Source organism: Clostridiales bacterium (genome assembly GCA_030016385.1).
In the GTDB taxonomy this organism is placed as follows: domain Bacteria; phylum Bacillota; class Clostridia; order Clostridiales; family Oxobacteraceae; genus JASEJN01.
In genome coordinates, this window is sequence record JASEJN010000022.1 from 1 (window position 1) to 45,923 (window position 45,923).

Consider the following 45,923-nt stretch of genomic DNA (forward strand, 5'->3'; position numbering starts at 1 on the left):
GCCTTTACCTCACCAACTAACTAATGGGCCGCGGAGCCATCCTATACCCGATTACTCGTTTAACATCCTCTAGATGCCTATCGTATGCTTTATGCGGTATTATTCACCCTTTCGAGTGGCTATCCCCCTGTATAGGCCAGGTTCTCCACGTGTTACTCACCCGTCCGCCGCTAAAATGCATTGCTGCATCTTCGCTCGACTTGCATGTGTTAAGCACGCCGCCAGCGTTCGTCCTGAGCCAGGATCAAACTCTCATGTTCTTATCTTATCAGATACTTCTCGTATCCTCTTATCCTGTTTCATTACTTCTTACTGGTTTATCTGGTTCTCTTTAAAGAAATTGTCGGTTCTATATATCTCTATATTACCTCGCACTTCCTCACACTGTTCAATTTTCAAAGATCACCAAAAATATAGAATTTTTAAACTACCGCCTTTCAGCAGCAATAATAATGATAGCATCTTTAAATAAACATGTCAATAACTTTTTTACTTCTTCCTTCGATTCGTAATATGAACTTATGTTATTTTGAACACTCATTCGCCAGATTCAAGTTTTCATTTTCCGGCATTTTTACGGTAAAAAAATGGCTCCTCGGATTGGATTCGAACCAACAACCCTCCGGTTAACAGCCGGATGCTCCACCATTGAGCTACCGAGGAACGATTTTGACTTTACTATTATAACAATTTATATAATAAAAATCAATATCCCATTTTATATTTTTTCTTATACCTAAGCTTCAAGGTGCTATGGAGAATAAAAGTGCAGAAAGCTGCACTTTTATTCTCTTTCCGGTTTCATTGTAGGAAATAGAATTACATCTCTTATTGAAGGTGAATCTGTAAGAAACATCACAAGCCTATCGATACCTATACCCATTCCCCCTGTAGGAGGCATCCCTATCTCCAGCGCATTCATAAAATCCTCATCCATCACATAAGCTTCATCGTCACCGAGTTCCCTTTCATGAAGCTGCTGAATAAATCTTTCCCTTTGTATATCGGGATCGTTCAGCTCCGAGTATGCATTTGCCAGTTCGCGGCCGTATACAAAAGCCTCAAACCTTTCAGTAAGCTTAGGATTGCCCCTTTTCGCCTTGGTCAATGGTGAAATCTCAACAGGATAATCTATAAGGAGAGTTGGCTGTATCAGATTCTTTTCTCCATATTCTTCAAAAAGAGCATTTAATATATCGCCCTTCGTACAGTCCTTAAGCTGCTTTTTTATATTGATGTTTAACTTTTTCGCAATATCCCTTGCCTCGTCATCGCTTTCTATTTTATCAAAATCTATGTTTGCATATTGCTTTACAGCTTCCGTCATGGTGAGCCTCCTCCATGGCGGCTTAAAATCTATTTCCGTTCCCTGATAAACGATCTTCGTAGTGCCATAAAGTTCTTGGCATATCTTGGAAATCATATTTTCAAGTATCTCCATCATCCCGTTATAATCAGTATATGCCTGATATAACTCTATCATGGTAAACTCAGGATTATGCCTGATATCCATACCTTCATTTCTAAAATCCTTGCCTATCTCATATACTCTCTCAAATCCGCCGACGATAAGCCTTTTAAGATAAAGTTCCGTTGCAATCCTTAAATACATATCTATATCCAGTGTGTTATGATGCGTTATAAACGGCCTTGCAGCCGCCCCCCCTGCTATCGTGGAAAGCACCGGAGTTTCAACTTCCATATATCCTCTATCATCCAAGAACTTTCTGATTGCCTTTATTATTTTAGTTCTTTTTATAAAAACATCCCTTACATCTTGATTGATTATAAGGTCGACATAACGCTCCCTGTATTTTAAATCAGGATCTTTAAGCCCATGCCATTTTTCAGGAAGAGGCCTTAAAGATTTGCAAAGAAGGGTAAAATCGGTAACATGAATGGAAATTTCACCCGAATGAGTTTTAAACACCCTTCCTTTTACTCCCAGTATATCACCTAAATCCAGAGACTTGAAAAATTTAAGCTTCTCCTCGCCTATGTCATCTATCCTTAAATAAAGCTGTATTTTCCCGAATTTATCATAAAGATCTGAAAAGCCGGCCTTACCATGGACCCTTTTGGACAAAAGCCTGCCCGCTACCGATACATAAGTCCCTTCCATCTTTTCAAAGTTATCCTTTATTTCCTTGGATGAGTCAGTCACATCATAAGTATAAGTATTAAATGGATCTTGCCCTTTATCTTTTAACTCTTTAAATTTTTCTCTGCGCTCTATAATAAGCTTGTTGTATTCTTCTTCAAGTGCATCAGTGTTTAGCTTTTCATTAGCCATAAGATAAAACCCCCAAAACTACTTTGTTATTTCAAGTATTTTATATTTTATAACGCCGTCAGGAACTTCTACTTCTGCAATATCTCCAACTTTTTTGCCGATTAAACCACGTCCTACAGGAGATTCATTGGATATTTTAAGTTTACTTGGATCCGCCTCGGCAGATCCTACTATTGTATAATTGATCTCATCATTGAATTCAAGGTCCTTCACCTTTACATTACAGCCTATGCTTACTGTTTCCGTGGTAATATCATCTTCATCAATAACCTTGGCCGATTTTAACATGTTTTCCAGCAGTGCAATCCTGCCTTCAACAAATGCCTGCTCATTTTTAGCCTCATCGTATTCGGAGTTTTCGCTTAAATCTCCAAAAGACAGAGCAGTTTTTATTTTTTGGGTTACCTCTTTTCTTTTTATCGTTTTTAAGTAGTCGAGTTCCTCCTCCAATTTTCTTACGCCTTCATACGTTAGAACAGTCTGTTTATTTGATTCGCCCATCTTACTCTCCCCTTCTGGCAATTTTTAGTATTGAGGAAAAAATATATAAATATTTCAACTCCAAAATTTTCATTTTAAAGTTGAAATATTTATAACCTCATTTATATTATCTTGTTCCTCATACTTAAATTATTTTATATGCCGTTAATATATGCATATATTTTCAAATTATTCGAATCCAATTGCTATTCTCATTCAATAAGCATAAGCAAGATAAGTTTGCAATAACATAAAGACAGCAACATTTTCATAAATACTGCAAGCACTATAGATGATTAACTCTATAGTGCTTGCAGTATTCAGCGCTATCTTATTGTTGAATATTATAAAACACAGCTAATTAATTGTCAACAGTTTTTACCATAGCGGATACATTTATTTTATTATATTTTTAAGACTATTCTAAATAAACTTAAGGCAGGAGAACCGCAAATATCTCCTGCCCGATTTTAAAACCTCAAATAACAGTTTAGCTCTTTTTTTCTGCCTTTGCTTTTCTGATTTTTTCCCTTGCCTCTCTATCCGAAAGGCCGTTTATATCTATACCAAGTTTATTTGCCTCTTCTTTAATATTATCGTGAATTTTGGCTTTTATTTTCTGTCTGGCTTCCTCTTTTGAAAGGCCTTTTATATCAACACCAAGTTTTTTAGCCTTTTCTTCGATCCTTTCCATCCTTTTAGCTTCCATTGCTTCCTTGACTTTTGCTCTGGCCTCCTCCTCTGAGAGGCCTTTTATATCCACGCCGAGCTTTTCGGCTATTTTCTGGATTTTTTCAAAACTTAAATCATGGTCTTTGATCTCTAATCTTTCATTATCCTTTGCATTTGGACTTGGAGTATTAGATGCAAAGACAGGAACTGCGGTGCAAACCATTACAATTCCTGTAATTAAACCTGCGAAAATTTTATTTTTACCTTGCATAAATTCATCTCCCTTCCAATTTTAGTATACAGATTTTTTGTATCTATACCTTATTATTGCCCCCAAACGTTTAATAATGATAATTTATATATTAATTTTTTCTTAAAGGCCATGTTAGACTTCCAGTTTATTGATGTTGATTTGTTTAAGAGCTTTTCTGGACCAGCATAAGGCTTTTTTTATAATCAATCAACAAATTTATAAGTTCATCCTTTTTGATAATCGCATTTATTTTGTTTTTTATATCGGTTGAATTTTTCAAACCCTTTATATACCAGGCGGCATGCTTTCGCATTTCCCTGATTCCGGTATTCTCCCCTTTTAAATCTACCAGCATTTTGGCATGTCTTACAGCCATGTCGATCCTTTCCCCGGCATCAGGCTCCGACAGAATCTCGCCCGTTTTAAGATAATGATTTATCCTCTTAAAAATCCATGGATTGCCCATGGCGCCCCTGGCAACAAGTATTCCGTCACATCCTGTTTCTTGAAAGAGCCCTTTTGCAGCTTCGGGTGTAAACACATCTCCGTTTCCTATAACAGGTATTTTGACGCTTTCTTTTACCCTTTTGATTATAGACCAGTCCGCATTTCCTTCATACATCTGCTCTCTTGTCCTGCCATGAACGGATACTGCACTGGCACCGCTTTCTTCAGCCATGTTTGCGAATTCAACAGCGTTAATACTGGACTCATCCCAACCTTTGCGGAATTTAACAGTTACGGGAAGCAGCGAATTTTTTGCGACGCTTTTAATAATTTTCGATGCAAGATCAGGGTTTCTCATAAGAGCACACCCTTCACCATTTTTTACGATTTTTCGAGCCGGGCATCCCATATTGATGTCTATCAATGCGACCATTTTATTCCTGCTTATCTCTCCTGCCATTTCTCCCATAATATCCGGGTCAGAGCCAAAAATCTGCACTCCGACAGGAGCTTCTCTTTTATCGATATCAAGCATGTCTATGGTTTTGCTGCTGTTATAATAAAGCCCTTTTGAGCTTATCATTTCGGTATATACAAAACCACAGCCCATTTCCCTGCATAAAATTCTGAAAGGCTTATCTGTCACTCCTGCCATCGGAGCCAAAAATACATTGCTTTTAAATTCCAAACCGCCTATTTTCATCCTATCACCTAAATATTTTTATTCATATTATAAATAATTCTTAGGCCCTCAAGAGTCAGATAACCGTTTATTTCATTTATTGTGGTGGACTCCGATGATATCAGCCTTGCAAGGCCTCCTGTCGCTACTACAAAAGGCTCTTTTTCTTCATATTTTTTCATCTCAGCCTTCATCTTATTCACAATATAATCAACAAGCCCGACATATCCATAGACAATACCTGCCTGCATGCTTTGTACGGTATTCTTGCATATGACCGAAGGCGGCTTTACAAGTTCGACTCTCGGAAGCTTTGCCGCCTTTGAAAACAAAGCTTCACTGGAGATTTTAATGCCGGGGACTATTGCGCCTCCAAGGTAATCTGCACCTGAAGTTACGGCGCAAAACGTGGTGGCGGTACCAAAGTCGATGATAATAAGAGGACCTCCATACAGCTCATGGGCGGCAACAGCATTGACTATCCTGTCTGCTCCCACCTCTTTGGGATTGTCATATTTAATATTTATCCCCGATTTTACACCAGGCCCTACTATGAGAGGCTGAGTATTGAAGTATTTTTTTATTGCATGCTCAAGGGAATACATTATGTTCGGTACGACTGACGATATTATGACTCCTTCAACCTTATCCATCTTAAATCCGGCATAATCAAACAGCAGTTTAATATGCAAACCATATTCGTCAGCTGTCTTGGGGGTATCTGTAGAAAGCCTCCAGTCCGACAGTATCTTGTTTCCTTCAATTATTCCAAGCACAATATTTGTATTCCCGACATCTATGACAAGTATCATATTTTTTCCTCCAGTTTAAATTTCAAGAGATGCGCAAAATTGCGCATCCCTGTGGCTGCATATATATTCTTAGAATATATATGCAGCTCATCACTGTAATTATTTTCTTATCGTATTTATTCCCTTTATAATCGCGGTCACAAGAACTACCGCAACAACAAGTTCGGCAACTCCATTTGTCAGGGCAACGCCTGCCAATATGCGGCCAAGATTTGCCATGGTTACTCCTTTCACTTGCGTAAACTCACGTGCTGCAACCACGTAAATCATACCCAGAACTCCCGCCGTATTCATTATTGTTCCAACTGCAGCTGCTGCCGGAACGGATATAATGGCACATATCTTTCCGCTCTTTGAGTTATTTTTACTGTCACAATTTGAAACATGTTTTAAAGCTTTATAGGTATATGCCGCAGATAAACCTATCATAATTCTCGGGGCAACGGAAACCAACGGATTGATAAAAACCGGTGCGAGAGGTCCCGACATATTGATAACCAGGCTTGATATCCCGAATATAAGTCCTACTATTGCGCCTGCAACAGGTCCCTCCGTGATAGCTGCGATTATGACGGGTATATGCATAAATGTTGCCTTTATAACCCCGACATAAATAAAACCAATGCCCGGTACGATGCTCATAACGATAGATATGGCACTTAACAGGGCAATTGTTGCCATCCTTCTTGTAGTAAAGTATGGTCGGCAGGATGCGTGTACTTCCGTTTTCATTTTTACATAACCTCCTGTTCCAGCTCTTTTCCGGTCACCTGCAGGCATGAGCCTATCAGGTGCACTATAAGATGCCGGACAATATTCAAATTATTTTTTATGAGTCCGGTACCTAAAAATTATGGTTACCGGCTTCTTACAAGATTTATTTTAACACAAATCTTTTTTTTAACAACTGTGAATTAGTATATCTTCCATTCGTAATATGAGATTATGTTATTTTGAACACTCATTCGCTATTCAAAATAACATAATCCTATTCATACCTGATTTCAGATTACGAGTTAAATTAGTATATTCGTATACATCAAAATTATTTAAAGAATACCATTCCAATCAACGTCAGGTTGAAATGTTTTTATACAACCATCGGTTGTTAAAAGTGGCAAAACTATTTTTGATATAAACCAACAATATATTGTTTCATGATGATTTAACCAATATACTTATCTTATAAAATATGCACGAATTTATGTGCCGGGGAGGTTTTTATATGTATGACGTATACGGTGTCGGAAACAGGATCGCATCGTACAGAAAATTGCAGGGATTGACTCAGGAAGAACTTGCCGCAAGGTTGAACATTACAGCGCAGGCTGTGTCCAAATGGGAAAACGGGCTGAGTTTTCCTGAAATAACAATACTGCCCTATCTTGCAAAAGAATTGAATGTTTCGATTGAAAAGCTGCTTGGAAACGAAGATAAAAATGCCGGCAGCAACCCGTCGGAACGCTATCATATTCCAGCGTTTCCGGAAACTAAAGGCTATAATCTCAAACTTGTTCATACTTTCGGTAATGTTGCCTGTTATTCTCAAAAAGAAGTAAAGGATGTAAACAAAGATACCGTCATTTTCAAGGATGGAAGCAGTGCAAATCTTAATCAGCTAAAAATCATAAATAAGGGAACCGGCGAAATCTGTTTCGATTTTATTGATGAAATACCTGTATATGAAGATATCGACTCGAGTAAAACAGAATTCAGCGAAGTATATGACGGAATACAATCGATAGATATGGCTGTAGCCGGCGCTGATTTTAAGGTTGTCAGATCGAAGGACAGCAAGACATATGTGAAAGCCACAGGTTCGCCGATATTCATCGAGGGGCTCAAAGTCATTCAGGAGGAAGAACGCCTTTCTTTAAGATGTGAACATAAGAACAACAGATATGGAAACTCAAGCAGCAGGAATGTTGTAATCATATCTTTTGGCAGTGACTGCGGGGAAAACATTCGGATAGATCTGCATGGCTCAGGTGATGTCTCAGTTGAAGTTCCCTTCAAAAGTGGATATGCTTCCATTAACGGCTCGGGCGACATAACAACTTTTGATATCGATGATCTTGAAGCAAGAATAAGCGGCAGCGGTGACATTAAATGCAGTAAGGCAGGCAACCCGAGAATCAGCATAAACGGATCCGGGGATTTCGAGGCCCATGAAGTATCTGGTTTTCTTAAATCATCGATCAGCGGCTCAGGAGATATTAGTTTAGGAACAGGAGATTTGGATATATTCGAAGCGGTTATAAGAGGTTCCGGAGATATAGATGCGGAACATATCAGCACGAGGACTGCCAATCTTTCAATAGAAGGCTCCGGGGATATAACAATCGGAAGAGTTATGGAAGAATCCGTGGAGAAGCACAGCAAAAGCTCTTCTATTAAAGTGCTGAAAAGAGGATAAAATCCTAAAACAGCTGCATTGATATTATTTAAATAGTGCCGGAGGTAAAAATATCCTCCGGCACATATTCCAAACCTTTTCATAAGAATACCTCCTTATATCTTTATCTGAAAATCAACAGCCCTGCTAAAAATGACGAAACATTTATTGCAAGAGATAGTTTAAGCATTGATTTTGAATTCCTGTCCAATGCATAAACAAAAAGTCTCCACTCGATTATCACAGCGGCTATTTCAAGGAAAATTCCAGCAGGCTTATACAAACGGTACATCCCCAGATAATAAATCAAGGCAAGTATGTAATTAAGGGCCGGGTTTGTGATAATATTGGCCAGGATTAGTGTAATATAAAGTCTTTTATCCCTGTAACCTAAAAAAACGCAACTATGGATTCAATCATTATAGTGAGCAATAGCGCAAGTAAAAAATTATTTATTAGCATTTTTCTTTATGTTATTCTTAATAGTAATGAATGCCACAACACAGATTATTATCAGTCCTGCGCCTACAATGACAAAAAATAATATCGAAATAAATTTAACGGCAGGAGGTGGGGCCATGTCTGCAAAAACAACCTTTTGAAAAGCAAGACTGGCCATAAGAACAAAGGCTAAAGTCTTGAGCATATCTTTTTTATTTTCATAAACTTCACCTCCATTCTGTCGTCGGTAAACCTTCCTTAAAATGAATAATAAATTACATCATGCATCTTTAAATTCCATGTTAAATATACAATCTACATTAGTTTAATAATAGCATATTTATGCACATTATACAAAATATGTTATCTGATCGCTTCGATTCGTAATATGCGCTTATATTATTTATGCCTGATTTCATATTGCGAATTGAAAAACAGACCGATTTTAATTAGGGCTTTTTATGCTTGCCGATCAGTTCTAATGTCTATTTACTTTAATCCTCTGCTTCCGGGTTTTACATACGGTATGCCCTGCTTGCACAGAGGGCAGTTTTCAGCGTCCCAGCTCTCAATCAAAAGCTTTACGGCACTGTATACGGGATATTCCATGGTACATGTACCCCTGTCGGCTATGCATGCAATACCTGCGACTTCCCCACCGAGTTTTCTTATGACTTTTGCTGTTTCAAGGGAAGATTTGCCGGTTGTGATTACATCCTCGCTTATAAGCACCCTCTGGCCTTTTTCTATTTCAAATCCCCTTCTAAGGGTCATGACTCCGTTTTCACGCTCTGTGAATACAGCCTTTCTGCCAAGCTGTCTCCCAAGCTCATATGATACGATTACGCCTCCCATTGCAGGTCCTACGACGACATCAAAATCCAAATCCTCAATTTTCTTTGCAACAACGCTTAACACTTTTTCCGCCTTATCAGGATACTGCAGGAGTTTTGCGCACTGTATATACTTATCACTGTGCCTTCCGGACGATAACAGAAAATGACCCTCTAAAAGAGCTCCGCATTCTTTTAATATATCTATCACCATGATTTTACCTCCTGATTATTCCTCTAATTTCTTCTAAATCTTTTATGCCTTCTGTCTCCATAAAATTCCTTATACCATCTATTAAACTTATGCAGATATCCGGTTTTATAAAATTTGCCGTCCCTACCTGTACCGCACTGGCACCTGCCATTATAAATTCTATAGCATCTTTATAATTTGCGATTCCTCCCATACCTATAACAGGCACATCGACGGCAGATGCCACTTCATAAACCATCCTTAAGGCAATCGGTTTTATGGCCGGACCCGAAAGGCCTGCCGTTACATTTTCAAATACCGGTTTTCTTTTTTTTATATCTATTGCCATAGCTTTAAACGTATTTACCAAAGATATCGCGTCAGCCCCGGCCTCGCAGCATTTTTCAGCCATATCCGCTATATTCTCCGCATTAGGCGAAAGCTTGACTATAAGAGGTTTTTTCACGACGCCTCTCACCTTCGATACCACCTCGTATGCAACTTTGGACTTTATCCCAAATGCCATCCCCCCATGCTTCACATTCGGACATGATATATTTAGCTCAATAAACTGCACCCTTGTATTATCTAACATTTGAGCACCTTTTATATACTCATCGATGCTTTCTCCGCCCAAATTTGCTATTGCAACGGTATCAAGCTTGAGCATGAAAGGCAGCTCATATTTTATAAACTCGTCAATGCCAGGGTTTTGAAGCCCCACGCTGTTCATCACACCTGATCTGGTCTCAAAAATGCGTATGCCTCTGTTGCCTTCCCTCTTATTTAGTGTTAAGCCCTTAGATACAATCCCTCCAAGCTTCGATACGTCGAATATTTCATTGTATTCCCTGCCAAAGCCAAAGGTGCCTGATGCTGCTATAACAGGATTTTTAAATTTCACATTGCATATTTCAACTTCCATCATCCTATAATCACATCCCTGCCGTTAAATACCGGCCCATCTTTGCATACGCGCTTATTGCCATTTTTAGTTTTACATGTGCATCCTAAGCATGCTCCCACGCCGCAGGCCATCCTTCTCTCCATGGATATAAAAATCAGAACATCGCATTTTATACACTTTTTTATGACCTTTTCCATCATTGTCCATGGACCGCAGCAAAGGACCACAGAATATTTTTTGGGATCGAATATATCTGTTATAAATCCCTTATGCCCTGCTTTTCCGCTGTCCGTTGCAAGGTATATATTGTCCACATATTCTTTGAATTTATCCACTATATAAACATCTTCCCTGAATCCTGCATAAAGATCCACCTCACATCCGACCATCTTTTTCGCAGTGTAAAGCATAGGCGTAAGTCCTATCCCGCCGGCTACCATGGCTGCTCTACCTTTTATATTACTTAAATCAAAGCCGTTTCCGAGAGGCCCCAGCATGCTTATACTATCTCCAGCCTTCATGCCGCTCAATATTTTTGTGCCCCTGCCCCTTATCTCATATAAAAACGATACGTAACCGCATCCGGCGTCGAATACGCTTAAAGGCCTTGAAAGGAGCAGTTCTATTCCCCATGAGCGTACCATAAAAAACTGTCCCGGTATAATATCGTAATTTCCCGATACCGTCATAATAAATATATTTTTATACACTTTTGTGTTTTTCAGTATCTTATTCGTTGCGTATACCGGCAGCATTCCAGATCGCCTCCCTCATTTCAATGACTTCGTCCCTTGCATACATATCAAACTTTTTTTCACCGTCTTCGTGTTTTTTATATGAAAGGAGTATACCTCTTGATGAATTCACAATCCCGCCATTGCCGCCTCTGAGGTATACGGCTACATCCCCTGCGGTGCCTCCTTGCGCTCCATAACCCGGTATGAGCATAAACATATCCCCAAAATCTCTCCTCAAGGCGGCACCCTCGTCTACATGCGTACAGCCTATTACACCGCCTATGGAGCTGTAACCGCATTTCCCTTTATAATATGAAGCGATTTTACATACTTTATCCGCGACATGCCTGTATACCTTTATTCCTCTTTTATCCTCCATATACTGTATATCAAAAGCGCCCTTATTGGATGTCCTGACAAGTATGAAAATTCCCTTTTCAAAATCCCTGACATAATCCAGATATGGTTCCAGGCTGTCAAACCCCATATAAGGGCTGAGGGTTACAAAATCGCTTTCAAAATCTCCCGTAAAATGTGCCTTTGCATACATCCTTGCCGTATTTGCTATGTCTCCCCTTTTAATATCCGCAATAGATATACATCCACAATTTTTTATATACTTCAAAGTTCTCTTATAGGCTAAAAGTCCCGCAAGCCCTAAAGCTTCATAATAAGCTATCTGCACCTTGAAGCATGCACATACATCAGATACGGCATCTATTATCCTTTTATTAAAATCAAACAGCCCGTCTTCTAAATTATCATGTTCCTTTAAAAAACAATTTGGTATATACTCCGGGGATGTATCAAGCCCAACGCAGACGTTTCCTTTGTTTTTTACGCTCTCATAGAGCCTGTCTATTATCATATATGACCCTCCCGCCTTTTACAGTCATCAATACTTTCCCGTAAAACTCCATACCATCAAATGGAGTATTTTTACCCTTGGATTCAAAATTTTTTGCATCGACTTTTATCTTTTTATTTAAATCGACTAAAACCAGATCCCCATCATATCCTATTTTAATCTCGCCCTTATTCAGCTTTAAAATCCTCGCCGGATTTTTAGACATAATTTCAGAAAGCCTACTAAGAGATATGTTCCCCTCATGAACAAGCTTCGTAAAGCATACGCAAAATGCTGTCTCTAAACCTGATATGCCTCTTGCACCATTTCTTTTGTCCTCCATAGTGTGGGGGGCATGATCTGTGGAAATCACATCCACAAATCCATCTTTTATAGACTCGATCAAAAATTTTACATCCGTTGCATCCCTTAATGGAGGATTTACTTTATAATCGACGCTGTTATCCAGACTTATATGATGAGGCGTAACTTCACAGGTTACCGGAACGCCTCTTTTTTTCGCATCCATTATACTCTTCATGGCTTCCTTTGTGCTTACATGAGCAATATGCAGAGGACAAAGGGTATATTCCGAAAGGACTATATCCCTTATGGTCATTATGTTTTCCGATAGCCTCGCGTCATACTTTGCAATACTTTCATCTTCTTCATGGGTCATAACGATGATACCCATATCTTTTGCCTTGACCATGGCTTTATACATTATATCGATGCTCAAAACGCCTTTCCCGTCATCTGAAATTATCTTTACACCTTTATCTATTTTTTCAAGGTGGCTTATATCATTTCCCTCCATGTTTTTCGTTATGGATATACTCTGATAAACATCGATAAGACCCGCCTCATCCGCTTTATTTTTAACATATTCGACAATTTCCATGCTGCTGCATGGGGGATCCGTATTTGCCATAAGATTGACGGCCGTATAGCCGCCTGCCGCAGCAGCACGGCTTCCGGACAGTATATCTTCTTTATAAGTTTGGCCCGGATCCCTGAAGTGGCTGTGCAAATCCACGAACGCAGGCAAAATGGTAAGACCTTTTCCATCGATAACGGAACAATCCTTCGAAAGGCTTTTCCCTATTTCATCTATCTTTCCATTTCTTATATATACGTCACCTTCAAAATCCTGGCTACTGTCGACAACCCTTGCGCCTTTAACCAATAATTCCATCGGCTATACCTCCGATAAAGCATACACTTCATCGCAATACTTGCACCTGTATTCCGCTTTGTCCTCATCCACAAGATAAAAAATATGCGGCAAATACTTTTCAATAGATGTAACACATCTTGGATTTTTACATTTTATAATATTTTCGACTCTTTCCGGAAGCTTGAGCTTGATTTTTTTCTTTATAATACCGCCATCTATTATATTTATCGTGATATCAGGCGAGATAAGCCCGAGCATCGTGTAATCCATATCTATAGCATTTTCGATTTTAATCATGTCCTTTTTGCCAAGCTTGTTGCTGTTTGCATTCATTATAAGGGCCACTGTAAAATCAGCTTTGTCAAGGCCCATATAGTTAAATATCTTGACTCCAAGTCCTGCTTTTATGTGATCTATTACTATACCCCTTGTTATCCCATCGATCTTTAACATTATCTATCGACCCCCAGCAATTTTGATATTAAAGCCATCCTCACATACATTCCAAACTTTGCCTGTCTGAAATAGCATGCCCGTTTATCACCATCAACTTCATATGCGATCTCATTCACTCTCGGCAGCGGATGCAGCACTATCATATCATCCCTTGCCTGCCTCATCTTTTCGCTGTCCAGTATATAGCTGTCCTTCAGCCTTAAATAGTCTTCTTCATTGAAAAATCTTTCCCTCTGAACTCTCGTCATATATAGTATGTCTAACTTGCCTATTACATCTTCGAGATTTTGGACTTCTTCGAATTCTATATTGTTTTTCTCGAGTATTCCTTTTTTAATATAATCCGGAACCTTAAGCTCCTCAGGTGATATGAGTATGAATTTATTGTTTTCGTATCTTGACATGGCTTTTATGAGTGAATGGACTGTACGCCCGAATTTTAGATCTCCGCAGAGGCCTATCGTATGGTTTGATAGTGTTCCTTTTATATTTCTTATAGTCAGAAGATCAGTTAACGTTTGAGTCGGATGCTGATGACCGCCGTCGCCTGCATTTATGACCGGTATGTTTGAATACATGGCGGCAACCCTCGGCGCCCCTTCTTTGGGATTCCTCATAGCCGCGATATCCGCATAGCACCCGACAACCCTTATGGTGTCCGCAATGCTTTCGCCTTTTGAAACCGAGCTCGAATTCGCTTCCGAAAAACCTATCACCCTGCCTCCAAGCCTGAGCATGGCAGCTTCAAAGCTGAATCTCGTCCTTGTACTGGGTTCATAGAAAAGCGTGGCAAGTATCTTTCCGTCGCAGATATGCAAATATCTTTCAGGATCTTTTATTATTCTGTCCGCGAACCTGAATACTTCCTCCATTTCATCAACCGTAAAATCCATCGGATCGATTAAATGTCTTCCTTTTAACATACTTTTCCTCCTTTTAGACTCTCAGGTCTACATTAAAGGTTCTAAAAATTTTTTGTATATAACCTGTAAGCAGCTCCGGGCATAAAAAATGCCTTCCTCTCGGGAAGGCATACTAATACACTTAGATACTTCAACCTTCCCGGTCTCACAGAACCAGCTTAAAGGTATTTTTATTATGATAGCATAAACTTTATGCTAAGTCAATGGTCAAAAAATATGTCTCTTAAGATTTTACACCTCTAAAAATTTCAAAATAATAAGCATCATATCATCAAAATATCAATTGATTATCCAAAATTCATTTATTTTATCATCGTTTTCAACTTTTTTACTATTTCCTGTACCTCTTCTTCTTTTGAATTTTTCTCAACTTCCTTTGGCGAAAGTACAAGCGCAATCACATTTGAATGTGTAATAAAGCAAACCTGAACATATGCATAATCACCTATCCGATCATAAAGCCTTCCGGAACTTATCGTCCCTTTGAAAACAGTATCGGAACTGTTAGCCACATAACCAACCGTGCCAATATAGGGAAGTTCCACACGTATCGCTTCATCATCATATTCGTTTTGGGGCTCTTTTACAATTTTTAGTATACGTCCAATCTCAAACGGTACTTTGTCATAATAATGATTCAACCCTGTAATCGTAATAAAATAATTCTCTCTCATTCATGACTCCCCCTTTGCGGCATTATTATTTCTCTTATATCACTATATAATCATAATATTATATTTTTAGCAATAGTTTTATGTAATCCGTAATCTTTTTTGATAATTCATCTTTGGAATAATAATCAAGCAGCCATGTTCCACCTAATATATTCAGGTACATAATTACTTCATGGATTATCAAAGAAATCATCATATGTATATTTATCTATCAAATTATGGAAATAGGATTGGTTATTAGTGAGCGTTTACGCACATGTGCAAAAAAATAATGGACATATATATTCCTTCTTGAATTCTATAAATGGAGAAGTATTTCCAAAACATTCATATACCCATCGATTGTCTTACAATGAATAATTATGTATATTTTCCTCAAATATTTCACTTAATGTTTTTAATGAATCTCTTGATAGAAAATACAACTTCACTAAATATCATCTTCTTCATCACAGTTTAAATTCAAAATATCCTGAAACGCATGTCTTACAGGGGAATCCAATACTTCCTGCGCCAATTCAAAATATGTCTTTCTTTCTAAAAGTTCTTTGTCCAAAATAAACTGTTTAATATCTTGCTTCATTATAAAAAAGAATCCCCCACCTCAGCGTTAGCAGGTGGGGGAGGGTTCAACCAAGAATCTTCTTTAAATCCTCATCAGGAGTTGAAGTTGGAGAAATATTAAAGTTTTTAACAAGATAACCCAGTATGTTTGGAGAAACAAACGCTGGAAGTGTTGGCCCCAGATAAATGTTCTTTATTCCAAGAGACAAAAGTGTAAGCAAGATGCATACTGCCTTTTGCTCATACCATGAAAGCACCATGGTCAGCGGCAGTTCGTTCACGCTGCAGTTGAATGCTTTTGAAAGCGCCATTGCTACACGGATCGCACCGTAAGCATCATTGCATTGGCCCATATCCATGATGCGGGGCAGTCCCTCTATTTTGCCAAGATCCAAATCGTTGAAACGGTATTTGCCGCAGCCAAGCGTAAGGATAATAGTGTCTTTAGGAGCTTTTTTCACGAATTCAGTATAGTAATTTCTACCTATCCTTGCACCATCGCAACCTCCTACAAGGAAGAAATGACTGATCTTTCCCTTTTTTACGGCATCAACAACTTTGTATGAAACAGAAAGCACCGTCCCATGCCCAAATCCCGTGGTAACTTTTGTACCTCCATTGATTCCATCCATAACATGATCTTCCTTGTAACCTCCAAGTTCTATTGCCTTTTCGATTACAGGCGTAAAGTCTTTTTCATCACCGATGTGTACAGTCCCTGGATAAGCTACAGGGCCGGTTGTGAAAATTCGGTCTCTATAGTTCTCTTTTACAGGCATGAGACAATTGGTGGTAAATAATACGGTACCTGGTATACTCTGAAATTCTTTTTGCTGATTGTACCAGGCAGTCCCAAAATTTCCTTTAAAATGTTGATAAGCCTTGAATTTTGGATATGCATTAGCAGGAAGCATCTCTCCATGAGTATATATATCGATACCTTTTTCTTTGGTTTGCTCGAGGAGAAGATAAAGATCATGCAAATCATGGCCGCTTACTACAATGAACGGGCCTTTCTGTATGGTAAGGGACACAGTTGTAGGTACAGGTGTGCCATAAGTTTCAGTATTTGCCCTGTCAAGAAGCTCCATACACTTTAAGTTGACTTCCCCTGTTTCCATCACAATAGGAATAAGTTCGTCAATTTTCAAATCTTCTCCTATAGCACACATACCCTTGTAAAAAAAATTATTGACTTCTTCATCAGTATATCCAAGCATGAGCGCATGGTAAGCATAGGCTGCCATACCGCGCAAGCCAAATAAAATAAGAGATTTTAAAGAACGAATATCTTCATTACATGTCCAGAGCTTTTTCATGTCATAATCAATACTACATTTGCAGGTAGGTGAATGGTGCTCATGCTGTGATATCAAAGCATCTTTCTCCCTGTGGACTTTTTCAATTTCTCCTTTCACTGATTCACCATCGAAATTTACATTGGTAATAGTTTTAAAAAGCCCTTCTATCATAGTGTAACTCGTTGATGATGTAGGTTTGCTTTTATTTGCGCATCTTGCAAGAGCGATAAGGGCACCCGTAAGCTCGTCCTGCAAATTTGCAACATATGAAGATTTCCCGCAGACTCCGGCTCTTCCCTTGCATCCTGTACATCCGGCGGTTTGCTCGCATTGAAAACAAAACATATCTGACATAATATTACCTCCATAATTTTGATAATATTTACTTTGTGACATCATTGTACTATAATCTTCATATAAAATATGTTGCAGATGCAACAAAATAAGAAAGGAGAAAATCTTTTTGATCCCTATAATTGGCATATTAAAAAATACTGAATTATTTTTTAATATTAACGAGAAAAATATCAAAACTATGCTGAAATGCCTTGGAAACAACAAAAGAAATTATACAAAAGGCGATTTCATTTTCCTTGCAGGAAAATCCGCACCATTTTTATGTATTTTGCTCTCAGGTAAGGCACAGGTAATAAAAGAAAACATTCTTGGTGATTCCATGATTATTGAAACTTTGAAAGCAGGTGATCTTTTCGGAGAAACTTTTGCCTGCATCGGACGAAAAGTAATGCCTGTTTCAGTGACCGCTTTAGAAAAATGTGAAGTTCTTTTGCTCGATGTGAGCAGGATTGTCCACACATGCCAAAATGCCTGCCCCTTTCACCAGCAGTTGATTTCAAACCTGCTCAGGATCATTGCAGAAAAGAACGCCCTGCTAAACCGAAAGATGTCTTATATCACTCATAAGACAATACGTAAAAGGCTTGAGGCATATTTTTATGATGTTGCAAAAAGTAGCGGGTCTTACGAATTTACAATCCCATTTAATCAAAGTGAGCTGTCTGGCTATCTTTGCATAGACCGAAGCGCCATGTGCAGGGAACTTTCGCACATGAAAAAAGATAAGATCCTGGATTATAACGGGAAACATTTTTATCTGCTACATCCAGTTGGAATTTAGCCTAAAGGGGCAGAGCAAAAGGCAGGTAATGTCTCATATGCTGAAAAGTTCCTTTATATCCTCCTCAGTCATCTTGGAAATAAACTTCTCACCTGATTCTATGACGGAATTTATAAGATGCCTCTTTTTCTGCTGAAGATTCTGTATTTTCTCTTCAATAGTACCCTTTGTAATAAGTTTCATAACCTGAACGGAATTTTCCTGTCCGATCCTGTAAGCTCTGTCCGTTGCCTGATCTTCTACAGCAGGGTTCCACCACGGATCAAAATGTATGACCGTATCGGCGCCGGTTAAGTTGAGCCCCGTGCCTCCCGCTTTTAAAGATATCAAAAATACATCCCTGAATCCCTGATTAAATGCATTCACCATCTTATTTCTGTCTTCTGCTTTTGTATTCCCGTCAAGGTAAAAATATGAGATGTTTTCATCTTCTATATTCTTTTCTATAAGCTTCAATGCCTGTGTAAACTGTGAAAATAAAAGCAGCCTGTGTCCTCCTTCTTTAAGTTCATGGATAAGCTCTAAAAGCAGGCACATCTTTCCGCTTCCTCCATTATAATTTTCTATGAAAAGTGACGGGTGGCAGCATATCTGCCTCAACCTTGTAAGTCCTGCGAGTATCATTATCTGACTTTTTTCAAAGCCCCTTGTCTGTATCTCCTTTTGAATTTCACCCTTTATATTCTGAAGGTATGCAAGATATATGATTTTTTGCGCATCTGTAAGCTCGGCTGTAACGACGCTTTCAATCTTGGGGGGTAATTCCTTTAGAACATCCCTCTTAAGCCTTCTTAATATAAAAGGTTTTATATGACTGTTGAGATCCGTCAGGGCGTCTTTATTCCCGTTCATAATAGGTCTTTCAAATTTCTCTAAAAACTTCTTATGAGACAGCAGATATCCGGGCATCAGGAAATCGAATATAGACCAAAGCTCCGTCAGGTTGTTTTCTATGGGCGTACCTGTAAGTGCAAAGTAACCCTGAGCGTTTATCGCTTTTACGGATTTTGCATTTATTGAATTGGGATTTTTAATATATTGTGCTTCATCTAAAAAACAATATCCGAATCTTATATTTTTATAGCTTATTATATCCCTTCTTATAAGCGGATAAGAAGTTATGGCAACATCGGCATCGTTGATACGCCTCATCATATTTTCCCTTTCGGATTTATTTCCCGAAATAATAAGCGTTTTAAGAGAAGGCGCAAATTTTTTGATTTCACTTTCCCAGTTATATATGAGGGATGTAGGACATATTACTATCGATGGAATCCTGACGCTGTCTTTCACAGAAAGTATAAAAGAGATGGCCTGCAGTGTTTTGCCAAGGCCCATATCATCTGCCAGTATGCCGCCGAGCCTATAAGCCGCCAGCGTCCTTAACCATTTGAAACCCGTAACCTGATATCCTCTCATTATGGACTTCAAGCTTTCAGGCACATCAAACTCCATATTCTCAGGTTCTTTTATATTTGAGACCACTTTGCTGAAAGACTTGCTGCGTTCAATATGGACGCTTCCAAGCTCGTTCAATTTATCATCCATATACATCGCCCTGAAGACGGGAAGGTTAATAACTTTTTTCTTGAGGCTGTCTTCCTTTATGTTGAGGGATTCTATCATATCGGATACATTGTCAAGCTCCTCGGACTTTAGAGGTATGAATGAGCCATCGGGCAGACGATAATATTTCTTTTTCCGCTTCAAGGATGCAAAAATCTGAGGCAGACTATCTTTATCTATCCCATCGATTGAAAAATCAAACTCAAGCAAATCGGTATCTTCATTAAATCTTATGCTGGTTCTATAAGACGGCGAATTGTATATTTTGATGTTTTTGAATGATTCGGAATAGAATACATCGCAAAGGTTCTGGAATTTCTGGACGTTTATGCATACAAGCTCATATATCCTGTCGTCGTCATCCATATATAGCCCGTCTTCGCCTTCCTTGAAACCGCAACTCGCTGCCAAATCCAGTATCTCCTTTTCTTTTTCAGTATCACGGACTATTAAGCTATCCCTGCCCAAAATGCCGCTATTATTCTCTTTTTTATTTTCAAAAGGATCGATTTTAATATCCCCGTATATAAAGTCAAACCTTGCAGTAACCTTCTTGTCCTGCTTATCAAGGTACATTTTTGCATTTAGAGGCTGCCGGCATATTTTATTCTTCATATTATCATCCAATTTTAATTTCCCGACTTTTTCTATATTGGGAAGTATTACGGATGCAAACTTTTCCCCATCTTTTTTGGAGAACTTTATATCTTTCAAACCGGCCGCACTCACAGCATTAAAAAACGGAGTAAGGCTATCCCTTTGGGATTTTGAGATGTTATATATGATTCCATTTTGAAATATATACCTTCCGTCAGGCGTAAGAGGGAAAGACCATCCTGCTATATTTATACTCAATATCAAATCGTTCCCTGAATCCTTCAGCATAAATTCTACAGGCAGATCCTTCTTTTCAATGTGCACATTGCTAAAAACCTTTTGCATTATGGTCACGTTTAACGTCTTATCCCCAATAACTTCAAATAAACGCGCAGTGGTTTCAGGCGTAAGTATAATATATTTACCGTTTAATACGCCGTTGTAACTGTAATAGTCCGAATGGTCCATCATTCTTTTTTCCAACTGGTACATTTCTTTAATAAAATTAATTAGGGGAACATCCTCATCCCTTATCATGATGTTATGTGGATCATAAGTAAAATTTTTGCCAAACTCTATAATTGCGTGGGACTCAACAGATTCTATAAAATTGCTGATGCCTTTTATAACATAAAGTTTACTCTCACCTATCCTGAAAGATGCCTTCCTTTGCAAACCGTCATCACTCTGGTAATCCTTGCCTATTTCCAGGTTTACTTCTATATTGGCAGGCCTTCTTAATCTTTTGTTTGCCTTATTCTCAAAAAAATTTATTATATCTCTGGCTGCTTTTTTACTTTTATATTCAGCTTCAAAAGAAGATGGTATACTACGTTTTAAATATGATTTACGTTCTTTTAAGTAAAAAAGAGTGGCGATTATATGTTTACAATATCCCGGATACTCGCTGTGTGCTATGCAATCGCATTTTGCAGATTGTATACTGTCATCATCATAAGAAAATGAAATCTGCACCGAATAATAGTCGGTCCCGCATACAACAGCATGTACAGTTCTTTTTAACACATCTATATCGACATCTATAACCCTGTCATCCTTATAGTACTGAAGCCCCTTTAGCAATGTTGAGCGAGAGTAACAGCCTTTTTTTATCGTATTGTCCGTAATATTAAACATATACATCACCTTTTGATTGTTTTCGGCTTAAGCATCACCGGGTGCATATTTTATATTTGAAGAATATTATTTCGATCGCTAAGCTCTAAGTATATAGAGTCTGTAAACTTGTTCAGGGCAGAATCAAAACTTATCTTAGCTCAAACATGATTCTGCTTATCCTGAACATGCGTTAACAGACTCTAAAGACTTTCCGCTAATTGCTCTTTCCATAATATTCTTCAAATAATCTTTATACACCCAGCATCACATAATATTGTTGACAAGAATAAACTTTTCAAACAAGTTTACCGAATGATATTTTCATTATTTAATCTATTATAACAAAAAAACAATCAATATCCAAATTTAAAAATCCTTCGGGTCTTTACCATGAATGCCCGAAGGGATTTGTTTACCTAAATCAATTCAATTATATGATCCTTTTTAAGTTCAGTTTTCTATATTCTCCCGGAGTGATACCTTCTATACTTTTAAACTTTCTTACAAAGCTTGGGATATCAAAGTAGCCGACATCCTGAACAATATCCTTTATAGGCCTATTAGTAGATACCAACTGACGTTTCACCTCATCTATACGCAATTTCTTTATATATTCGGTAAAAGTATTACCTGTTTGTTCTTTAAAAAATCTGCTTAAATATGAGATAGAAAGATTAAAATGACCTGCAATATTCTCAAGACTTAATCCATAATTTTTAAAACTATTATTTATATATAATAGAATATTATCGCGAAGAATTATATTCTTACTCTCTCTATTTTCTTCAATATAATCACATATACTGCCAATAAGCCCGCTTAACTTGATGTATAGGCTTTCAATAGATTGAAATTCCAAATAATCTTCTATATTTATTGTAAATTTTTCTATCTTCATTTCTCTCAATGCTTTGACAATAATATTTATAATATCAAAGCAAATAAATTTTAGCATTCGTATTGGCATTTTCTTTTCAATTACACAACTCATTATAGTCTTTAACGTATCTATCGCCACTGTTCTGTCACCTTGTTTTATACTCTGTGCAAGCCGTAATTGTTCTTCTGCAGGATACCACTGTAGCTGACAGTTATATGCTGAAGCTACAACCTCATCAAAAAAAGAAAAGCTAACAGCCTTATCTACAGTTCTGTACTCCAATGCAGCAGAAGCCTCTATAAAGGATCGATTAACACACATAATATCATGGTAAGTTCTTCCGATACCTATAGAAGTTGTTATATTAAAATTTTCTCCTAAAACTAAAATTAAATGCCTTGCTAACAATATATGTGCATACCGTGAGCCATTATAATTATCCATATTTAATACAAGAGCTATTGCATTTCCCTGTATTAATTCGATACCATATCCGCTAATATACTGAGATTCAATATGTGATAGAAACTGTATTATTTTTTCTTTTTCAGAAACTGAAAGTGTTTTATACGGTTTCAGTGATATCAGCATAACAGAAAAATACTGTCCCTTAAAAATTAACTGAGAACTGCTTAATAAATGAGTTAATTCCTCACTATTTGATATATCTCCCTTTAAAAGTTTCGATAAAAATTGTTGTTTTACCATAGGTCGTTGTGTGTCCATTTCAGCAATAAGATATTCGTTATGTGAAATAGCATCATCCATGGCATTACGTATAGTATCAAGTTCATTATTCCCGTTAAAGGCTATAGTTTTAGACCAGCGTTCCTTTATATACTCAGATAAATTTTTGATAGGACGATAGTTTTTAATTGATAAGGTATATGCAATACCGATTCCCATAATTAAACTCAGCAACATAATCTGTAATATTAACATCCTCATATGAACAATACGGACTAAAAATTGAGAAGTAGGCATAACTACTATAAACCGCCATTTGGTAGTTTCAGATTTTACATTTATAAATGAATACTTTTTCTTATTTAAACTTGCTTCATATATTCCTGTTGCATTATGCTTGTTCATCTGTAAAAATAAATCCTTAGGTTCTATGGATGTGCCGCTGTTTTTAGAGGCCAGTATATTATTATTTTCATCTACTATATAGACGCTTCCTTGAAAATTACCCAATACATTTGATATCATCCTATCTATCATAGATTCTCGTATAATAAAAATAACTGTGCCATAAGGATATCCACTTTTAGGTGGTATAGGATATAAATATGTCAAAAGCTTTAAGTTTTCATTTTTGTTTATATTGACATCTTCTGCAGGGCGTATCGAAGGAAAGCTTATATTATTTATGTCATTTATAAATTGTTGTTTATCCCATGCGTTATATTTGTATACATATTGTATTAATGTATCCAATGAATTTGACCCTAAAGAAGAATATATAATATTATCTCCACGAAAATACAAAAAAATTTCATCGATAAATGAACTATTATCTTTATATTTACTGAGTTCCTCTATCGCTTTTTTTGTATTATAACCTCCGTTTTTTACCATAAAGCTCATCAGATCAGGATCATAAGATATCTTGGCAGCCATATTTTGCAATTCACACATTCTCATACTGATAAGTGAATTTATCTGTTCAAGTTTATTTATACTTGAAACTTCAACTTCCCTTTTTAAATCTATAACTGTATTTTTATACATCATAGAACCCATTATAATAAGAGGAATAATAAACATTAATAGATAAGATAGCAGATATTTATATAATATATTTGATTTACCGTTATTTATCATCAACTATCACCCCTTAAATAGACTATAAAAAACAAGATCTTATTTAACATCCTCTAACATTTTGCGCCTTCAGAAGATTAATAAGTTTTGTAGTATTTATATCTCTGACTTTGCAATTGTTTTTAATTGAAAGAGCTGCTGCAGTACCGGCTGCTTGCCCTATTGCTATACAATCACCAGTTACCCTGTAGGATGCATGAGCCTCAAATGAACCTGAAATACACCTACCTGCTGTCAAAATGCCATCTATTTTTTTAGGGACTAAACATCTGTATGGTATCTGATATGGTTTAACTTTTATACAATTCTGACCCGCAGTATCCGGTTCATGTATATCTATACCGGATGTAACTGTGGTGATACCATCATTAAACTGCCTTCCTTCAATAACATCCTCTAACGAAAGTTTATATTCTCCAATTATTCTTCTTGTTTCTCTGATTCCAATTTGAGGAGCTGTATATAACAATTTTACATTTCTAAACTGGGGTATATATTTTCTGAACAATTCTATAGTATCCATCACCTGTTTTCTTCCTTCAATTTCTGCCTCTGTAAGGTCACTGGCATCCAGCCCACTAAGCCCTCTTATATGAGTAAGCTGCACCACTGCTGCATCCTGTCCTGGAAGTTGTATAATAAAAGGGCGTTGATACTGAATTTTGTAAGGCAATTTATTCTCATCAACAGCTCTTCTCATAAGATTATAAACTTGAAATGCATCCGTCTGGTTATATTTAATATTGCCTAATACAAACATAAGTGTCATAGCCTGAGTTTTACCATCTGCGTCTCTGCCTATCTTATAATCTGCACCTGCATCTGCTGCAACATCGCCATCTCCTGTGCAATCAATTACAACTTTTGATAGATATGCATATCTTCCGTTTTTGTTCTCAGTAATGATCCCCTTTACTCTATTTTCATCCATTACAGGCCTTGATATCCATGTATGATACAAAGGCAACACTCTTGCTTCTTTAACCATATTATCTAATATGACTTTTATATCATCATAATTGAAACAACTATTTATAAATCCACCGAAGCTTCGCCTTTTTTTTAATTTTATAATAATTTCTTCTATTATTCCACCCTTGTTTGCATAATCAAATATGGGATTTATAAGGCCAGCAGTCCACATGCCTCCAAGGAATCCGTATCTTTCAACTAATAATGTTTTTGCCCCATTTCTGGATGCGGCAATTGCCGCCCCGATACCTGCAGGCCCTCCTCCACATACTATAACATCATATTCACCCTTTATTTCAGTCTTTATGCTTTCAAAAATATAATTTTTCATTTTATCCTATCCTTTCTCATATTTATACATCTTCACAGAGGACACCCTTGCGCTTGGCTAATGGTTGGCAACTGCCAGCCCCCATAGCGGACTTTCACCGTCAAGTTACACACCATGCGTGGCGCACAACCAGAAATTGGAGATCTGTAAAATTACAAATCTCCAATTTTTTTACTTATTTTACACTATTCCATCTATCATAACCAGTTTGATATATCGATAGAACTTTGTCCAAATTCATCTTCTTTATATTTTTCACATATTCATCCCATTCACTCATAGGTATATTGCCCGATATGAATTTGCCTTCCATTTGAGCGACATAAGTATTAAGGTCTGTCTCAAGTGCTGTTAACTGTTTCTGCTCATCCGGTTTGAAACGTATCTGTGGAAATATTTCTTTAAATGAAGGTTCATATTTTTCAGCAACTTCCTTCCTTATGAAAGCATTAAGAGGATCCTTCTGTTTCTCAGCAAAATCTTTAGACCATATTTCAGGAGTACCTGTACCACAATTTGGTGTAGCAGTTGCACGCCATTCTTCAGGATTTGCCTTCCCTTCAGGAGTTATTCTTTCCCACTGGCGTTCTCCATTTACATCAACCCATTTCCAGTGTTTCCCTTCTATACCATTATGGAACAATATGCTACCTTCTTCTGTATATAAATAATCAACCCATATTATAGATGCTTCAGGATATTTATTTTTATTTGTAATCGCGAATGCTGTTACAGTTGCCTCTGGATTTTTCGGCCACATTTTTTGACTATTCACACTGCTTGTCAGTGGAGGTAATGCAGGATATTTATCATTATCTTCAGCTTTTACAGTAAGGAATGGACCCGCATTGGCAAATAATCCCACTCTCTCCTGATTACCTTTAGCGGTCATCTGCTGTGATGTCTGAGAAAATGTTTCATTATCTAAAAGACCTTCTTTATATAATTTATTCATGTATGTCAAGTATTCTTTATATCCCTGCTCTATTGGAACAAATATTACTTTGCCATTTTTTACTGCTTCTCTGCTATCAACAAAACCGAATGCGCTTAGTATGCCACTCCTGATATCGTCAAGCTTAACAGACGACATGGGTATTTCGTCTGATTTACCGTTTTTATTAGGATCATCTTCTTTAAAAACTTTTAAAACATTATATAGTTCATCTACATTTGAAGGCATTTTCAGTCCCACATTATTAAGCCATTCCTGATTAATCCACATTTTTACGGTAAGATTCATAGGTAAATCCGTACCGCTTGGAAGTGAATAGATATGATTATCAGCACAAGTAATGCTCTTTCTAATGTTGGGAAATTTATTAAATATGTTTTCGATATCAGGTGCATATTTTTTAATTAGATCTTCTATAGGAACCAATGTTCCTTGTGAGCCATAAGTTGCCTCATCATCAGGGTTAATAGAATCTCTCCCGAAAAATATATCTGGAAGTTCGCCGCTTGCAAAAGCAAGATTCTTTTTCTCCTGATAGCTTTCCGCAGGCGGAGTGTCAAATTCAAAATGTATGTTAGTCTTTTTTTCCATTTCTTTAAAAACATCCATTTGATCCCATGGAGCCTGTATAGATGCCTTTGGTCCCATGATTTTTAATGTTATTTTATTATTTACAATTGGAAAACCTGTTAAATTAAGATTCTCTGCTGCTTTCTTATCATCGCTTTGATTTGAATTTGTCTGTTTTCTACTTTCACAACCTGAAAGCGTGCTAAGTATCAGCATTAAAGCAATTACCATAGATAGTATTTTTTTCATTTTTACCCTCCATAATTTTAATAGTTAATTTCCTGCCATCAGACCGCTTAATAATTATTGAAAACATACATTTAACTGAGTTTAAATCTTTTCCTCTATTATCCAGTTATCCTTGCATGCGCTCCCTATCTCCACCAATTTACTTATCCCTTTATTGCTCCCACCATAATCCCATGTACAAAATATTTTTGCAAAAATGGATAGATAATCAATACAGGAATTGTTGAAACTATTATAACTGCATATTTTATAATATCAGCAAGCTTTGCCTGCTCGGCCATAGCTACCATATTATCTCCATTCATCATCATCTGTGCGCTCATTTCTTGTTGTATAAGTATTTCCCTTAATATAAGTTGCAATGGAAAAAGTCGCCGGTTACTTAGATATATTAATGCATTAAAGAATGCATTCCAGTAACCAACTCCATAGAATAGTGTCATGACAGCAATTATTGGCGTTGATAGTGGCAATATTATGTTAATAAATATATACATATTGGAACATCCATCTATCATGGATGCCTCTTGTAATTCTTTAGGAATACTGTTTTGAAAATATGTCTTAACAATTATTAAATTCCACACACTAAAGGAACCAGGTATAATCATAGACCATATTTTATTAATAAATCCCAATCTTTTCACTAAAAGATATGTAGGTATCAATCCTCCACTGAAAAACATAGTAATTGTGTATATAGTCATAAAAATATTTCTACCTGGTAAATCCTTTCTTGAAAGCGGATATGCACAAGTAAATGTAAGGAACAAACTTATCATTGTCCCGATTAATGTATAGAATATCGTATTTCTATATCCAACCCATATATCTGCATATTGGAATACTCTCTTAAACCCTTCGAATGTTATCCCTTTTGGGAGCAGCCACATTTTACCTTGGTTTACCAATATAGGATCACTTATGGATGCACTAATCACATAAATCAAGGGATACAATACAACCATCAGAACAGCTATAAGAAAAAAATCATTAACAAAATTAAATATTCTATCCATTTTTGTTTCTCTTATCATGTTAGAGATCCCCCTTTACCATAAGCTAGTTTCTCCGATTTTTCTTGTAATACTATTGACAATTACGAGCAAGAAGCAATTTATTACTGAGTTAAACAGCCCCACTGCTGATGAAAAACTATACTGCGCTTGTAAAAGCCCACTTCTGTAAACATACGTGGATATTACATCTGATGCTTCCATATTCAACTGATTCTGCATTAAAAATACTTTTTCAAAGCCTACATTCATAATTGACCCTGATCTTAAAATCAAAAGTATAACTATCGTTGGCAAAATTCCTGGAATATTAATATACCATATTCTTTGAAGCCTTGTAGCACCATCCATTAAGGCCGCTTCGTGAAGCTGCGGATCTATACCAGCAAGAGCTGCCAGATATATGATAGAGCCCCATCCGGCGCCTTGCCATACACCTGTAAAAACGTAAATAGTTTTAAACCATTCAGGTTTTTGCATAAAAGCAATAGGCTCTCCGCCTAAAAATTTTATCAATGTATTTAAAATACCGCTTGTAGGTGATAAAAAGGCGAGTATTATACCAACCATTACAACTGTTGATATAAAATGTGGAGCATATGTTACAGTCTGTACCAACTTTTTAAAAAAATTACTCTTAACTTCATTCAACATCAATGCCAAAATAATCGGAATCGGGAATCCTACTATAAGCGAATAAAGGCTTATGCCAAGTGTATTTTTTATAAGAGTCCAAAAATAATATGAATTAAAGAATCTTTTTAGATGTTCAAATCCAACCCATGGGCTTCCCCATATTCCTTTAGTAGGTATAAAATCCTTAAATGCTATCTGCAAACCGTATAATGGATAGTAATGGAAAATAATGACATAAATGAATGATGGCAACAGCAATAAATATAAGTCATAATTATAGAGTATCTTATTTAAAACCTTGTGAATCCTTCTTGTATTTCTTTTTACATATATATCCGGCTTTGTTTTAGCAAACATTTCTTGTCCCCCCCATAGCTGATTTAAAAAGATAATAGCAATAAACTGTATATTTGTAAATTTGTCATTTTTGCTGCAATATGTAATTTTTTACGTTAGCTGAATAATACTTTAATTGCAAGCCTGTAGGCTCTTGATGAAAAGATCAAAACAAAAAATATAAAAACTACAGCATAAAAAGCTGTAGTTTTTATATTTTTAACTCTATTGCTATTTAACTATCTGGGTTCTCATGCAGTTGTTGTCAGATCCCATTTTTCATAAATCTTGGGGACATCGCCTATCAGCCTTTTCGTATAAGGCTCTTTCGGATTTAGTATGACATCCTCTGCGCTGCCATGTTCTACAAACTTCCCGTTTTCCATTATATATACGACATCGGATACATAATATGCAAGACCGATATCATGAGTAATGAATACAATAGTCATGTCATTCTCATCGCGTAATTTCAAGAGCATATCCAGTATGGTCGCTCTCGAGCATGCATCTACCATTGACGTAGGCTCATCTGCAATTAAGATCTGAGGCTTTAAGAGAAAAATCCTTGCAATCATAAGGCGCTGCATCTGTCCGCCCGATAGCTCGAATGGATATTTATTGGTAAGCTCCTCAAATTTTAAATTTACAAAGCTGCAGGCCTCTGTCATAAGCTCAATCTTCTTCTCTTTTGGCAAGTGCTTCCCGCCTCTCATATTTATGCAGTCCAAAAGTACGGAATCTATCTTATAAAACATATTAAATGATGAGAACGGATCCTGAAATACGGCCTGTATTCCTCTCCAGTAATTCTCTTTCTTTTTATGGGTCGATATATCCCTTATCTTCCCGTTGAAGTATATCACACCTTCCGTTACGCTGATAAGCCCTAATATCATCTTGGCCAACGTGGTTTTGCCGCTCCCGCTTTTTCCCACGATGGATATAACCTCTCCCTTGTGGAATTCAAAATCGACATGGTCTACAGCCACGGTCTTAATTTTATAATTTCCAAATATCTTGGTAAGGCCTTTCCCGCTTAAGCAAGGAATCATTTTTGTATTATTCATGCCTATACATCTCCTTAAGCTCCTCTATCGAATAAACACAGCGATACATTCTGCCGTTGCCAAATTTTCTTTCCGAAACTTTCTGCTTTCCGCACTCCTCTTTTGCATACCTGCAGCGTTCTTTAAATCTGCAGCCTACCGGAGGGTGTTTTAAATTCGGAGGGGTTCCGGGAATTGCAGTAAGCTTTCTATTCTTTATGCCCGCTTCAGGAACTATGATTGAACCCATAAGACCTTTGGAGTATGGATGCATGGGGTCAAATACCATCTCACGGGCGGTCCCCTTTTCTACCATCTGTCCTGCATACATAACCATAATATCGTCGGTCACATTATAAAGCAGAGGAAGCTCATGAGTAATAAAAATCATCGATTTTATCAATCCCTTTTCCATTAGGCTCCTCAACATTTTGATAACCATTTTTTGGGAAGTGACATCCAGTGCAGACGATGGTTCATCTGCAATAAGAACTTTAGGCGAAAGGATAGTTGAAATCGCAATAACTGTACGCTGCTTCATGCCTCCCGATAATTCCACTGGATATTTTTGCAGTACTTCAGAAGGCAGACCCAAAAGTTCGAATCTTTCCCTCGCAAGATCATGGATATCCCCTTTTGCAGCCTTTGGGTTATGGGCGTGAATAACATCTTCAATAAAGCTTATTATTTTCTGGGTTGGGTTTAATGCGTTCATGGCTGCCTGTGGAATATATGAAATTTCACTTCCTAAAATCTGTCTTCGTATATCGTCCGGCTTCATACTGGAGATATTCCTTCCATCTATGATAATATCCCCGCTGATGTAATGGAGCGGCGCGAAATAATATCCCATCAGGCTAAGTGCCAACGTGGATTTGCCGCATCCGGATTCGCCCGCTATGCCAAGCGATTTCCCTTCTTCTATTTTAAAAGAAACGTTATCAACTGCATAGACATCTTCTCTTTGCCTCGTTATATATTTTGTATTTAGATTGTTTACTTCCAACATTATCTTCCCCATAAGCCGCTCCTTAATCTCTTAATTGTGGATTGAATACCTGATCAAGCCCTGTATTCATCAAATTAAGTGAAAATGATATTAAAGTGATCGCCAGAATAACCGGTAGAAATGCCCACCATGCCCCGCTAAGAGGCGCCTTGTACGCCATGGCCCAGTTCATCATAAGCCCGAGTGTTGAAACTTTTGTTGTGGCCGGACCAAGTCCCAGCATGGAAAGCTGCGCCTCGGAAAGAATTCCTGATGATATCTGAAGAATAAATGCCATAACCACATAGGAAGCTACATACGGCAATATATCTGTCAAAATAATCCTGGGAAGGCTGTGCCCTGATAATTTTGAAAGATTGACATGGTCACGGTTTCTTAAGGACATAACCTGGGAACGCACGGATCTTGTAGTCCATGGCCATGAAGTCAAACCGATGATGGATGCTGTCAGCATAACCCCCCTTGCTTTTTCACCTACGCTGAACGATATTAAAACTAAAAGGATAAATGATGGAATAACTGTAAATATGTTTGTAACGAACATGATAAAATCGTCTAATGTTCCTCCCACATATCCCGCAAGCAGCCCCAGTATCAATCCGATAAGCGTAGCTATGGTGCCTGCAACCAGCCCGATTTTTAATGATGTACCCATGGCTGCTACAAGTTCTGTCAGTTCATCCCTTCCAAAATTATCGGTCCCCAGAATAAATGTCTTTTTATTTAAAATATCTTTAATGTTGGCAAAAGCTTGTGAATCAAGGGGAGACTTTGACTCCAACTCTCCCTTGTCATTTTTGGTTGCTATATATACATCATCATTGCTGATTAATTGATTTATCCTGTTATTAAGTCTTACATACTGCTGTTTCTCAGCAGCAAGTAATCCTGTTTGGGGAGAATCCGGATTATAATTTTCTTCCCATAGATTAACAAGAGCTGCCACATCATTGACATTGATTTCGGATTTTTTTACATTCCCAAATTTGATAAGCCAGTCGGCCATATTTTTTCTATCTGCATCTGATATGGAATTCAATTTCGCTGAAGCTGTATTTATCTTTAAAGTATATTTATTTGTCTGCACGGTATCTTTTACGGATACATACGTTCCCGGTTTATAGAATAGTCCACCCACCATCTCCAGCGGATCTGCCCTTACAAACAGAGGATAGAATATAATTGTAAACAGCATCACTACAAAAATTACAAACCCAGCAATAAATTTTGGAGAATGAAATACTTGCCTTAGCATATTTTTCATAATATCAACTCCTTTTCTCGTAAGCGCAGGACAGCTTAAAACGCTCTATCTACTAAGAGCTATACGTTAAAGATAAATTAATCCTGACATACATTATCAGTCCTGCTGCACTGCCTTGACTCTTGGATCGATAAAACCATAAAGTATCTCAACAGCTAAGTTTGCGATAAGCACCATTATGGTGATAATCAGCGTACATCCCGATATAACCGGATAATCCCTTCCGGTTATGGCCGCCAGAAGTGTAGTGCCAAGGCCAGGATAGCTGAAAATAATCTCAGCTACCAATGCGCCGCCTACCATGGTTCCCAGCGATAATGCAAGTCCGGTAATCTGAGGAAGCATTGCATTCCTAAAAACATATTTTACGACCTTGCTATCCTTGATGCCAAGAAAGCGGCTGTATTTGACATAATCCGCATCGAGTTCATAAATCGACATGGAACGCATTCCAATAGCCTGCCCTCCAATTGTAATAAGTACAATGGACCAGAATGGAAGCTGATAATGATAGATAACCGAGCCGATGAACTGCAGGCTCATGTTAGGGTTCATATTATATCCATATCCCAGCGATGTAGGGAACCATTTTAAATGAACTCCGAAGAAAAATAGCAATAGAATGGCCATTCCAAATGCCGGCATATTGCTTAAGAATAAAAAAGCCGGCAGTACGCCCTTGTCCCAGCCTTTCCTTATATATGCCGCCACAGCGCCTAAAAGGTTGCCCAGAAACCAGCCTACTAAAATTGCAGGCAGCTGCAGGGCTATTGTCCATCCTATGGATTTTGCCAGTATATCCGATACGGTTCTTGGATAATAAATAAATGAAACGCCAAAGTCCCCTTTGAATATATTTACAATATAATGGAAAAACTGCACATACAAAGGCTTGTCTATTCCGAAAGTTTTCACGTAATTTTCATAAACCCTTTGTACGGCTGTCTGGTCCGTGATGCCAACCGCAGTTCTTGCCGCAATGGCTGATACCGGATTGCCCGGCATCAAGCGGGGCAGAAGAAAGTTTAAAATTACTGCGACAATAAGAGTCAACACATACCATATTATCTTCTTAGAATAGTATTTTCTATAAACATTCAATGCGTCATCACCTCTATATAGTAATGTTCCTGTTTTACCAAGGCATTTTATTCAAAAATCAAATGAAAAACTAGCCATGTTTTTCATTTGATTTTATGAAAGCATGGCTAATTTTTCAAACATAATATGCAGGCAGTTTATTTACCGCTTACTAATTTAATCGAGTACAATCCTGCAATACCATAACCATCCGTTAAATCATATGGAGGTATCTCAACACCCTTATCGGATTTTAAGCCCTTCTGCGGATAATTCGTCCATACAGTTTCATTAACCGTATAGAATAATTCAGGTCTGTACATCAATGAGAATGACGGCACCTGAGTCAAATAAATCTTTGATAACTCCGTATACTCTGATTTAAGTTTTGCCTGATCCGTCTCATGAGGGATTAATGATAAAAGCTCATCCGCCCTCTTATCAGAAAATCCGCCAAAGTTTCCTATCATCTGGGTCTTCATTGAGTTATATGAACTTGATAATAAACCATATGCACGCGTCCAAGGATTGGAAATACCTGCTGCCGATGGACTCCACATGGCTATATCAAAGTGCTGGTTCGACAGATCATCATAGAATGTGTTTGCATCCGGGAAATAAGTCTGGATATCGATACCTATTTTCTTTCCGGCTGCTGCCACTATTTCAAGGGAAGCATTCCAGTCTGACCACCCCTGAGGGCATTCGGCCTTGAATGAAAGTTTCTGTCCTTTGTATTCACGGATTCCATCGTTATCCGTATCTTTTATGCCCGCATCGTCCAGAAGCTTCTTGGCACCTTCGACATCATTTCCAGCCCACTGCACGCTCTTTAATGCGCTCTGGTCCACCAATTTCTGCTCTGCATCCGATGGATTCATTAAACTGCGCGGTACATCCTTAAATGACGGAGAGTATCCGCTCATGGCCGATTTAATAATCTGGTCATAATCGACTGCAAGGGCAATTGCCTTGCGCACTGCAACCTGATCGAGCCCCGGTTTCTCCAAGTTATAAAAAGCAGTCGGCATTGTAGCCGCTACATAATATGGAAGCTCCGGAAGGTAAGTCGATATCTTTCCACCCGACATCATACTTTGTACATCGCTTATAAACTGCTGGGAAACGTCAACCTCGCCGGCCTTGAATGCCGTATCTCCGGAAGCATTGTCTTTGAATATGTTATGGCCGATATATTTGGGAACCGGAAGTTTGCCCCACATTGATGCCGCCTTGCCCCAGTAATTATCGTCCCTTTGAAATACAACCTTTTGATCATTTGCGATATAGGGTTTATATGGTCCCGATGCCACTAAATCCTCCATCTTGTCTGTCTTTATCTTGGTAGCATCATTATTGTTCCTTGCTTCAACTTTCTGAATATATGCTTTCTGAAGCACATACATCTTTGGCAAATATTCCAAAACCTTCAGTGGATTAATCGCCTGTCCTGAACTGTTTAATTTTGCTGTAATCACTACTGTGGAAGGATCCTGCGCTTTTATGCTTTCGATATATCCCTTGTAATCTAAGCCAGCCGCAGTTTCATATTTTACATTTACATCAAATGTGTAAGCCACATCATCCGCAGTAACTGCAGTCCCATCGCTCCACTTTGCATCCTTGTTAATCTTAACCGTAAGCGTCGTATGGGCATCATTCCATACAGGATCCCCATCTGCTAACAGCGGATACAACTTGCCATCCAGCATGTTGTACATATAAAGCGTTTCATAGATTAGCGTCCTGGCTGAATCCTTCTGCCCAACGCCCATGGCATTGTTTGAATTACTTGATAAGGGATTCCAGTCATTTATAGCTCCCCACTGCTGTCCATTAAAATAAAGTGTTTCATTTCTGGGAGTCGAGTTTTTATCCTCTGTTTTTGTGCCTTTATCTTTTGTGTTTGTATCTACGGTATTTTTATTTTTACCGCATCCGGCAGCCAGCGTTGCAATCATTGCTGCCACCACTAAAAATACACAAAACTTTTTTAAATGATTGTTCATTCTAGAAACCCTCCAATTATAATTATTTTGCAAGATAATTCTACCAGCAACTTAATTATAATCCGATTATTGAATATTTTCAATAATATTTCAGACAGTTCAGATAGTTTGAAAATTTTGCTCTTTACTGAAAACTGTTGTCAATTATGCTCAAATAAAGTCTAAATTTATACATAACCTCCTATGCCTCTTATGGAAACATCACCCGATATAACCTTCCGTTTTGTCTTGTCATCCAGCTCTACCACGAGAAGCCCATCGTCCGTTACATCTACAGCAGTCCCTTCAAATTTTTCATTTACAGAAATAACGCTTACGCGTTCCCCGAGAGTTACGGAATAGGATTTAAATTCATCTATTATATTCTTCAAGCCATTATTTTTGAAGTCATCATATAAAGCCTCAAATTCCCGAAAAACCCCGACAAGCACAGAACGCCTGGATATTTCATGCCCGCACTCTATATACAGCGATGTCGCAATATTTTTTAAATCCTCCGGAAAATATTTTATATTTATATTGATGCCTACACCTGCTATTATGTAATTTACCGCATCCATTTCCGAATTCATCTCCGTCAATATGCCGCACACTTTTTTTCTATTTATTATTATGTCATTGGGCCATTTTATCCCGACATCCAGATTTGTAACATTCCTTAGCGCCCTGCATACTGCGGTTCCCATAACAAGCGTTATGCCCGAGGCATCCTGTGGTTTAATATCCGGCCTCAACACAAGAGAAAACGCAATCGAAGAAAACTTTGGCGTGCACCATTTTCTTTTAAGTCTTCCCCTTCCCGATGTCTGTTCTTCCGCGATGACCACAAGCCCTTCTGCGCACCCCTTTTGCGCACCTATTGCGGCTATATTGTTTGTGCTGCCGATGCTGTCGAAATATATTATCTCCCTCCCGATATATCTTGTTTTTAAAACAGGAAGTATCTCATCGGAAGTCAAAATATCCGCAGACTTTACGAGTCTGTATCCTTTTTTAGGTATCGATTCTATAACATATCCCTCTTTTTTTAGTTCGCCTATATGCTTCCATATGGCTGCTCTCGAGACATTGAATATGCTGCTTATTTCTTCGCCAGATACAAAACCGTCACCCTTCTTCAGCAGTTTGAGTATTTCAGATTTCATATTGATATTGGAGTTCAAGTGTTTTTCCATCAATATACGATTCTCCTTTTAAAACGGCAACTTCCGTAAGCCAAAAGCCTATAGAAATATAATAATCCGGTAATTTTCTAACAATATAATAATAGCAAATATCATATCCGCCTTCAAATGCTCCCACCTGCTCTGAGTATATCAAAATCATTTGAAAATATTATTTCCATCGCTAAGATCTAAGTATATAGAGTCTGTAAACTTGTTCAGGGCAGAATCAAAACTTATCTTCGCAGAAGTCTGATTCTGCTAAACGGATTTAAACGATTTAAAAAATATACACATACACAACCAGAGTACCTTCTTCATGTCAATCTAAATATAAAAAAATTATTAATTATTGTTTAACACTTCCAACAACCAATCCTGTGGTAAAGTATTTCTGCAGGAATGGATAAACAGCCAAAATCGGCACCAAACCGAGGAACAATTGGGCTGCCCTTCCTGTTTGTTCATTCATTCTGGATAGCAGAGTATAATAATCCGAGCCTGACTGCCTTAACATATCTCTGAAATTGGTCAAAAGTGTTTGCAAATATGTCTGCAAGGGATATTTTTGGGGGTCATGCATGAAAAGCGCTCCGGTAAACCAATCATTCCAATGATATACAAAGGCGAACAAGCCTACTGTCGCTAAAGCGGGCTTTAGCACCGGCAATAAAATAGAAAACAATATCCTGAAGTGCCCCGCGCCGTCAATCATTCCAGCTTCCTCCATTTCGGGGGGCAGATTTCTCATAAAGTTCATAAGTATTACCATCGAGTAAACAGGGCACGAAAGCGGCAATACCAAAGCCCAGATTGTATTCATAAGCCCAAGATCAGTTACCAGTATATAATACGGAATAAGCCCGCCTCCAAACAACATCGTTATTACGTAGAATGTCATATAGAAATTTCTTGCAGCAAAACGCTGGGTAGTTTTTGACAAGGGATATGCAGTTGTAACCATCATAAATAAGTTAATGCTTACACCCAAAATACATCTTATAACAGAAACTTTAAACGCTTGCAAAAACTTTCCGTTTTCTATTGCAAACTCATAGGACATCAGCGTGAAGCCTTTGGGAATAAAATAAACTTTCCCTGCAGACACAAATCTGGGCGAACTAAATGATACGGCTAAAGTATTTAGAAGCGGAAGAACACATGATAAGCAAACAAGAATTATGAAAATATAATTAAAAACATTAAATATTTTTTGCCCTTTAGTTTTATATTTCATTTTTCTTCTCCTTTAGAACACTTTATAGTTTGCTACTTTGTTCGCTACAAACAAAGATAAAGAAATTAAAATACATGAAACAACTGACTTAAATATACCTACAGTCGTACCTATGTTATATTTGCCATTCTGAAGACCAAGCCTGTAAACAAATGTATCGATTATGTCCCCTTTGGAATACACTACCGGTGAATACAGATTGTAAACCTGATCAAAACCGGCATTTAATATATTACCAAGTGCAAGAACAGTCATCAAAACAATGATTGGAGCGATGGTCGGAATGGTAATATACAGTGTTTGTTTCCATCTTCCTGCTCCATCTATTATAGCTGATTCATAGAGCTGAGGGTCGATTGAAGTAATTGCAGCCAAATAAACAACCGTACCGAATCCAAATGTTTTCCAAACATCAGAAATAATTACCGTCCAGGGAAAAACACTGGGACTTGAAATAAACTGAACGGGATGGATGTGAAGGGCTTCTAGCATTATATTTACTATCCCGTCTGCCGATAAGATGTTGTATAAAATTCCGGCCATTATGACCCAAGAAATAAAGTTTGGAACATAAACAATGGTTTGAAAAAGTCTTTTGGTAAAATTGGAGCTTATTTCATTAAGGAGTAGGGCAAACACGACGGAAGACAGTGTTCCAAAAACCAACTTAAAAAAAGATATAAACAGTGTGTTGTAGATTGTATTCAAAAACTGTGGTTGAGAAAATATCAATCGGAAATTATCGAATCCCACCCACGGTGATTTGAAAAATCCAAGGCCGGGATTATAATCTTGAAAAGCCATAATCAATCCATACATGGGTAAATACGAAAAAATAAACGTCAAAATAATTCCAGGTAGTAAAAGTACATGAAAGGGCCAATCTTTTTTAAGCTGTTTTATCATAAAAAATCACCTCACTAAAAAGTTTGATTAGATAGACGCTGACTAGTTAGGTTGAAATTTGAAGGATGCTTTCGGGCGGCTTGTAATCTTGCCGTCTCCTTCATTAACATTTCAATTCCCTGGCTAATTCAGCGTCTACTTAATATCCGGTATAGCCTTCAAAAGATACAGTTATTCCTGATGGTCAACAATGGAGTAATAAATTTATTTGCCGCCGTATTGTTTATTGACAGCGTCTTCCATAATTGTGCCGCCATTTGCATACCAGTCAGATATAACCTTATCGTAATAACTTACGGGCTCTTTACCCATGATGATTTTAGTAAATCCTTGAAGCGCTATATCTATAGTATTGACTGTTTTGTCAAATTCGACAGGAGGAGGCCCCCACATATTTGTTCTTATTATATTACCTGCATCGATCAACTTTTTACTGTTGTCATATGCACACCCATCGAAGCCTTGCTGCAAATAAGCGCCTAAGCCACTGGGATTATGATTTTTAATCCAATTTATGGAGTCGCTGTATTTTTTCTTCATGCCTGAAGTGTACAGTTTACTTGTGTCACCTGTCTTCAGCGCTGCAAGAACATGTTCAAACTGAATCATGTCCGCTGTAGGATCAATAATCTCAAATGCACCCGGAGTATGTTCTCTTTGACCATCGGTAAATCCGTGGAACTGTTCATCGGTAAGAACAGTGTTGGGATCGAACATAACATAATCCGTATAACTTAAGAGCTTCATTACCGCTGCGGGATTTTTGCAATCCTTGTTTACAACGATAACTGAACCGTTAGGAAAGCCTATTTGTCCGAGAACCTGGGAACCGTCCACTGTCGGGAACGGGAATGGAATCATGTAAGCATCATTGCTATTTTGTGCCGCAACAAGGTTAGGACCATTGAGCCAGCCTTGCCACTGATAATATGGCTGCATGCCTGTTTTACCGTTAACAATATCTTCATTCATCTTGTTGCTATCGGTATTTGCAAAATCCGGATTAATAATACCATCTTTATACCATTTAGCCCATGTCGCAAGGGCCGTTTTCATCTCCGGATGAGTTATACCTGCTTTAATTCTTCCTGTCGAGTCTTTGTACCAAAAGTAGGAACCGCCGCTTGGAGTGCCCAGATACACTTTAAACATAGGGCCGGTCATGAAAAGCTCATCTAAAGTATTGCTTATGCCTAATCCATAACCACCATGTTTTTTCATGAATGTCTTTGCTAAATTTTCAAAATCAGCAACCGTTTTCAGAGGAGGCTTGTTTGCTGCTTCATACCAGTCTTTTCGTACCCACAAATCTTTTGGATTATCAATTATTCCGTAGTAATATCCCGGTATTCCATATATTTTGCCATCTACAGTTGTAAGTTTTATCGTATCAGGATCGGTTTTTTCATAATCTCTGATGCGTTGTGAGGTATACTTGTTATATGCATCTGTTACATCCTGTAAAAGCCCTGCCTGCATAAGTTGTCTAAACTGGATATAGTTACATTTGAATACATCCGGCAAAGTTTTCGATGCAATAGCCATATTCAGCTTCGTATCGTATTGTGAACCTCCTTCATCAATCCATAGATATGTGACCTCGATACCTAAATCCTTTTTCCACGCTCTTATCCATGGATTATTTGCTTCGCTGTCGCCTTTTTCAAATACTTGGTCCGAACCCGTACCTTTTACTGTAGTTATATTAACCATAGTTTTATATGGCTGCTTCCAATTGCCTTCGGGTACAGGTTGAGATTCTCTTGAACCCTTGCCTGGTTTTCCGACTTGAATCACTTCACTGTCGGCACTGTTCGAAGGTGTTGTAGCAGTTTTACCGCCTTTTGAGCACGCAGCACTTGAAATTGACACTGCCAGAGCTAGTAAAAACAAAACAAATCTTTTAATGTTTCTTTTCATAATCTCTCCCCCTTCAAATTAATTGAAATTCTTAAGCACTTCCTGTACATAACAGTTGAAACAGCTTTTACGATAAATCTGCTATTTTAAAAATCCTTTTACAACTTGTACCCGTATTGCAATTAATTGAAATTGCAAATGCGTACCCCATAAAACACTTTGTCCCCTCCTCCCATTGTTCCTTTTCCCATATCAAACAACTTTTGGCGTTATGGAAATTTTATTTTGCCACCGGACGTTTTTCTGCTTTATCTGCGGCGCCTGCATTCTCTTTGGCTGCCGCCCTGTCAGCGGACATTTCTTCCACGGTCTTTGTATGTAATCTGGCAGCTCCCTGATAGCCTTCTCTAGTTGGAATCAGCCTACCTGATTTCAATCTTTCTTTCGCCTCTTCGATTTGTCTTGTATACTGTGGCAGCCATTTTTCCTGCGCTACCAGCATCTCATCCACCAGCTGCCAAATTTCCGGGGGATTACAAACCGCACCAACCAATGGGTCCATCATCATTGCCTGCCTCAGAAGAATATCGTCACCATGTACAGCCGCTTCTACGGCCAACCGCTGTACGCTGATGCTGGCATTGCAAACAGCTGCACAACCCAGCGGCAAGTCACCGACTTTTGGTATATTTATTCCATTGGCATCTACATATCCAGGGACTTCCACCACTGCATCATCCGGTAAATTGGTTATTGTCCCTTCATTTACTACATTAAAATGGCCTCTATACAAACGGCCGGTTTCCAATCCTTCCAGTATATACGACCCATGTTCCTTACTCCGTTTTTCCTGTGTAAACTCCATGGGGGGTTCCTTAAGCCAGTTGGGAAAGTCCGATTCAAACCAATTCCTGCCCTCAGTGCATACCCGGAGATATCCGCCGGTTTCCCCATTGATCCATACGCCTAGATCAATCCAGTCACGAATCTCATCAGGACGCTTTCTGTACCATGGCACATATTCGCTTAGGTGCCCGTTGGACTCGGTACTGTAATATCCGAAACGGCGAAGCATATCTATCCTAACCTTTTCGGTCTTGCTGTAAACAGGGTGCTTTTCATACGCTTCAAGCAATTTGCCGGTCATGTCCTCGCCATTGTGCTTCACCTGTATGTACCAAGTCTGATGGTTTATGCCTGCACATATGATATCCACTTCCTCCTTCTTAAGTCCAAGTACTTCGGCTATCTGCTCGTGTCCACCCTGCACCCCGTGGCACAGGCCGATGGTCCTAACCCCGCCGTACTTGTTGCACGCCCATGTCAGCATTGCATTGGGATTGGCATAATTAAGAAGGAGACAATCAGGAGATGCAACCTCCCTAATGTCCTTACAGAACTCCAAAACCACAGGAATCCCGCGTTGCCCGTACATTATACCTCCGGCACAGAGGGTATCCCCCACACACTGGTCGATACCATATTTCAGCGGTATATCGATATCCAGCCTAAACGCATCCAATCCTCCGATCCTAACCACATTGAAAACATATTTGGCGTCCTTCAGCATGGCTCTGCGGTCGGTAGAAGCCTGTATTTTTATGTTCAACCCGTTGGCATCTATATCCCTCTGGCAAAGCTGCGTAACCATGTCCAAATTGTGTCGGTTAATGTCGGTAAAAGCTACTTCAATATTGCTGAATTCCTTTACTGCTAGTACATCCCTCAAAAGCCTCCTTGTAAAGCCTATGCTTCCTGCCCCGATGAATGCAATTTTGAACGACATAAAACAGCCTCCCTTTATATGTTGTGTTGGTGATATTATGAGCTAATTACAGAAGTAAGATTTATTATTGGAATAATATTCTTCAAATATAAAATATGCATCCATTACATGATATATGCTGCGTTTAAATAAAATCATTGTATTATCAAAACAGATATGTTATATTGTTGTTAACAAAAATGATATTAGCAGCAGTGATAATATTGCAAATTTATTTTGCATGCTAAATATAAAATCACTGCCAAAGGAGAGATAAAAATGGAATGTAAAATTATTGCCGACAGCAGTTGTGAATTAACTCCTGAAATGAAAAAAAGTATGAATATAGAGATAGTTCCCCTGACCCTCAGGCTTGAAGATAAAGAATATATAGATGACGACAGGCTTGATGTATCGCAATACATCAAAGATATGAAAGAATGTAAAACGCCTCTCAAAACATCGTGTCCATCTCCTGCAGATTTTTTAAACAAATTTGAAACCGGTAAAAGTAATTTTGTCGTTACATTGTCATCAAAAATCAGCGGTACATATCAAAGCGCAGTTACTGCCAAAAATATTTTTACGGAAAAAAACAAAAACTATATACATGTCTTCGATTCGATGAGTGCATCTGTAGGCGAAACGCTTATATGCATGAAAATAAACGAACTCGTTAAAAACGGCATGAATGAAGATGAAGTCACCCGAAATGTCAACGAATATATAAGCAGCATGAAGACCTATTTTTTGCTTGAAAACTTAGAGCACCTCGCAAAGTCAGGGAGGATCAGCCATCTGGTTGCAAAAGTTGCATCCGTACTCGACTTAAAGCTCATAATGGGCTCAAACGGAGAAGGTGGCATACGGCTGGTTGAAAAAGTAAGAAGCTACAAAAAAGCCTTTAACAGATTCCTTGATGCATGCAGCGAAAACGGAGTCAAACTTGAAGAAAAAATACTTGGCATTGCTCACTGCAATTGTCCAGATAGAGCGCTTAAGTTCAAAGAAGAGGTAAAAAAGAGATATAACTTTAAGGATATTATCATAGTAGGGATGTCCGGATTGACTTCCTCATATGCCGATGAAGGCGGGATGGTAATCGCATTTTAAATTTATTCGAATCGCTAGGCGGCATATCATGATAAATGGCGCAATTCCGCGCCATTTATCATGATACAACGGGCTCCAGCGATGAGAACTGATTCTGGCCATACACCTGCTCATTATATATATTCTCATTGTATTCACTCTGATAATAAGAAGACTCAAAGAAAGAAGACTGAAGATAAGTTTCCGTCTGCACAACAGGTGGAGAGACTATAAATGGAATCGGTATTACCCCCAGAATCGTCTGAAAGACCGATCCTCTTCTCAGCAGAATTGATTGTCCAGGTCCGAAAAACAGCGGATTAACCGCAGTCATATTATAAACCCCCCCTGCAAAAAAATCTTCCACTATATATAATATGAACCTTAGTTTAATATGCCTTACCCCAATAGACCATATACTTTGCCTCTCTTCCACAGCAAACACATTTATCAGATATATGCTCCTGCTCAAACGGAATGCACCTCGATGTAGTGCCCGCAATTTCCCTGATTTTATCTTCGCATTCCCTGTCACCGCACCACATGGCCTTTATAAACCCTGGTTTATTATCGGCAATATCTTTAAACTGATCCATATCCAAAACCTTATATGTTTTTTTCTCCATATTTGCCTTTGCTTTGTTGTAAAGGGAATCGTGTACATCATCCAGCAGCTCTGCTACTTTCTCTTCAACTTCTTCCATCTTTACAAAAATTTTTTTCCTGCTGTCCCTTCTCACTAAAACCACCTGATCCTTTTCCACATCCTTAGGTCCTACCTCAAGGCGAACAGGTACGCCCTTCATTTCATACTCGCTAAATTTCCAGCCCGGCATCTTATCGCTCGTGTCGATTTTAACCCTTAAAATCTTTGACAATCTATCCTTTATTTCATTTGCCGCTTTTAGCACTCCTTCGATGTGCTGGGAAATAGGTATTATTACAACCTGAACGGGCGCAATTTTAGGAGGAAGTACAAGACCGCTGTCATCCCCGTGTGCCATGATTATAGCTCCTATTATCCTCGTTGACATTCCCCACGATGTTTCACTTGCATACTTAAGCTTCCCATCCTTATCCGTATACTGTATATTAAATACTTTTGCAAAGTTGTCTCCGAAATTGTGGGAAGTTGCTGCCTGAAGAGCTTTGCCGTCATGCATCATCGCTTCTATGGTATATGTGGCCCTCGCCCCTGCAAATTTCTCTTTTTCAGTTTTCTGTCCTTTAATAACAGGCATCGCAAGGTAATCTTTACAAAAGTCCGCATACAGGTTTAACATTTTTATAGTCTCTTCTTCCGCTTCTTTCGGCAATGCATGAACCGTATGACCCTCCTGCCATAAAAACTCCGTCGTTCTTAAGAATGGCCGCGTAGTTTTCTCCCACCTTACAACTGAGCACCACTGGTTATATAATTTTGGCAGATCATTATAGGACTGAACAATCTTTGCATAATGTTCACAGAAAAGCGTTTCAGAAGTAGGACGAACACACAGCCTTTCCGTTAAATGCTCCGTCCCGCCTTGTGTAACCCATGCGACTTCAGGTGCAAAACCTTCGATATGTTCCTTTTCTTTAGCCAAAAGGCTCTCCGGTATGAACATAGGCATATATACATTTTCATGCCCTGTTTCTTTAAACCTTCTGTCAAGCTCCTTCTGTATATTTTCCCATATTGCATACCCATATGGGCGGATAACCATGCATCCTCTTACGCTGGAATAATCCGCAAGCTCCGCTTTCTTTACTATATCGGTATACCATTTTGCAAAATCTTCATCCATCGATGTTATTGCTTCTACAAATTTTTTTTCTTTCGCCATAATTAAATTCTCCTTACATAAAATATTAGAAAATTTCCTTTTTTATAATAAATAAAAAAAGCTTCATGCCCCCAAAGGGACCGAAGCTTCGGCGTTACCACCCCAGTTAATATATCAAAGTATAAAACTAAACAAAATCTACCCGATATATCCTCTCAAAATTTATAACGGCAAATCCCGCTGCAGATTAAAATCAACCGGTGCAGAGCTCAAAGGTGGGTTCAAAACAAGCTTTTTAAGGTCTCTCAGCAAAAACCCTTTTCTGTAAAAAAGCATTAATCTCTACTATTCCTCTTCACAGCCTATCAATTATTAAAACTTTTTTATTTAATTAACTCGTTGTGCTAGCTTTTTTACTGGTAAAAATTGCGAATGAAAAACCCC

Annotated in this window: 38 protein-coding genes, 1 tRNA gene, 1 rRNA gene and 1 other annotated feature; of the genes, 3 read left to right on the forward strand and 37 right to left on the reverse strand. The window is 38.1% G+C overall.

Translation table 11 applies throughout. The annotated features are described in order from the left end of the window. From QME45_06945 to QME45_06980, 8 genes are all read right to left on the reverse strand, one after another. A 16S ribosomal RNA gene (locus QME45_06945) occupies nt 1-260 on the reverse strand; the annotation flags it as partial. A 328-nt stretch (nt 261-588) separates the two neighbouring features. Further along, nucleotides 589-663, reverse strand: a tRNA-Asn gene (locus QME45_06950). A 121-nt stretch (nt 664-784) separates the two neighbouring features. Beyond that, nucleotides 785-2,293: a lysine--tRNA ligase gene (gene lysS / locus QME45_06955; GenBank protein MDI6618401.1), complete on the reverse strand. Its 1,509-nt coding sequence runs from the start codon at nt 2,291-2,293 to the stop codon at nt 785-787. Nucleotides 2,294-2,311: 18 nt separating this feature from the next. Beyond that, nucleotides 2,312-2,794 carry a transcription elongation factor GreA gene (gene greA / locus QME45_06960; GenBank protein ID MDI6618402.1) on the reverse strand — a complete coding sequence of 161 codons (483 nt, stop codon included), beginning with the start codon at nt 2,792-2,794 and terminating at the stop codon, nt 2,312-2,314. Between the two features lie 469 nt (nt 2,795-3,263). Then, a complete protein-coding gene (locus tag QME45_06965) occupies nt 3,264-3,716 on the reverse strand; it encodes a hypothetical protein (protein ID MDI6618403.1) in 453 nt (150 codons plus the stop codon). A 145-nt stretch (nt 3,717-3,861) separates the two neighbouring features. Then, a complete protein-coding gene (dusB, locus tag QME45_06970; protein MDI6618404.1) occupies nt 3,862-4,848 on the reverse strand; it encodes a tRNA dihydrouridine synthase DusB in 987 nt (328 codons plus the stop codon). 8 nt (nt 4,849-4,856) lie between these two features. Continuing rightward, nucleotides 4,857-5,639 (reverse strand): type III pantothenate kinase, encoded by a 783-nt coding sequence (locus QME45_06975; protein ID MDI6618405.1) that lies wholly within the window; start codon nt 5,637-5,639, stop codon nt 4,857-4,859. A 99-nt stretch (nt 5,640-5,738) separates the two neighbouring features. Further along, a complete protein-coding gene (locus QME45_06980; protein MDI6618406.1) occupies nt 5,739-6,371 on the reverse strand; it encodes an ECF transporter S component in 633 nt (210 codons plus the stop codon). A gap of 493 nt (nt 6,372-6,864) precedes the next feature. Between QME45_06980 and QME45_06985 the strand changes: the two genes are divergently transcribed. Then, nucleotides 6,865-8,055: a DUF2807 domain-containing protein gene (locus QME45_06985; protein ID MDI6618407.1), complete on the forward strand. Its 1,191-nt coding sequence runs from the start codon at nt 6,865-6,867 to the stop codon at nt 8,053-8,055. Nucleotides 8,056-8,158: 103 nt separating this feature from the next. Here QME45_06985 and QME45_06990 read toward each other — a convergent pair whose 3' ends face one another. From QME45_06990 to hcp, 11 genes are all read right to left on the reverse strand, one after another. Then, nucleotides 8,159-8,317 (reverse strand): hypothetical protein, encoded by a 159-nt coding sequence (locus tag QME45_06990; GenBank protein MDI6618408.1) that lies wholly within the window; start codon nt 8,315-8,317, stop codon nt 8,159-8,161. A gap of 647 nt (nt 8,318-8,964) precedes the next feature. Further along, on the reverse strand, nt 8,965-9,522 hold the full coding sequence (gene pyrE, locus QME45_06995) for an orotate phosphoribosyltransferase (protein ID MDI6618409.1): 558 nt from the start codon (nt 9,520-9,522) through the stop codon (nt 8,965-8,967). Nucleotides 9,523-9,526: 4 nt separating this feature from the next. Next, nucleotides 9,527-10,429, reverse strand: a complete 903-nt coding sequence (locus QME45_07000; protein ID MDI6618410.1) for a dihydroorotate dehydrogenase — start codon at nt 10,427-10,429, stop codon at nt 9,527-9,529. Beyond that, nucleotides 10,426-11,163, reverse strand: a complete 738-nt coding sequence (locus QME45_07005; protein MDI6618411.1) for a dihydroorotate dehydrogenase electron transfer subunit — start codon at nt 11,161-11,163, stop codon at nt 10,426-10,428. Before QME45_07005 ends, QME45_07000 begins: the two co-directional genes overlap by 4 nt. Further along, nucleotides 11,138-12,013, reverse strand: coding sequence for an orotidine-5'-phosphate decarboxylase (gene pyrF / locus QME45_07010; GenBank protein ID MDI6618412.1), 876 nt, complete (start codon nt 12,011-12,013; stop codon nt 11,138-11,140). The genes QME45_07005 and pyrF overlap by 26 nt, the downstream gene beginning before the upstream one ends. Next, a complete protein-coding gene (locus QME45_07015; GenBank protein MDI6618413.1) occupies nt 11,991-13,187 on the reverse strand; it encodes a dihydroorotase in 1,197 nt (398 codons plus the stop codon). Before QME45_07015 ends, pyrF begins: the two co-directional genes overlap by 23 nt. A gap of 3 nt (nt 13,188-13,190) precedes the next feature. After that, the gene (locus QME45_07020) at nt 13,191-13,622 is read right to left on the reverse strand and encodes an aspartate carbamoyltransferase regulatory subunit (GenBank protein ID MDI6618414.1); all 432 of its coding nucleotides are present in this window, start codon (nt 13,620-13,622) and stop codon (nt 13,191-13,193) included. Beyond that, nucleotides 13,622-14,548 (reverse strand): aspartate carbamoyltransferase, encoded by a 927-nt coding sequence (pyrB, locus tag QME45_07025; GenBank protein ID MDI6618415.1) that lies wholly within the window; start codon nt 14,546-14,548, stop codon nt 13,622-13,624. Before pyrB ends, QME45_07020 begins: the two co-directional genes overlap by 1 nt. Nucleotides 14,549-14,850: 302 nt before the next feature. After that, entirely contained in the window at nt 14,851-15,222 is a 372-nt protein-coding gene (locus tag QME45_07030; protein ID MDI6618416.1) for an HIRAN domain-containing protein, read from the reverse strand. A gap of 430 nt (nt 15,223-15,652) precedes the next feature. Beyond that, nucleotides 15,653-15,805 carry a hypothetical protein gene (locus QME45_07035; protein MDI6618417.1) on the reverse strand — a complete coding sequence of 51 codons (153 nt, stop codon included), beginning with the start codon at nt 15,803-15,805 and terminating at the stop codon, nt 15,653-15,655. 46 nt (nt 15,806-15,851) lie between these two features. Further along, complete coding sequence (gene hcp, locus QME45_07040) at nt 15,852-17,441, reverse strand: hydroxylamine reductase (protein ID MDI6618418.1); 1,590 nt, start codon at nt 17,439-17,441, stop codon at nt 15,852-15,854. Between the two features lie 109 nt (nt 17,442-17,550). Between hcp and QME45_07045 the strand changes: the two genes are divergently transcribed. Then, nucleotides 17,551-18,225 (forward strand): Crp/Fnr family transcriptional regulator, encoded by a 675-nt coding sequence (locus QME45_07045; GenBank protein ID MDI6618419.1) that lies wholly within the window; start codon nt 17,551-17,553, stop codon nt 18,223-18,225. Between the two features lie 33 nt (nt 18,226-18,258). Here the strand turns inward: QME45_07045 and QME45_07050 are convergent, their stop codons facing one another. The 16 genes from QME45_07050 to QME45_07125 form a co-directional block, all read right to left on the reverse strand. Beyond that, nucleotides 18,259-21,525 carry a DEAD/DEAH box helicase gene (locus tag QME45_07050; protein ID MDI6618420.1) on the reverse strand — a complete coding sequence of 1,089 codons (3,267 nt, stop codon included), beginning with the start codon at nt 21,523-21,525 and terminating at the stop codon, nt 18,259-18,261. Nucleotides 21,526-21,937: 412 nt separating this feature from the next. Continuing rightward, nucleotides 21,938-24,214 (reverse strand): AraC family transcriptional regulator, encoded by a 2,277-nt coding sequence (locus QME45_07055; protein MDI6618421.1) that lies wholly within the window; start codon nt 24,212-24,214, stop codon nt 21,938-21,940. Nucleotides 24,215-24,257: 43 nt separating this feature from the next. After that, nucleotides 24,258-25,517, reverse strand: coding sequence for an FAD-dependent oxidoreductase (locus QME45_07060; protein MDI6618422.1), 1,260 nt, complete (start codon nt 25,515-25,517; stop codon nt 24,258-24,260). 175 nt (nt 25,518-25,692) lie between these two features. Then, complete coding sequence (locus QME45_07065; GenBank protein ID MDI6618423.1) at nt 25,693-27,291, reverse strand: extracellular solute-binding protein; 1,599 nt, start codon at nt 27,289-27,291, stop codon at nt 25,693-25,695. A gap of 143 nt (nt 27,292-27,434) precedes the next feature. Beyond that, nucleotides 27,435-28,328 (reverse strand): carbohydrate ABC transporter permease, encoded by an 894-nt coding sequence (locus tag QME45_07070; protein MDI6618424.1) that lies wholly within the window; start codon nt 28,326-28,328, stop codon nt 27,435-27,437. A 15-nt stretch (nt 28,329-28,343) separates the two neighbouring features. Further along, nucleotides 28,344-29,300, reverse strand: a complete 957-nt coding sequence (locus tag QME45_07075; GenBank protein MDI6618425.1) for an ABC transporter permease subunit — start codon at nt 29,298-29,300, stop codon at nt 28,344-28,346. Between the two features lie 230 nt (nt 29,301-29,530). Continuing rightward, nucleotides 29,531-30,349, reverse strand: coding sequence for an ABC transporter ATP-binding protein (locus QME45_07080; protein ID MDI6618426.1), 819 nt, complete (start codon nt 30,347-30,349; stop codon nt 29,531-29,533). Beyond that, nucleotides 30,342-31,349: an ABC transporter ATP-binding protein gene (locus QME45_07085; GenBank protein MDI6618427.1), complete on the reverse strand. Its 1,008-nt coding sequence runs from the start codon at nt 31,347-31,349 to the stop codon at nt 30,342-30,344. Before QME45_07085 ends, QME45_07080 begins: the two co-directional genes overlap by 8 nt. A 10-nt stretch (nt 31,350-31,359) precedes the next feature. Continuing rightward, on the reverse strand, nt 31,360-32,601 hold the full coding sequence (locus QME45_07090; GenBank protein MDI6618428.1) for an ABC transporter permease: 1,242 nt from the start codon (nt 32,599-32,601) through the stop codon (nt 31,360-31,362). A gap of 96 nt (nt 32,602-32,697) precedes the next feature. Beyond that, nucleotides 32,698-33,702: an ABC transporter permease gene (locus tag QME45_07095; protein MDI6618429.1), complete on the reverse strand. Its 1,005-nt coding sequence runs from the start codon at nt 33,700-33,702 to the stop codon at nt 32,698-32,700. 137 nt (nt 33,703-33,839) lie between these two features. Next, a complete protein-coding gene (locus QME45_07100) occupies nt 33,840-35,690 on the reverse strand; it encodes an ABC transporter substrate-binding protein (GenBank protein ID MDI6618430.1) in 1,851 nt (616 codons plus the stop codon). 167 nt (nt 35,691-35,857) lie between these two features. Continuing rightward, complete coding sequence (locus tag QME45_07105; GenBank protein MDI6618431.1) at nt 35,858-36,865, reverse strand: biotin--[acetyl-CoA-carboxylase] ligase; 1,008 nt, start codon at nt 36,863-36,865, stop codon at nt 35,858-35,860. A 337-nt stretch (nt 36,866-37,202) separates the two neighbouring features. After that, nucleotides 37,203-38,090, reverse strand: coding sequence for a carbohydrate ABC transporter permease (locus QME45_07110; protein MDI6618432.1), 888 nt, complete (start codon nt 38,088-38,090; stop codon nt 37,203-37,205). A 12-nt stretch (nt 38,091-38,102) separates the two neighbouring features. Further along, nucleotides 38,103-38,996, reverse strand: a complete 894-nt coding sequence (locus QME45_07115; GenBank protein MDI6618433.1) for an ABC transporter permease subunit — start codon at nt 38,994-38,996, stop codon at nt 38,103-38,105. 204 nt (nt 38,997-39,200) lie between these two features. Next, nucleotides 39,201-40,916: an extracellular solute-binding protein gene (locus QME45_07120; protein MDI6618434.1), complete on the reverse strand. Its 1,716-nt coding sequence runs from the start codon at nt 40,914-40,916 to the stop codon at nt 39,201-39,203. Between the two features lie 220 nt (nt 40,917-41,136). Then, a complete protein-coding gene (locus QME45_07125; protein ID MDI6618435.1) occupies nt 41,137-42,642 on the reverse strand; it encodes an alpha-glucosidase/alpha-galactosidase in 1,506 nt (501 codons plus the stop codon). A gap of 258 nt (nt 42,643-42,900) precedes the next feature. Here QME45_07125 and QME45_07130 point away from each other — a divergent pair, with 258 nt between their 5' ends. Beyond that, nucleotides 42,901-43,734 (forward strand): DegV family protein, encoded by an 834-nt coding sequence (locus QME45_07130; GenBank protein ID MDI6618436.1) that lies wholly within the window; start codon nt 42,901-42,903, stop codon nt 43,732-43,734. Between the two features lie 58 nt (nt 43,735-43,792). Here the strand turns inward: QME45_07130 and QME45_07135 are convergent, their stop codons facing one another. Beyond that, on the reverse strand, nt 43,793-44,047 hold the full coding sequence (locus QME45_07135; protein ID MDI6618437.1) for a hypothetical protein: 255 nt from the start codon (nt 44,045-44,047) through the stop codon (nt 43,793-43,795). Nucleotides 44,048-44,102: 55 nt separating this feature from the next. Beyond that, a complete protein-coding gene (gene proS / locus QME45_07140) occupies nt 44,103-45,539 on the reverse strand; it encodes a proline--tRNA ligase (protein MDI6618438.1) in 1,437 nt (478 codons plus the stop codon). 72 nt (nt 45,540-45,611) lie between these two features. Further along, nucleotides 45,612-45,847 (reverse strand) — a binding site (T-box leader). Between the last annotated feature and the right edge of the window lie 76 nt (nt 45,848-45,923).

Bases quoted from the DNA above. Each gene is read 5' to 3' on its own strand.
- QME45_06980 (MDI6618406.1), bottom strand. From the start codon at position 6,371: ATGAAAACGGAAGTACACGCATCCTGCCGACCATACTTTACTACAAGA.
- greA (MDI6618402.1), bottom strand. From the start codon at position 2,794: ATGGGCGAATCAAATAAACAGACTGTTCTAACGTATGAAGGCGTAAGA.
- QME45_07015 (MDI6618413.1), bottom strand. From the start codon at position 13,187: ATGGAATTATTGGTTAAAGGCGCAAGGGTTGTCGACAGTAGCCAGGAT.
- QME45_06985 (MDI6618407.1), top strand. From the start codon at position 6,865: ATGTATGACGTATACGGTGTCGGAAACAGGATCGCATCGTACAGAAAA.
- QME45_07120 (MDI6618434.1), bottom strand. From the start codon at position 40,916: ATGAAAAGAAACATTAAAAGATTTGTTTTGTTTTTACTAGCTCTGGCA.
- QME45_06975 (MDI6618405.1), bottom strand. From the start codon at position 5,639: ATGATACTTGTCATAGATGTCGGGAATACAAATATTGTGCTTGGAATA.
- QME45_07030 (MDI6618416.1), bottom strand. From the start codon at position 15,222: ATGAGAGAGAATTATTTTATTACGATTACAGGGTTGAATCATTATTAT.
- pyrF (MDI6618412.1), bottom strand. From the start codon at position 12,013: ATGATAATAGACAGGCTCTATGAGAGCGTAAAAAACAAAGGAAACGTC.
- dusB (MDI6618404.1), bottom strand. From the start codon at position 4,848: ATGAAAATAGGCGGTTTGGAATTTAAAAGCAATGTATTTTTGGCTCCG.
- pyrE (MDI6618409.1), bottom strand. From the start codon at position 9,522: ATGGTGATAGATATATTAAAAGAATGCGGAGCTCTTTTAGAGGGTCAT.
- QME45_07110 (MDI6618432.1), bottom strand. From the start codon at position 38,090: ATGAAATATAAAACTAAAGGGCAAAAAATATTTAATGTTTTTAATTAT.
- QME45_07090 (MDI6618428.1), bottom strand. From the start codon at position 32,601: ATGAAAAATATGCTAAGGCAAGTATTTCATTCTCCAAAATTTATTGCT.
- QME45_07055 (MDI6618421.1), bottom strand. From the start codon at position 24,214: ATGATAAATAACGGTAAATCAAATATATTATATAAATATCTGCTATCT.
- QME45_06965 (MDI6618403.1), bottom strand. From the start codon at position 3,716: ATGCAAGGTAAAAATAAAATTTTCGCAGGTTTAATTACAGGAATTGTA.
- QME45_07085 (MDI6618427.1), bottom strand. From the start codon at position 31,349: ATGGGGAAGATAATGTTGGAAGTAAACAATCTAAATACAAAATATATA.
- QME45_07065 (MDI6618423.1), bottom strand. From the start codon at position 27,291: ATGAAAAAAATACTATCTATGGTAATTGCTTTAATGCTGATACTTAGC.
- QME45_07080 (MDI6618426.1), bottom strand. From the start codon at position 30,349: ATGAATAATACAAAAATGATTCCTTGCTTAAGCGGGAAAGGCCTTACC.
- proS (MDI6618438.1), bottom strand. From the start codon at position 45,539: ATGGCGAAAGAAAAAAAATTTGTAGAAGCAATAACATCGATGGATGAA.
- QME45_07075 (MDI6618425.1), bottom strand. From the start codon at position 29,300: ATGTTTGCTAAAACAAAGCCGGATATATATGTAAAAAGAAATACAAGA.
- QME45_07130 (MDI6618436.1), top strand. From the start codon at position 42,901: ATGGAATGTAAAATTATTGCCGACAGCAGTTGTGAATTAACTCCTGAA.
- QME45_07135 (MDI6618437.1), bottom strand. From the start codon at position 44,047: ATGACTGCGGTTAATCCGCTGTTTTTCGGACCTGGACAATCAATTCTG.
- QME45_07020 (MDI6618414.1), bottom strand. From the start codon at position 13,622: ATGTTAAAGATCGATGGGATAACAAGGGGTATAGTAATAGATCACATA.
- QME45_07070 (MDI6618424.1), bottom strand. From the start codon at position 28,328: ATGATAAGAGAAACAAAAATGGATAGAATATTTAATTTTGTTAATGAT.
- QME45_07050 (MDI6618420.1), bottom strand. From the start codon at position 21,525: ATGTTTAATATTACGGACAATACGATAAAAAAAGGCTGTTACTCTCGC.
- lysS (MDI6618401.1), bottom strand. From the start codon at position 2,293: ATGGCTAATGAAAAGCTAAACACTGATGCACTTGAAGAAGAATACAAC.
- QME45_07105 (MDI6618431.1), bottom strand. From the start codon at position 36,865: ATGGAAAAACACTTGAACTCCAATATCAATATGAAATCTGAAATACTC.
- QME45_07005 (MDI6618411.1), bottom strand. From the start codon at position 11,163: ATGCTGCCGGTATACGCAACGAATAAGATACTGAAAAACACAAAAGTG.
- hcp (MDI6618418.1), bottom strand. From the start codon at position 17,441: ATGTCAGATATGTTTTGTTTTCAATGCGAGCAAACCGCCGGATGTACA.
- QME45_07115 (MDI6618433.1), bottom strand. From the start codon at position 38,996: ATGATAAAACAGCTTAAAAAAGATTGGCCCTTTCATGTACTTTTACTA.
- pyrB (MDI6618415.1), bottom strand. From the start codon at position 14,548: ATGTTAAAAGGAAGACATTTAATCGATCCGATGGATTTTACGGTTGAT.
- QME45_07125 (MDI6618435.1), bottom strand. From the start codon at position 42,642: ATGTCGTTCAAAATTGCATTCATCGGGGCAGGAAGCATAGGCTTTACA.
- QME45_07060 (MDI6618422.1), bottom strand. From the start codon at position 25,517: ATGAAAAATTATATTTTTGAAAGCATAAAGACTGAAATAAAGGGTGAA.
- QME45_07035 (MDI6618417.1), bottom strand. From the start codon at position 15,805: ATGAAGCAAGATATTAAACAGTTTATTTTGGACAAAGAACTTTTAGAA.
- QME45_07000 (MDI6618410.1), bottom strand. From the start codon at position 10,429: ATGATGGAAGTTGAAATATGCAATGTGAAATTTAAAAATCCTGTTATA.
- QME45_07100 (MDI6618430.1), bottom strand. From the start codon at position 35,690: ATGAACAATCATTTAAAAAAGTTTTGTGTATTTTTAGTGGTGGCAGCA.